Raw genomic sequence first — 56,584 nt, 5'->3', positions numbered from 1 at the left:
GCGCCAGCTGCATCTCCGCGCGGAACTCCTGCCACCCCGACTCGTAGGCGGTCAGCTCGGCGGGCGTCAGCGCCACGGGGGTCCCGGTCACCGACACCGGGCCCCACGGCGCCGCGCGGTGCAGCGTCGCGGGCGGGTCGCCGTCGGCCAGCCAGCCCTGCAGCCGGGCCAGGTCGGCGCGGCGCTCGCCGGCGTCCTCGGTCCAGGTCCAGCCGTAGCGGCCGCGTTCCACGTGGAACCCGTGCTCGGCGAGCCTCGCCGGCAGGTCGGCCCAGGCGCGCAGCGGCTCACCGTGCCGCTGGGCGAACTGCGGGGCGAGGTAGGGCAGCTCCAACGGCGTGTGCGCCGGGGTGGCGGTGGCGGCGACGACGAAGGGGACGTCCTTCGTGCGGGCGCTGCCGGAGACGGCCTTCCAGTGCTTCCAGCGCTGCGTGGTCGTGTGCCGGACCATGTGCGCCTCGTCGGCGACGACGACGTCGAAGGGCAGTTCCGCGACCTTCGCCAGCCGGTCCCACGTGGTGACGCACCAGCGCAGGCCGCCGTCGCCGAAGCCGGCGATCGAGCGGGTCCAGTGCGGGATGGTGATGGCCGCCGGCCGGTCGGCGACGACGAGCACCCGCTCGCCGCCGCGCAGCTCGCAGATCTCCCGCGCGGCCATCACCGCGGTGCCGGTCTTGCCGACGCCGGGGTCGTCGCCCAGCAGGAACACCCGGTGCCCGGCCGCGGCGGAGGCGACGACGGCCTCCGCGCCGGTGCACTGCTCCTCGCGCGGCACCATCGGCCGGCCCTCGGGCAGCGGGCGCGGCGTCTCGTTGAGCTCGTCCTCGAGGAACCGCTCGAACGTGTACGGCGGCGGGTCGTAGGGCGCCAGCGCCGGCGGCAGTTGCGCGCCGACCCACACGTGCGCCTGCAGGCCGGCGTGCCAGACCGCGCCGGGGGCCGGGGCCCGGAAGGGGACCGCGAGCACCCACACCCGCTCCCCCGGGCCGGCGGTGGGCAGGTCGGGCACCGCCGGCCGGCGGGCCGTCGTCCGCCGCTTCGTCGTGCGCGCTGTCGTCCGGCGCCTGGTGGTGCTGCTGGCGGCGCGGCGCCGTCCGGGCATCGTGGGACCTCCCCCGTCGTCCCGGGCACGGTAGGTCGCCGGGGCGCGCGGATCTGGTGGAATCGCCGGGTGACTGCCGAGGCGCCCTCCGACGAGCGGCTGGCGGCGCGGATCGTCGGCGAGTCCGGGCCCCGGGTGGTGTTCGTGCACGGCCTGTTCGGCCAGGGCAAGAACTGGACGACGGCGGCCAAGGGCCTCGCCGACGGGCACCGCGTGACGCTGCTCGACCTGCCCAACCACGGGCACTCGCCGTGGACCGAGCGGGTCGACTACCTCGACATGGCGCGGATGGTGGCCGCGGAGCTGGAGTCCTTCGGCGAGCCGGTGACGCTGGTCGGGCACTCCATGGGCGGCAAGGTGGCGATGCAGCTGGCGCTGCGGCGGCCGGAGCTGCTGCGCGCGCTCGTCGTGGTCGACATCGCGCCGGTCGAGTACCCGCTCACCGGCGGCCGCACCGACGACGCCGACGAGGAGGCCTCACCGTTCGGCGCCTACATCGCCGCCATGCGCGCCGTCGACCTCGGGGCGCTGCAGACGCGGGAGGACGCCGACCGGGCGCTGCGCGAGGCGGTGCCCAGCCGCATGGTGCGGTCGTTCCTGCTGCAGAGCCTGGTCCGGGAGGGACTCGGTTCAGGCGGCGGCTGGCGCTGGCGGCTGAACCTGGAGCTGCTCGAGCGCGACCTCGGCGAGCTGCGCGGCTTCCCCGCCCCGCCGCCGGGCGCCGCCTTCGACGGCCCGGTGCTCTGGATCGCCGGTGCGAACAGCCACTACGTGCTGCCCGAGGACCGCGCCCGGATGGACGAGCTGTTCCCCTCGGTCCGGCTCGTGAAGGTGAAGAACGCCGGCCACTGGGTGCACTCCGAGCAGCCGGAGGTCTTCCTCGAGACGCTGCGCCGCTTCCTGGACGTCGTGGAGGGGGAGCGGTAGGCCCCGGGTCGGGGATCAGGACAGCGGGTTGACCCACCGGACTCCGGGAAAGCGTGCGAAGTCGGTGTCCGCCGTGACCACCGCGAGCCCGTGCTCGAGGGCGAGGGCGGCGAGTTGCGCGTCCGGCACGAGGTTCCCCGTGGCGCCCGTGAGGCGGAGCAGGTCGCCGAGGACGGCGGCGGTGCGTTCGGTGGCGGGTGGCACCCAGACGACGTCGACGTCGAGCCACTCGGCGACGTAGGACCAGGCATCCTCGGCGGAGAGCGGCCGGCGTGTCACACGGGGATGGGTCGCGATGCGCACGAAGGCCCCGATCGTCTGCCACGGCAGGCCCACGCGGCCGGTGCCGTTGAGCGTTGTCTCCCACCAGGCGCGCGCCGTCTCGTGCCGGGGTGCGGTGCTGCTGACGGCGTAGAGGAGCAGGTTGGCGTCGACCAGCATCAGGGCGCGTCGTCGAGCAGGTCGAGGACCTCTCCGACGTTGCGGACGTCGATGGTGAACTCGAGGTCGGCGGTGCGCTGCCGGAAGGGTCGGACGTCGCGGCGCTGCACCAGTCCCGCGCGGACGAGGCGGTTGACGGCCGCGCTGACCCCCAGGCCCTCTGCCCGGCGCAGACGCTCGACCGCGGCAGCGACGTCGTCGTCCAGGGTCACCGTGGTGCGCACCCGCGCGAGTCTACGTCGTGATGCTCGTGCGACCGCATCATGATGCAGACGTCGGGGGCGAGCAGGGGTGGGATCCGATCAGTCGAACAGGCCGCGGATGTCGTCGGCGGTGAGCGGCCCGGTCAGCGCGCCGTCGTCGTCCACCACCCGGCTGAACAGGTCGCGCTTGCGCTCCTGCAGGGCCACGACCTTCTCCTCGATGGTGTCCGCCGCCACCAGCCGGTAGACCATCACGGTCCGGTCCTGGCCGATGCGGTGCGCGCGGTCGATCGCCTGGGCCTCCACCGCCGGGTTCCACCAGGGGTCGAGGACGTAGACGTAGTCGGCCTCGGTCAGGTTGAGTCCGGAGCCGCCCGCCTTGAGGCTGATCAGGAACACCGGCGCGCGGCCGCTGCGGAACTCCTCGATGGGCTGCTCGCGGTTCCGGGTGCGGCCGTCGAGGTAGGCGTGGGGCAGGCCGTGGGCGTCGAGGCGGTCGCGGACGGTGCGCAGGAACCGGGTGAACTGGCTGAACACCAGCACGCGGTGTCCCTCGGCCACCACCTCCTGCAGGTGCTCGAGGAAGGCGTCGGCCTTGCTCGACGGGATGCCGGCGGAGGCGTCGTCGACCAGCGCGGGGTCCAGTGCCAGCTGCCGCAGCAGGGTCAGCGACCGGAAGATGGTGAACCGGTTCTTCTGCAGGTCGTCGACGAGCCCGAGCACCCTGCGCCGCTCCCGCTGCAGGTGGGTGTCGTAGACCCGGCGGTGCCGGGGGTTGAGCACGACCTCCAGCAGCTGCTCCTGCTTGGGTGGGAGCTCGGCGGCGACCTGCTCCTTGGTGCGCCGGAGGACCAGCGGGCGGATCCGGCGGCGCAGCGTCGTCAGGGCGGCCGCGTCGCCGCTGCGCTCGATCGGCGTCCGGTACCGCTCGGTGAAGCGCTGCGGGTCGGGGAACAGGCCCGGTGCGACGATCGACAGCATCGACCACAGGTCCATCAGGCTGTTCTCCAGCGGCGTGCCGGTGATGGCCAGCTTGAACCGGGCGGGCAGCCGCCGAGCGGCGGCGTAGGTCCGGGCCGTGTGGTTCTTGACGAACTGGGCCTCGTCGAGGACCAGCCCGCTCCACGGCAGCGCGCCGTAGGCCTCCTCGTCCAGGCGCAGCAGCGTGTAGGTGGTGACCACCAGGTCGGCGTCGGCGACCGCCTCGGCCAGCGGCACCCCGAGCTTGCGGCCGGTCGACCCGACCACCCGGACGGTCAGGCCGGGAGCGAACCGCGCGGCCTCCCGGGCCCAGTTGGACACCACGCTCGTCGGCGCGACCACGAGCACGGGCGCGGTCAGCTCGCCGGCCTCCCGCGCCCGGCACAGCAGGGCGAGCGTCTGCAGCGTCTTGCCCAGCCCCATGTCGTCGGCGAGCACGCCGCCGAGCCCGGCGTCCCAGAGGCAGGCCAGCCACCGGTAGCCCTCGAGCTGGTAGGGGCGCAGCTGCGCGTCCAGGCCCGCCGGGACGGGCGGCGGTGCGGCCGTGGCCAGGCCCAGCAGCCCCTCAACGTCGCGGGCCCACCGTTCGCTCTGCTCGGCCACCACCCCCAGCTCGACGAGCTCCTCCCACAGGCCGGCCTGGTAGCGGCTGATCCGCAGTCCGGGGCGGTCGGCGTCCTGCAGGGCGCGCGCCTCGTCGAGCAGGCGGCGCAGCCGGTCGAACTCCGGGCGGCGGACGTCGAACCAGGTGCCGCTGGGCAGCACCAGGTGGCTCTCGCCGGACGCGAGCGCGGCGAAGAGCAGGGCGAAGGGGACGTCCTCGCCGTCGACGGTGACCGTCACGCCGAGGTCGAACCAGTCGGTGTCCGGCCCGTCGGTGGCCGAGACGTGCACGACCGGCGCCGCCCCGGTGTGCCGGTAGTCCGGCGGGTCGCCGGTCACCTCGACGACGACCCCGGCCTCGCGCAGCGCGGGCAGCACCTCGGTGGTGAGGACCGCGGTGTCCGTGCCCCGCAGCTGCGCGGTCGGTGCCAGCCGGCGCTGCGGCGGTGCGGACCGGCACAGCCCGGGCACCCGGTCGACGGCGTCGGGCAGCTGCTGGACCAGCCGGTCCTCCGCCGCCGCGTCCCGCACGGGGTCGCCGGCCGCGCCGTCCTCCCCCACCCACGGCAGCCGGCGCTCCTCGTCCCCGACGCGGTGGAGCACCCACCAGGTCAGCGCGGCGCGGTGGGCGTCGGCGTGGTCCACCCGCAGGCACAGCCGGGGCGGGAGCACCTCGGGCAGGCCCACCGAGCCGTCGGAGGAGGCCACGGCCAGCGCACGGCGCACGGCCGGGTAGAAGTCGGTGAGGAACCGGTCGACGTCGCGGCGGGGCACCGTCACGGGGGTGTCGCGGAACAGTGGTGCCGCCCGGGGATCGACCCGGTCCAGCGGGACGAGCAGCACGCCACCGTCGGGGACGAGCCCGGCGGGGAGCCCGGGGTCGCCGGCCGTGAGGACGGCGCCGTGCGGAGGGTCGCCCAGCAGCCCGACCTCGGTGGCCGGGAGCAGCAGGTCGTCCTCGCCAGGGACCACGAGGACCGGGCGGATCCGCAGGGCGGTGTCGTCCCGGCTCAGGTCGACCGCGACCCGCGCCGGCTCGCCGGCCAGCCGCACCGGGGCGCAGCTCGTCGTCAGCATCGGCACCCCGGCGTCGGCGACCCGCCGTAGGGCCGGCCACAGCTCCGGCCCGAAGTCCTCGAGCAGCACGGGCACCTCGCCGGACCAGTAGCCGGAGGAACCGGCGCCGCCGTCGCCGATCTGGTGGGCGCGGTGCAGCATCGTCAGGGCTGCGGCGTGCTCGGGATCGCGGTGGCCGAGCGAGCCGTGGTCGAGGCTCCGCCAGGACACCCCGCTGCGGACCCAGCGGCCCCGGGCGCCCGGGACGACGGGACGCAGCCGGACGACGAGCGTGCGGCCGGTCCCCGACACCTCGAACTGCAGGCCCAGGGGCGTGCCCCGCTGCTCCGCCGACGGTGCGGAGGAGACCAGCGGGGCCAGCACCCGTTCCCAGTCGGGGGCCGCCGGAGCGGCCGTCCGCGGAGGACCGGGCAGCGCCTCCCGCACGGCCAGGAGGAGGGCGGCCACGTGCTTGCAGTCGTAGCCGACCGGGCAGCTGCACTCACCCCACCAGCGCGTCGCGTCCCCGTCCCACGCGGCGACGGTCTGGTAGACGCCGCCCCTCCCGGCCACCCGGCCGCCGACCTCGTCCCGGTGGCGGACCACCAGGGACACGCGGCCGGCCTGGGCGTAGGGGACTCCGCGCCGGAACGGGGCGTCGCCGACCGAGCGCCGGATGACGGCGTCGGTCAGCCTGGGTCGCAGCTCCTCGAACACGGCACCGACGCTAGGCGTCCAGGACGACGCCGGACCCCGTTCCGAGGAGTCCGACGCCGGCCTGTGGACGACGGGTCGCCCTGTGGACGACCCGCCGCTGACGTCAGGGACCGGCGCGGCTGAGGACCTCGGTGCCGTCCGGTCGCCAGGTGTGCCAGGTGCTCGTCCCGGCGTCCCGGCTGACCGAGAAGCCGCCCTCGTGACAGGCCGTGTGGTGCCGCTCGCAGAGCAGCGCGCCGTTGTCGCAGCTCGTCGGCCCGCCGTGCGCCCAGTGCACGACGTGGTGGACGTCACACCACTCCGGCAGGGCGTCGCAGCCGGCGAAGACGCACTGCCCGTCGCGGATCTCGACGGCCCGGCGAATGGCCGCGGTGGCGGTGCGCTGCGCCCGGCCGACATCGAGCGGCAGCCCGTCCGGCCCGGTGACGACGCGCACGACGCCGGCGTCGCAGGCCAGCCGCCGTGCCGTCTCCGGGCAGATCGGTCCCGCCCACCCCAGCGAACCGCCGGAGACACCGGCGGCGCCACGGGCGGCGCACAGGGCCTGCCAATCGATGGTGACCCGCACGTGCGGCCGCTCGCCGCGGACGTCGGGCAGCGAGCCGCCGTCCAGGGCGCCGCGGGCCAGCGCCACGAGAGCGTCGCCCTGGCGCTCCGCGTGGCCGCGGGTGTCGCCGGCCGGGCGGTCGCCGTTCATCAGCGCCGCCAGCGCGGCGTGCAGGTACTCGCCGCCGACGGCGTCGAGGTCGCCGCGCAGGTGCACGCGGCCGTCGAGACCGCTGGCCATGGTGAACCGGCGGCGGACGTCGGCCGCCTCGTCGAGCGTGCCGTCGGGATCGATACCGGCCACCCAGCGGGCCACGCCCTGCGCGGTCTCCTGCGGCGCCGTCCGCCGGGCCAAGTCGGAGGATGCGGTCGGTCTCGGCCAGCTCGATGCCCGCCTCGGCGGCCTCGGCGACCCGCCCAGGCGTCATGGCCCGGGTGATCACGCGGGCGTGCGTCGCGGTGATCTCCCCGGTGGTGAAGGCGGCGGCCGTGGCCGGCAGCTGCTCGATCCTCCGGCCGGTCGAGACGATCGCCGTCGCCTCCGCCGGTGCCAGCCGACAGCTGCCGCGCAGCCATGCCGTCATCGAGACCGCGCCGTCGCGCCGGTAGGCCTCCCGGCGGTCGGCCGCTCGCACGGCCGACGTCAGGACGGCGGCCACCCGGTTGGCGACGGTGCTCAGCTCGCCGACGAGGTCGAGCACCGCGTCGTCGGACAGCTCGGTGAGGTCGAGCGCGGCGAGGTCGTCGAGGGCCGAACGCAGCTCGGACACGCCCTCGCCTCCTCCCCTGCAACGACCTGCCGACACCCCGAGACCACGAGTGGGGTACGACAGAACCGCAGCTCAGAGCGGGGATGTCCGCGCTCTCCGGTGGGCCGCGAGCCGGCCGGTCGGGAGCGACCGTCGTCCGTCCGTGCGAGCACCGCTGCGCCGGCACCCGGGGGACACGAGGCGCCGGAGGTCATCGCCCGGGAGATCGTCGACGACCTCACCGCCGCCCTGGCCGAGTACGAGGCGGTTGCCTCGCCCCTGACTCCTCGTCCTCGAGGAGGCGGACGGCTCAGACGCTCCTCCGATCGCGGTGGTCTGACTGTGAGCGCAGCGACGCGCTCCGGGCGACCTGACTCCTCGGGGTGGCAGAGCTGGTCCGGCGGACCAGCGGGCTCGTACCGTCCCCGCGGACCCGGCGCCGCGACGCCGGACCTCCGGCGGGCGCACCGCCGGGCACCGACGACGAGGGGACGGACGTGACGCAGTGGGACCCGCAGGGCCACCCCGGTGGCGGGCAGCAGGGCTGGCCTCCGTACGGGCACCCCGGCGCTCCGGCCGCCGGCGGACCGCCGCAGGGGCCGTACGGACCGCCGCCCGGGTATCCCGGCACCGGCTACCCGGTGCCCCCCGGGTACGGCTACGCGCCCCGGCGCACCAACGGGTTCGCGATCGCGTCGATGGTCCTGGGGATCGTCTGGGTCTACTGGATCGGCAGCGTCCTGGCCCTCGTCTTCGGCTACGTCGCGCGCAGCCAGATCCGCGAGCGCGGGGAGGGTGGCGACGGCATGGCGATCGCCGGCATCGTGCTCGGCTGGATCGGCGTGGGCGTCCTCGGGCTGGCCCTCCTCGCCGGCATCGCGGCGAACTCCTGAGCCGGCAGCCGTCCGGTCCGGCGCACCGTCCGCGGACGGACGGACGGACGGGCGCCGGGCGCCCTTGGAGCCCCGACCCCGGCGCTGCATCCTGGGCCGGTGACCAGCGAGCACGTGCCGCACCGGCCGCACCCGGGGCTGCGCGGGCTGGTCGCGCGGGCCGTCGGCTACCGGCAGGAGGGGATGCCGCCCGGCGTCCACCGGGGCCTGCCCTCCCCCACGCTCACGCTCGTCGTCACCCTCGACGACCCGCTCGACGTCGCCGCCCACCCCGACCCCGCCCAGGCGCCGGGCCGCTACGACGCCCTGCTCGGCGGCCTGCACACCACCCCGGCGCTCCTCCGCCACCCCGGCCGCCAGGCCGGCCTGCAGCTCGACCTCACCCCGCTCGGTGCCCGGCGGCTGCTCGGCGTGCCCGCCGGGGAGCTCGCCGCCCTGGACGTCGACCTCGCCGACGCCCTCGGACCGGTCGGTACCGAGCTGGTCGACCGGGTGCGCGCCGCCGACGGCTGGCCGGCCCGCCTCGCCGCCGCCGAGCAGGTCCTCCGCCGGGTCGCGGGGGACGGCGGGCCCGCGCCGGAGGTCGCCGAGGCATGGCGGCTCACCCTGGCCGGCGGCGGGCGGCTGCGGGTGGCCGAGCTCGCCCGCCGGGTGGGCTGGTCCGAGCGCCACCTCACCGTCCGCTTCCGCGCCGAGACCGGCCTGGGCCCCAAGGAGGCGGCCCGGGTGGTCCGCTTCGACCGCGCCCGCCGGGTGCTGGCCGCGCGCGTCGCGTCCGGGCGCCGCCCCGACCTCGCCGGCCTCGCCGCCGCGGCCGGGTTCGCCGACCAGGCCCACCTGACCCGCGACTGGCGCGCGTTCAGCGGCCTGCCGCCGCTGCGCTGGCTGGCCGCGGAGATCGGGTTCGTCCAAGACGGCACCCCGCCCGGCGCGGCAGGGTCGGCGGCATGACCACGACACCGGACCGCACCCCCGCTCCCACCGTCTGGCCCGCCTTCCGCGCCGCCGACGCCCCCGCCCTCATCCGCTGGCTGGTCGACGTCCTCGGCTTCACCGAGACCCTCGTCGTCCCCGACGGCGACCTGGTCGGCCACGCCGAGCTGGCCTGGCCGCCCGGCGGCGGCGTGATGCTCGGCTCGGTCCGCGAGGACGGCGGCTGGCCGGTCCGGCCCGGCGCCACCGGCGCCTACCTGGTCACCGACGACGTCGGCGGCGTGTGGGCGCGGGTGCAGGCGGCCGGCGCGGAGGTCACCCGGCCGCTGCAGGAGACCGACTACGGCGCCCGCGAGTTCTCCGTGCGCGACCCGGAGGACAACAGCTGGAGCGTCGGCGACTACCGCGGGGCGCCGCGGCCGTGACGCCGGACGACGTCCGCGGCCTGGCCCTCGCCCTCCCGGAGGTCACCGAGGCCGACCACCACGGCCGCCCGTCCTTCCGGCTGGGCAGCAGCGTCCTGGCCACCCTGTGGGACGACGGCGCGCTGCACGTGCTCGTCGGGGAGTCGGAGGCCCGGGCCGCGGAGGGCGGCGCCTGCGCGCTGCTGTGGTGGGGACGACGGCTCTCCGGCGTCCGCGTCGACCTCGCCGCCGCCGACGAGGGCCTGGTCACCGACCTGCTCGAGGAGGCCTGGACCCGGCGCGCGCCGGCCCGGCTGCGGAGGACGGGTCCGCCCTCGGCTTGACACGAGACGCCAGCGGTCGAAACCCGGAGGGCTGCTGTCATCCCGCTCCCAAGGTGCCCCGTGCGGCTGTCCGCCTCCTCCGTCCTGCTCTCCCTGCCGCTGCGCGTCAAGGTGCTCACCGCCGTCGCCGTGGCCTGCGTCGTGGCGCTCGTCGTCGGGCTGCTCGCCCTGACGCAGCTGGCCGCGCTCGCCGAGCGCAGTGAGCAGGTGCACGACGAGGCGCTCGTGCCGTCGGTGCAGCTGGCCGAGATCCGGCGGGCCTTCCTACAGACGCGGGTCGACGCCCTCGCCGACGAGGTGCTGCCCAAGGGCGCCGAGGACGTCGAGCACCAGGCCTACCTCGCCGACGTCGAGACCATGGACGCCGCCGTGGCCGCCTACGCCGGCGGCAGCACCCTGACCGACGCCCAGCGGGAGGACGTCGACGTCCTCACCGAGTCGTGGCAGACCTACGAGCAGATCGTCGGCGGCGACCTGCTCGTCCTGGCCCACACCCCCGGCCGGATGCAGGACTTCCTGACCCTGCGGACCACCCAGGTCAAGCCCGCGGCCGTCGCCCTCAACGAGGCGCTGACCCGGCTGGAGGAGGCCGAGCGGGCCAACGCCGCCACCATCGCCGACGCGCAGGCCACCTACGAGCACGCCCGCACGCGGGTCTGGGTGGTCCTGGGCCTCGGCCTGGCCGCCGCCCTGGCGCTGGGCTGGTTCGTCGCCCGGCTCGTCGTCCGCCCGGTGACCGCCGTCCGCGACGGCCTGGTCGCGATGGCCGCCGGTGACCTCACCACCCGGGTGGAGGTCTCCGGCAGCGACGAGGTCGGCCAGATGGCCGGCGCCCTCAACGAGGCCGCGCAGAGCCTGCGCACCACCGTCGCCTCGACGGCCGAGTCCGCCGCCGCCCTCGCCACCGCCGCCCGCGCCTCAGCGGCTCCTCGGAGGTCATCGCCGGCAGCGCCGAGGAGGCCGCGGCCCAGGCCGGGGCCGTCGCCGCGGCCGCCGAGCAGATCTCCTCCAACGTGCGGACCGTCGCCTCCGGGTCGGAGGAGATGGGCGCCTCCATCAACGAGATCGCCCAGAACGCCTCCGAGGCCGCCCGCGTCGCCGGGTCCGCCGTCCAGGCCGCCGAGCAGACCACCCGGACCGTCGCCAAGCTGGGCGCCTCCTCCCAGCAGATCGGCGAGGTCGTCAAGACCATCACCTCGATCGCCGAGCAGACCAACCTGCTGGCCCTCAACGCCACCATCGAGGCCGCCCGCGCCGGTGAGGCCGGCAAGGGCTTCGCGGTCGTCGCCAACGAGGTCAAGGAGCTGGCCCAGGAGACGGCGAAGGCCACCGAGGACATCGCCCGCCGGGTCGACGCCATCCAGGCCGACACCGCCGGCGCGACCACCGCGATCAGCGGGATCGCCGCGATCATCGGCCAGATCAACGACTTCCAGCTCACCATCGCCTCGGCGGTGGAGGAGCAGGGCGCGACGACGGCCGAGATGAACCGCAGCGTCGCCGAGGCCGCCACCGGCAGCGGCCGCATCGCCGGGACGATCAGCGGCGTCGCCCAGGCCGCGTCGGCCACCGCCGCCGGCGTCGCACGCACCCGCACGGCGGCCGAGGAGCTGGCCCGCATGTCCGGCGGGCTGCAGGAGCTGGTGCAGCGCTTCCGCTACTGACCCGACCGCCGGGCACATCCGCGGACGTGCCCGGCGGCGGGCGGCGGCGGGGACGACGGGCGTCGCGGACCATCCACGGGGAGGTCCGCGGCGCCCGTCGGCGTTCCCGGGTCCCTGGCTAGAGTCGGTCCCCGGCCCGGCCCGGAGCCGGGCCCGGTTCCAGCGGCGGACGGGAGGAGAGCCGATGACGGCGCCCTCCCCCGGGTGGCCGCGGCCGGTGCCGCTGGTCGGTGACGCGACCTCGGCGGCGCAGCGCGCCGGAGACCCCGCCGGCTGGGCCATGCCCCAGGCCCGGGACGGCCTCTACGCCGTGGTCGCCGCCCGCCGCGACGTCCGCCGCTACCGCCCCGACCCGGTGCCCGACGACGTCCTGCAGCGGGTGCTGGCCGCCGGGCACGCCGCGCCGTCGGTCGGGCACAGCCAGCCGTGGCGCTTCGTCGTCGTCCGCGACCCCGCCACGCGCGACCGGGCCGCCGTCCTCACCGACCGCGAGCGGCTGCGGCAGGCCGCGCAGCTCGAGCCCGACGCGGCCCGCCGGCTGCTGGACCTGCAGCTCGAGGGCGTGCGCGAGGCGCCCCTGGGGATCGTCGTCTGCTGCGACCGGCGGACGGCGGCGGCCGGCGTGCTCGGGCGGGCCACGTTCCCCGACGCCGACCTGTGGAGCTGCGCGGCGGCGATCCAGAACCTGTGGCTGGCCGCCCGCGCCGAGGGCCTGGGCATGGGCTGGGTGACGCTGTTCCGCCCCGAGGAGCTCGCCGGGCTGGTCGGCCTGCCCGAGGGCGTGGCCACGCTCGGCTGGCTGTGCCTGGGCTGGCCCGACGAGCGCCCGCCCGCGCCCGGCCTGGAGCGGGCCGGCTGGTCGCGGCGGCTGCCGCTGTCGGCCGTCGTCGTCGAGGACCGCTGGCCGGCCGACGACGGCGGCCCGGCCGCTCCCCCGTCGCACCTGCGCGCGCCCGGCCGCGAGGCGGTCGTGGGCACCCGCGACCAGGCCGACCGGCTGCTCACCCCGCCGGGCTCCCTCGGCGTCCTCGACCGCGCGGTGGACCGGGTCGTGGCCCTGGGCCGGGGCGGGGTCACCGGCGGCACGCTCGTCCTCGCCGCCGCCGACCACCCGGTCGCCGGGCTCGGCGTCTCCGCCTACGAGGTCCGGGTCACCCGCGACGTCGCCCGCGCGGCGCTGGCCGGGGTGTCGGTGGGCGCGACCGCCGCCGCCGCGGCCGGGCTGGCGACCGTCGTCGTCGACGCTGGGGTGGCCGGCGACCCGCTGCCCGGCGCGGTCGACGCCCGCCCGGCCGGCCCCCGCGGCGACCTCGCCTCCTCCCCCGCCCTGACCGCGGCCGACGTGACACGGCTGCTGGACGCCGGGCGGGCCCTGGGCGCCGCCCAGCCCGGGCTCACCGCCCTCGGCGAGGCCGGCGTCGGCAACACCACCGTCGCCGCGGCGCTGACCGCCGGGCTGCTCGGCGCCGACCCCGCGGAGGTGACCGGCCTCGGCGCGGGCGCCGACAGCGACGTGCTCGAGCGCAAGCGCGCCGTGGTCGCCGCCGCCGTGGCCCGCGCCGGCGGCGGGCTGGACCCCGCCCGCGCGCTCGCCGAGCTCGGCGGCCCGGAGCTGGCCGTGCTCGCCGGTGTGGTGCTCGGCGCCGCGGGGGCCGGCACCGCCGTGGTGCTCGACGGGTTCGCCGTCTCGGTGGCCGCGCTGGCCGCCGTCCTGCTCGAACCCGGGGCCCAGGCCTGCCTGGTCGCCGGGCAGCGCAGCCGCGAGCGCGGGCACGACCTGGTGCTGCAGGCGCTGGGGCTGGAGCCGCTGCTGGACCTGCGGCTGCGGGCCGGGGAGGGCGCCGGCGCCGCGCTGGCCACCGGGCTGCTGCTCGACGGCCTGCGGGTGCGCCGGTCCACCGCCCGGGTGGGGTGAGGCCCGGGTCGCCACCCGCGGTGGTGCCGGGCCAGGATCGACGCCGTGACCGATCCCCGTGCCGGCCAGCCCGCGACCCCCGCCGACCTGGTCGACGTCGCCTCGCTGGTGACCGCCTACTACACGCTGGTGCCCGACCCGGCCGACGCCGGGCAGCGGGTGTCGTTCGGGACCTCCGGGCACCGGGGGTCCTCGTTCGACACCGCGTTCAACGAGGCGCACATCCTGGCCACCACGCAGGCCATCTGCGAGTACCGGGCGCAGCAGGGGTACGACGGCCCGCTGTTCCTCGGCCGCGACACCCACGCGCTGTCCGAGCCGGCCTGGGCCAGCGCGCTGGAGGTGCTGGCCGCCAACGACGTCACCGTGCTCGTCGACGCCGCCGGCCGGTACACGCCCACCCCGGCGGTCAGCCACGCGATCCTCACCGCCAACCGCGGGCGTTCCACGGGGCTGGCCGACGGCATCGTCGTCACCCCGTCGCACAACCCGCCCCGCGACGGCGGGTTCAAGTACAACCCGCCCTCGGGCGGCCCGGCCGACACCGACGCCACGACGGTCATCGCCGACCGGGCCAACGAGCTGCTCGCGGCGGGGCTCGACGGCGTCCGGCGGGTGCCGTTCCCCCGGGCGCACGCCGCGGCGCAGCGGTACGACTTCGTGGGCACCTACGTCGACGACCTGCCGGCCGTGCTCGACCTCGACGCCGTCCGCGACGCCGGCGTGCGGATCGGCGCCGACCCGCTGGGCGGCGCGTCGGTGGACTACTGGGCGGCGATCGCCGAGCGGCACCGCCTCGACCTCACCGTGGTGAACCCGCTGGTCGACCCCACGTGGCGGTTCATGACGCTGGACTGGGACGGCAAGATCCGGATGGACTGCTCGTCGCCGTCGGCGATGGCCTCGCTGATCGGTCGCCGTGAGGAGTTCCAGGTCGCCACCGGCAACGACGCCGACGCCGACCGGCACGGCATCGTCACCCCCGACGCCGGGCTGATGAACCCCAACCACTTCCTCGCCGTCGCCATCTCCTACCTCTTCGCGCACCGGCCGCAGTGGGGCGCCGACGTCGCCGTCGGCAAGACGCTGGTGTCCTCCTCGCTCATCGACCGCGTCGTCGAGGGGCTGGGCCGGCGCCTGGTGGAGGTGCCGGTCGGCTTCAAGTGGTTCGTGCCCGGCCTGCTCGACGGCACGGTGGGCTTCGGCGGCGAGGAGTCGGCCGGGGCGTCGTTCCTGCGTCGCGACGGCGCGGTGTGGACGACGGACAAGGACGGCGTCCTGCTAGCCCTGCTGGCCAGCGAGATCCAGGCGGTCACCGGCAGCTCGCCGGCGCAGCTGCACGCCGAGCTGGTCGCGCGGTACGGGGAGTCGGCCTACGCCCGGGTCGACGCCCCGGCGACGCGAGCGGAGAAGGCGGCGCTGGGCAAGCTGTCGCCGTCCGACGTCAGCGCCACCGAGCTGGCCGGCGAGCCGATCACCGCGAAGCTGACCGAGGCGCCGGGCAACGGGGCCTCGCTCGGCGGCCTCAAGGTGGTCACCGAGAACGCCTGGTTCGCCGCCCGGCCCTCGGGCACCGAGGACGTCTACAAGGTCTACGCCGAGTCGTTCAAGGGCCCCGACCACCTCGCCCGCGTGCAGGAGGAGGCTCGCGCCGTCGTTGGCGCCGCGCTCGGCGGCTGAGCCGGGCGGGCGCCCGGGGAGTCGCCCGCGTGCCGCCTCCGGGGTGCCGGAGCACGATCGGGGGATGACGACCGCCGGACCTGCCCTGGACACGACCGCCCTGGTGCGCGAGCTGGTCGGCCGCACCACCGTCTCCGGCGACGCCGCGGCCCAGCAGGACCTCCTCGGCGTCCTCACCGAGGTGCTGCAGGGGCGGTCCCCGCACCTGCTGGTCACCGAGGGCCGCGACCCCGACCACCCGTGGCGGCTGCTGCGGACACCCGCCGACCCCGGCCGGGGGCAGCTGCTGCTGGCCTGCCACGTCGACACCGTCCCGGTGCCCGACGCCGGCGCGTGGGCGAGGGACCCCTTCGGCGCCGAGCTCGACGGGGGCCGGGTCTGGGGGCGCGGCGGCAGCGACATGAAGGCCGGGGTGGTCGCCGCCGTCGCCGCCCTCGCGGCCGCCGACCCGCAGACGCCGGTCGCCCTGCTGCTCACTAGCGACGAGGAGGTCGGGTCGAGGGGCGCCGCCGCGGCCGCGGCCGCCGTGGCCGACCTGCCGGTCGGTGCGGTGGTCGTCCCCGAGGCCACCGGCAACCAGGTCGTGCTCGGCCACAAGGGCGCCCTGTGGCTCGCCGTCCGCACCGCCGGGCGGGCCGCGCACGGCAGCACCCCCGAGCGCGGGCACAACGCGGTGCTCGACCTGGCCGCCGTCCTCGCCCGGGCCGGCTCCGCCCTGCCCTTCCGCACCCACCCGTTCCTCGGCACCGAGACCTGGAACCCCGGCGTCGTCTCCGGCGGCACGGTCCCCAACGTCGTCCCCGACCGCGCCGAGGTGGTCGTCGACATGCGCACGGTCACCGAGGGCGGCGACCTGCTGTCGTGGTGGCGCGCGCAGCCGGAGGTGGCCGACGTCGAGGTGCGCGTGGACCTCCCGCCGGTCGGGACGCCGGCCGACGACCCGTGGGTGGCCACCCTGCCCGCGCCGGTCCTCACCACGCCGGCCACCTACTTCACCGACGCCTCGGTGCTGGTCCGGGTGGTCGGCGGCGCCCCGGTCGTCGTCTGGGGCCCGGGTACGCCCGCGGTGATGCACGCGCGGGACGAGTACGTCGAGCTCGCCGAGCTGGAGCAGGCCGCGGCCGCCTTCACCGACGTCGTCGGCCGCTGGGACGGCGGGTCCGGCCCGGACCGGGACTGACCCGTCCGGGCGAGCCACACGGCCCGGTGACGGGGTCGCCGGCAGCCGTACGGGCCGCCGTCCGGGTACGCGCCCCCGCCCGGGTACGGCCTGCCACCCGGACACCGAGCCGGACCGGGCCGGGGCGGCCCCGCGGGCCCGCCCTCGTGGCCCGACGGGCCCGGCCGGCCCGGGGCGGCGCTGACCGCGGCGGTGCTCGGCTTCGTCACCGGTGGCCTGACGGCCCCGGTGTCCCTGTTCTTCCTGGCCGCCGCCCTGCCGCTGCCGGTGCTCACCGCGGTGTTCGCGCGCCTGCCGGCCACGGTCAGCTGGACGTTCACCGGCCGCTGACCCGGCCGGGGTCGGCGGCCGGTGGACCTCACCGGCGGCGGGCCTTGTCGGCGTACATCGCCGCGTCGGCCTCGCGGACCACCGCGTCCTGCGCGTGCTCGGGGTCGCTCCCGCCGTCGATCGAGCCGATGCCGATGCTCAGCCCCACCTCCACGGTCGTCCCGGCGGGGGTGAGGGTGCGCGGCAGCACCTCCCGCAGCCGCGCGGCGAGGTGCTCGGCGTCGGCGCGCTCGGTGTTCTCGCAGACGACGGCGAACTCGTCGCCGCCCAGCCGGGCCGCGGTGTCGCTGGCGCGCAGCACGCCGGTCAGCCGCTCAGCCACCGCCACGAGGACGGCGTCGCCGGTGGGGTGACCGTGCTCGTCGTTGACCGCCTTGAAGCCGTCGAGGTCGAGCACCAGCACGCAGGTCGGCGTGTGCTCGCGGTGGCCCCGCTCGAGCGCGTGCCGCAGCCGGTCGCGGAACAGCAGCCGGTTGGGCAGCCCGGTGAGCGGGTCGTGTGCCGAGAGGTGGAGCAGCCGCGCCTCCAGCGCCTTCCGCTCGGTGACGTCCTCGACCACCATCACCAGGTGCGGGGACCCGTCCTCGGCCGCGCCGTCCACCCACGACGACGTCACCTGGACCGGGACCGTGTCACCGTCGGGGCGCCGCATCCGGGACTCGTGCCGCATCCGGCCGTGGCTCACCTGCAGTTCGCGGCAGGCGGCCGTCGCGCCGGCCAGGTCGTCGGGGTGGGTGAAGGCGAACAGCGTCACGCCCCGCAGCTCCTCCGCGGGGACGCCGAGCAGCTCACCCAGGGCGTCGTTGGCCGCGAGGACCACCCCGCTGGGCGTGGCCAGGGCGACGCCCATGGGCGAGTTCGTGAAGGCGCTGCCGACATCGGCGGGCGGCAGGACGTCCACGGCCTCGCTCTCGAACACGGTCCACTCCGTTCCTCCCCCACCCATGATCCCGAACCCGGGACGGCGCCCCGGTCATCCCTCCATTCCCGCTCGGGTTCCACGTGGAACCTGGCGTCGGGGCAGGATGGGCAGCGGGCGCGGGGATCCGCGCAGGTGACGAGGAGGACAGCCGTGCCGACCGACTTCGACCTGGTGCTCCCGGCGGCCGTCGACGTCCGCGAGGTGGGCATGCGCGACGGCCTGCAGCTGGAGGCGCCGGTCCCGCTGGAGGCCAAGCTCGCCATGCTGGAGGCGCTGGTGGCCACCGGCGTGCGCCGCATCGAGGTGACCTCGTTCGTCTCGCCGAAGGCGGTCCCGGCACTGGCCGACGCCGACCGGGTCGCCGCCGAGCTGTCCCGGTGGCCGGGCGTGCACTGGTCGGCGCTGGTGGCCAACCCCCGCGGCGCGGTCCGCGCGGTCGACGCCGGCCTGGCCGACCTCGAGCTGGTCGTCTCGGCCGCCGACGGCCACAGCCGCGCCAACGCCGGCCGCTCCACCGCCGAGGCGCTCGCCGGCGTCGGGGAGGTCGCGGCCCTCGCGCACGGGGCCGGCGGCTCGCTGGAGCTCGTCGTCGCCACGGCCTGGGACTGCCCGTTCGACGGGCGCACGCCGATCGCGCGCACCGTCGACGTCTGCCGGGCGGCGGTCACCGCCGGCGCCGACGCGCTGTGCCTCGGCGACACCATCGGGACGACGACGCCGGCGCGGGTGGTGCGGCTGCTCGACGCCGTCCGTCGGGCCTGCCCCGGGACGCCGGTGGCCGTCCACTTCCACGACACCCGCGGCACCGGGCAGGCCAACGCCCTGGCCGCCGTGCAGGCCGGCGTGACCCAGCTCGACGCCTCGATCGGCGGGCTCGGCGGGTGCCCGTTCGCGCCCGGCGCCAGCGGCAACATCGCCACCGAGGAGCTCGTCTACTGGCTGGAGGAGTCCGACGTGACGTCCGGGATCGACCTCGACGCACTGCTGGCCGCGGCGCGGGTCACCGAGCAGGCCGTGGGCCACGAGCTGCCGAGCTCGCTGTACCGGGCCGGGGGCCGCTCGGTGCCGCGCGCCGCCGCGGGGAACCCGGCGTGAGCGACGACGGGGCGCGCGAGGCGGTCGACCCGCAGGTCATGCGCGACGTCCTCGGGCACTTCGCCTCCGGCGTCACCGTGGTGACGGCGAGCACCGGCGAGGCTCCGATCGGGTTCACCTGCCAGTCGTTCAGCTCCCTGTCGCTCGACCCGCCGCTGGTGGCGCTGGCGCCCGCGCGCACCTCCAGCACCTGGCCCCGGCTGCGCGACATCGGCCGGTTCTGCGTCAACGTGCTCGCCGAGGACCAGTCGGGGCTCTCGGCGGCCTTCGCCCGCTCGGGCAGCGACAAGTTCGCCGGCGTCCCCTGGCGGCCCAGCCCGCACGGCTCGCCGGTCCTCGACGACGTCGTCGCCTGGATCGACTGCGCGCTGTGGGCCGAGTACGACGGCGGCGACCACACGATCGTCGCCGCCCGCGTGCTCGACCTGGGCGCCGACCCCGACCGCCGGCCCCTGCTTTTCCACCGGGGCCGCTACGGCCTCGCGGAGCACAGCGGCGCCTGACCGCAGCCCCGCCGTCGTTCCCGGCCCCTCTGCTGAGGGCGCCGCGAGCTCGCGAGCGGTGGGGGGCAGAGGGGCCCTCACTCGAAGCGGACGGCGATCAGCGCGACGTCGTCACGGCCGTCGAGGGTGCCGCTGACCGCGGCGTCGCAGAGCACGCGCGGGGAGGCGTCGACCGGCGTCGCCGAGAGCCGCTCGACCAGCGCGGCGATGCCCTGGTCGAGGTCGGAGCCGGGCGTCTCGACCAGGCCGTCGGTGTAGCCGAGGACCGTCGACCCGGCCGGCAGGTCGACGGGGAGGGCGGTCCGCCGCGCGTCGACGTCGACGCCCACGAGCAGGCCGGTGACGCCGTCGATGGGCCGCACCGCTCCGTCCGGCGAGCGCAGCAGCAGCGGCGGGTGCCCGGCGTTGGCCAGCCGCGCCCGCCACGGACCGCCGGGCTCGGCCGGGGGCACGGCGTGCAGGTAGGCCATCGTGGCCAGGGGGGCCACCTGCAGACCCTGCACCAGCCGGTCGATCCGGGTGAGCACGGTGCTGGGGTGCGGGTCGGGGGCGTCCCACAGGCAGGCGCGGATGAGCCCGCGCAGGTGCCCCATCGCCGCCGCGGCCACGATGTCGTGGCCCACGACGTCGCCGACCACCATCCCGACCGACCCGTCGGGCAGCTGCAGCAGGTCGTAGAAGTCCCCGCCGACGTCGGTGGCGGTCGAGGCGCTGACGTAGTGCGCGGCCGCCGTGAGCCCGGGGATGTCGGGCAGGTGCGGCAGCAGGGAGCGCTGCAGCGTGTCGGCGACCGCGTGCTCCTGCTGGTAGAGCCGCACGTTATCCATCACCAGCGCGGCCCGCTGCGCGAGGTCCTCGACCAGGCCGACGTCCTCCGGGGTGAAGGGCCGGTGCGGCGAGGTGCGCACGAGGGTGATCGCCCCGCGGGTGCGGCGGCGCGCGACCATCGGCGCGCTGAGTGCCGACGCCGCGCCCAGCCGTCCGGCGATCTCCCGGGCCACCGGCGAGGCGATGGTGTCGTCGAGGTGGCCGGGCAGTCGCTCGACCAGCACCGTCCGCGACCCGGTGATCGCGCGCTGGCTCGGGGAGCCCACAGGCAGCCGCAGGGCGTGCCCGGCGTCGGAGCGGCGCAGCTCGGTGCGCAGGTGCTCGCGGTCGCGGGAGACCACCTGCTGCACGTCACCGGACTCGTCGACGACGGTCACCACCACCCAGTCGGCCAGCGTCGGCACGCACAGACTGGCCAGCCGGTCGAGCAGGTCGTCGGCGTCGAGCGTGGCGATGAGCGAGCTGGTCGCCTCGGCCATGAGGGCCAGCCGGCCCTGGGCCTCCTCGGCCCCCCGCTGCGCCCGCTCGGCGATCGCCCGGGCCTGCTCGGCCTCCTGCCGGGCGGCCTGCTCGGCGGCGAAGGCGGCCTCGCGCTCGGACTCGACCCGCACCCGCTCGGTGACGTCGGTCTGCACACCGACGAAGCTGACCAGCTCCCCGTCCCCGTCGAAGACCGGGCTGATCGAGAGCTGGTTCCAGAAGGCGGTGCCGTCGCGGCGGTGGTTGAGCAGCGTGACGGTCACCGCCTCGCGGGCGTGCAGCGCCGTCCGGATCGCGGCGACGGCGGCCGGATCGGTGGCCGGGCCCTGCAGGAACCGGCAGTTGCGGCCCACCGACTCCTCGTAGGAGTACCCGGTGATGCGGGTGAAGGAGGGGTTGACCCAGACCAGCGGGTCGTCCGGCTGGCGCGGGTCGGTGATCGTGAAGGCGATGTCGGTGGCGACGACGGCCCGCTCGCGCAGCGCCTGCAGCTCGGCCTCCGCGTCGCCGCGGCCGCTGACGCCCTCGACCTCGAGGAAGACGACCAGCGACAGCTGCTGGGTGCTGCGGGGCTGGGACAGCGGGAAGCCGGTGACCCACAGCAGCCGGTCGCCGCCGTCGGCGCCGGCGTCGGCGTCGCGGGCACGGGCCGGTGACAGGCGGACCGCCTCACCGGTGACCGGCAGCCCCTGCGCCACCAGCGACAGCGGGCCGGTGCTCCGCGCGAGGGGGGCGCCCGCGAGGTCGGTGAGCCCGACGGAGGCGCCCCAGGTGTCGATGTCGACCGGGAGGTGCACGTTGCCGGCCATCTCCACCGCGGCGGTGTTGGCGTAGGTGACCGACCCGGATTCCTGGTCGATGAGGAGGACGGCGACGGGGACGTCGGCGAGCACGGCCGGCAGGGCCGTCGAGGCGTGGCCGTCCTCGCGGGAGACGACGGCGCTGGCGGCACTCACGACACCGGCCTGCCGGTCGCCGTCCCCGGCCGGGGAGGTGGCCTCGGCCACGGCCGCCCGGGTCGCGGCCGGGACGCCGTCCGCGGTGGTGGCCGGGTCGAGCAGGGAGCCGAGGAGGTCGGGAGGAGCCGTCGAGCCCCTGGGCCGCTCCGTCTCCGGTCGCACACAACGAATTTAAACCAGGGGCGCAGGACCGGCGTCCGCCGCTCCCGGGAGGCCACCCGCGGGGCGGTCACCCGCGCGGGTGGGCGGTGCGGCGGGTGTCGCCCAGGTGTGCGACGCGCCCGGGCGGGCACTCCCCCGGAGACGATCTCGGGAGGGAGACGACATGGGACTGCTCGACCGGCTCTTCGGCCGGCGCCGCGCACCGGAGCCCCGCTACGACGGGTACGCGTCGCCACCGCCCCCACCCGCCGCCCGGCAGCGGGCGCCGCTGGACGACCAGCAGGCCATCGAGCGCTACCGCTACCTGCTGCGCACCGCGCCGCCCGACCAGATCGAGCAGGCGCACGCCGAGGCCTTCTCCCAGCTCACCCAGCAGCAGCGGCAGGAGGTGCTCACCCAGCTCGCGGCCGCGGTCCCGGCGTCCGAGCGGCCCCGGGCCGACGACCCGCACACCCTCGCCCGGGTGGCCACCCGCGCCGAGCTGCGCCAGCCCGGGACGCTGGAGCGGGCCTTCGGCGGCGGCTTCGGCGGTGGGGGCTACGGGCCCGGCTACGGCGGCGGGGGCTACGGGCCCGGCTACGGCGGGGGCGGCTACGGCGGGGGCGGCTACGGCTACGGCGGGGGCTACGGCGGGGGCTACGGGCCCCGCATGGGCGGCCTCGGCAGCTCGATCGGCGGCAGCCTGCTCGGCACCGTCGGCGGCCTGGTCATCGGCACCGCGGTGGCCGACGCCCTGTTCGACACCGGCCTGGGCGACGGTGGGCTCTTCGGCGGCGGGGACGAGGAGGCCTACGCGGAGGGGTACGCCGACGGCGCCGACACCGGTGACGGTGGTGGGGACGGCGGCGGTGACTACGCGGCGGCCGACGGTGGCTACGGCGGCGACCCGAACGCCGACTTCGCCGGTGGTGCCGACAGCGGCTACGGCGACGGCGGCGACTACGGAGGCGGCGGCGACTTCGGCGGCGGGGACTTCGGCGGTGGCGACTTCGGCGGGGACTTCGGCGGCGGCGACTTCTGAGGAGTGCGGGCGCCCCGGGTCGGCCCGGTCCGGTTCCTCAGTGCGACGCGGCGCGGGCGGTGCGGCGGAGCCAGAGCAGGCCGAGGACCGGGAGCACCAGCGGCACGAAGCCGTAGCCGCGGCCGTAGGCCGACCACACCGTCTCGTCGGGGAAGGCCGCGCGGTCGGCCAGCGACAGGGTGCCCACCACGAGCACGCCGACCAGTTCCACGGTGATGGCGGCCAGCGCCACCCGGCGTCCGCCGCGCGCCAGCGCCACGGTCGCCACGACGTAGACGGCCGCGGCCAGGGCGGAGAGCAGGTAGGCGACCGGCGCCTCGGAGAAGCGGGTGCTCAGCTGGACGGCCGCCCGGGCCCCGGCGGCCAGGGCGAAGAGCGCGTAGACGGCGACCAGCACCCGCCCGGGCCCGGCCGCCGTCCCGCCGGGTGCCGTGCCGGCCGGCTCACGCACCGGGGGCCTCCCACAGCTGCACCAGCCGCCAGATCATCACAGCGGTGACCAGGCCGGTCACGGCCAGCACGGTGCCCGCCCAGCGGCTGGGCTCGGTGCGCGACCAGAGCACCCCGGCCACCGGCAGCAGCACGACGCCGGCGAGGTAGCCGACGAAGGTCGCCGTCTCCGGCGGCCGCTGACCGCCGGCCAGCGCGACCGTGGCGACGACGGCCTGCACGACCAGCAGCACCTCGAGGACGGCGGCGCCGGCCAGGTGCAGCAGGCCGATCCGCCGGCGGGCGAGCGTCGAGGCCAGGCCGGCGAGCGCCACGAGGACGGCGACCGTCGTCGCGGACCAGGCGAGGGTGGCGTTCATCGCCGACCATGATCCCGCGCCTGCGGGCAGAGCCGGCGGACACGGGGTAGTGAGGGGGGCATGACCGTCCGCGACCTGCTGGTCGACCTCTGTGCGGAGCACCTGGACGGCGTGACCGGTGACCCGGTACCGCTGCAGGCGCTGGTCCAGCTGCTCGCCGCCTGCGGAGTCGCCGAGCCCAGCACCCGGGTCGCCGTGACCGCCCTGCGGCGCTCGGGCTGGCTGACGGCGGTGCGCCGCGGACGGGAGACGCTGTGCGTGCCGGCGGCCGGACTGCGGGAGGCGGTCGCCGCGCAGCGGGAGCGGGTCGAGCGCCGGCTCGCGCCGTGGGACGGGCAGTGGCGGATGGTCGTCTACTCCGTCCCGGAGACCGACCGGACCGCCCGCGAGCGCGTCCGGCGGGGGCTGGCACGGGCCGGGTTCGGCCCGCTCGCCCCGGCCACCTGGGTCTCCCCGCACTCCTCGGCCCTCGACGAGGTGCGCGCCGAGCTCGCCGGTGAGCGGACCTCCCGGCTCGACCTGCTGACCGCCTCGGTCGCCGACCCCCGGCTGACCGACCGCGAGCTGGCCGCCCGCTGCTGGGACCTCCCCCGGCTGGCCGCCGGCTGGACCCGGGTGCTCGAGCGGCTGCGGGGGGCGGGCACGTCCGACGGTCCGGCCGCCCTCGGCCTGCACCTGCGGCTGCGCGCCGAGACCCGGGCGGTGCTCGCCGGCGACCCGCTGCTGCCCGCGGCCCTGCAGCCGCCCGGCTGGCCCGCCCGCGACGTCCGCGACGCATGGGCCGACACCGGCGCCCGGCTGGCCGCCGCGGCCCGCGCGCACGTGGCCGACGTCCTCGGCCTCGCCGTCCCCGTGCCCCCCCGCGCCGCCGTCGCCTGACGGCCCCCGTGCAGGGGCCCGCCGCGAGCGGGCGAGCGGTGGGGGGCACGGTGGCCCTTCATCGGTGCACGGTGGACATGTCGGGGTAGCGGTCGCCGGCCGCGGCACCGACGGGAGCGGCCTCGTCGAGGCGGCGCAGGTCGTCGTCGGTGAGCGCGACGTCGGCCGCCGCGGCGTTCTCCTCCAGCCAGCGCACCCGCTTGGTGCCCGGGATCGGGACGACGGAGGGCCCGCCGTCCCGCGAGCTCTGCGCCATCACCCAGGCCAGCGCCAGCTGCGACGCCGTCACGCCCTTCTCGTCGGCGATCTGGCGCACCCGGTCGACCAGCCGCAGGTTCTGCTCGAACGCCTCGCCCTGGAACCGCGGGTTGTGGCGGCGGAAGTCGTCGGGCGCGAGGTCCTCGACGCTGCGGATCTGCCCGGACAGGAAGCCCCGGCCGATCGGCGAGTAGGCGACGAACCCGATGCCGAGCTCCGCGCACGTCGCCAGGACGCCGTTCTCCTCGGGGTCGCGGCTCCACAGCGAGTACTCGGTCTGCACCGCGGCGACGGGCTGGACGGCGTGCGCGCGGCGGATGGTCTCCGGCGCGGCCTCGGAGATGCCCGCGTACCGGATCTTGCCGGCCTCGACCAGCTCGCGGAGCGCGCCCCAGGTGTCCTCGACGGGGACCGTCGTGTCCACCCGGTGCTGGTAGTAGAGGTCGATGACGTCGACGCCGAGGCGCTGCAGGGAGGCGTCGCACGCCTGCCGCACGTAGTCGGGCCTCCCGTTGATGCCCCGGGAGGAGCCGTCCTCGCCGCGCTCGTTGCCGAACTTGGTGGCCAGCACCACCTCCTCGCGGCGCCCGGCGATCGCCGTGCCGACCAGCCGCTCGTTGGTGAACGGGCCGTACATGTCGGCGGTGTCGAGGAAGGTGACGCCGAGGTCGAGCGCGCGGTGGATGGTGCGCTCGGCCTCCGCCTGGTCCCCTGTGCCGTAGAACTCGCTCATCCCCATGCAGCCCAGCCCCATGGCCGGGACGGACAGCGGGCCCAGTGTGCGTGTCTGCATGCCGCCGCTCCTGCCCCGGGCCGGTCGTGCCCAACCGGCCGGCGGTGCTCGACCGGCTAGCAGTCCCCCACCCGCCGGACCGGGCAGACCACCGGCGTCCCCGACGTCGGGTCCCGCAGCACGGCCGCCTCGACGCCGTAAAGCTCGCGCACCAGGCCGGCGGTGACGACGTCGGCCGGCGGCCCCTCGGCGACGACCCGGCCCGCGCGCATCGCCACCAGGTGGTCGGCGTGCCGGCAGGCGGTGGACAGGTCGTGCAGGACCAGGACGACGGTGCGCCCCTGCGCGGCGAGGTCGTGCACCAGGTCCAGGACCTCGAGCTGGTGGCCGAGGTCGAGGGCGGAGGTCGGCTCGTCGAGCAGCACCACCGCCGTCTCCTGGGCCACCACCATCGCGATCCAGGCCCGTTGCCGCTGGCCGCCGGAGAGGGTGTCCAGCGGCCGGTCGGCGAGGTCGAGCAGGTCGGCGGCGGTCAGTGCCCGGTGCACCGCGGCGGCGTCGTCGGGTGACCACTGCCGCAGCAGCCCCTGGTGCGGGTGCCGGCCGTAGCGGACCAGGTCGCGGACGGTCAGCCCGTCGGGCGCCTCGGCCTGCTGCGGCAGCAGCCCAATCCGCCGGGCGGTGTCCCGCGGGCGCAGCGTCGCGAGGTCCCGCCCGTCGAGCAGCACCGCGCCGCCCTGCGGGCCGTGCACGCGGGCCAGCGCCCCGAGCAGGGTGGACTTGCCGCAGCCGTTGGGTCCGACGATCGCCGTCACCCGGCCGGGCGGGAGCCGCAGGTCCAGGGCGTGGACGACGCGGGTGCCGTCGTAGCCGAGGTCCAGGCGCTCGGTGGCCAGGTCGGCGGTCTCGACCGCGGGCTCGGCGCCCGGTGCCTCCAGCAGGCTCACGGCATCCTCCTCGTGCGGGTGGTCAGCAGCAGCCACAGCAGGTAGGGCCCTCCGACGACGGCGGTGACCAGGCCGGCGGGCAGCTCCAGCGGCGCGGCCACCGTGCGCCCGAGCAGGTCGGCCAGCAGCACCACCAGCGCGCCGGCCAGTGCCGTCCCGACCACCGGCACCCCCCGCGGCCCCGCCGCCCTGCGGGCGATCTCCGGCGCCAGCAGGGCCACCAGCCCGAGCGGGCCGGCGGTGGCCACGGCCAGCCCGGCGGTGACGACCGCGGTGGCGATCACGGCCAGCCGGATCCGGCCCACCCGGGAGCCGAGCCCGATCACCACGGGGTCGGCCAGCCGCAGCAGCCGCAGCCGGCGGCCGAGCACGACCGCCACCGGCAGCGCCACGGCCAGCGCGACCCCGAGCACCGTGACCGAGGTGGCCGACCGGCTGTTGAGGCTGCCGATGGTCCAGGGGAACGCCGCGTTGGCGTCGTCGATCGCGGCACGGGCGAGCATCAGCTGGGTGAGGGCGCCCAGGGCGGCCCCCACGCCGAGCCCGACGACGAGGAAGCGGTACCCGCGGGAGCCCGCCCCGCCGGCCAGCCCGATCGCCAGCGCCGCCGCGGTGGCCGAGCCGACGAGCGCGAAGGCCGAGGGCGTGACGCTCGTCGACACCGCGACCACGCTGGCCACCGCGAACGCGGTCGCGCCGTCGTTGAGGCCGACGGTGTCGGGGGTGGCCAGCCGGTTGCGGGCCAGGGTCTGCAGCAGCACGCCGGCGGTGCCGAGTGCGGCCCCCACGGCCAGCCCGGCGGCGACCCGGGGCAGCCGCAGCCGCTGCACCAGCAGCACGTCGCGGGCCTCGCCGATCCCGAGCACCGCCGGCAGGGTGCGGCCCACCGGCACCGACGCGGTGCCGGTGGCCAGGGCCGCGGCCGCCGTGACGAGCACCAGGACCGCGAGCACGGCCGCGGCGAGGAACGCGCGGCGGTCGACCAGCAGCGAGCGTCCGCCGGCGGCGAGCAGCCAGGTCCCCGGCGGCGCGGCGCGGGGGACGGGTGCGGCGACGGTGCGGGCGGGGGCCGCGGTCACAGCGCCGGCATCCGGGTCGAGCGGACGACGGCCACCAGCACCGGCGCGCCGACGAGCGCCGTCACCACGCCCAGCGGCATCTCGTACGGGCGCACCAGCAGCCGCGAGGCGACGTCGGCGACGAGCACGACGGCCGGTCCCAGCAGGACCGCCACGGCCAGCACCCGCCGCAGGTCCGGGCCGACCAGGGCGCGGGCCAGGAACGGCACGACCAGCCCGACGAAGGCGATCGGCCCGGCGGCGGCCACCGCTCCCCCGACCAGCAGCGCGACCGCCGTCATCGCGACCCCGCGGGTGCGTGCCGGGCGGTGCCCGAGGCCCCGGGCCACCGTGTCCCCCAGGGCCAGGGCCGACAGCGGCCGGGCGGCCAGCAGCGCCAGCAGCAGGCCCGCGGCCAGCACCGGGCCCACCTGGGCCAGCGTGCCGAGGTCGCGGCCGGCCACCGAGCCGACGGTCCAGAAGCGCACCTCGTCGGCGGTCCGCTGGTCGAGCACCAGCAGGACGGACGTGGCCGCGCCGAGCAGCCCCGACAGCGCCGCACCGGCCAGCACCAGCCGCACCGGGTCGTCACCGGTGCCGCGCAGCCGGGCGGCGCCGAGCGCGAGCAGGCACCCCGCCCCCGCTCCGGCGACGGCGACCCACGGGCCCAGGGCCGCCGCACTGGCGCCGGACGCGATCACCAGCACGACGGCGAAGGAGGCCCCGGCGCTGACACCGAGCAGGCCCGGCTCGGCCAGCGGGTTGCGGGCGGCGGTCTGCAGGACGGCGCCGGCCACCCCGAGGGCGGTGCCGACCGCGACGGCGACCAGGGTCCGGGGCACCCGCAGCTGCAGGACGGCGAAGGACGCGTCGCCGTCGCCCGCGCCGGCCAGCACGGCCAGCGCCCGGGTGGGCCCGACCTCGCCCGCGCCGAGCAGCAGGCTGGCCAGGGCCGCCAGACCGAGTGCCGCTGCGGCGGGCAGCACTCCGCGCAGCACGAGGCGGTGGTCCACGGCGCTCCTCCCCCCGGCCCGCCCCTGCGGAGCCGTACTTAGGGCAGGCTAACCTACGGCTCGGTGCCGACCGACGGCGCCGTCCGATCCGTGGAGGAACCCCGTGAACCACCTGCCCGTGGCCCGCCGGAGCCCGGTCCTGCCCACCGCGGCGATGGCCGCCGCCGCCCTCGTCCTCTCCGCCTGCGGCGGCGGGTCCTCCGCGTCGTCCTCGTCGTCCTCGTCGTCGGGAGCGGCGGACACCGCCGTCGGCACCGCCTTCGGCGACGTGACCGTGCCGGGGGACCCCGAGCGGGTGGTCACCCTGGCGGAGTCCGCCCTCGACGTGTCCCTCGCCGTGGGGGTCACCCCGGTCGGCACGACGGCCAGCCGGGGCGGCGACTCCGCGCCGGCCTACCTCGGGGACGCGGCAGCCGGCATCCCGATCGTCGCCACGGTGAACGAGCCGAACCTGGAGGCGATCCTGGAGGCGCAGCCCGACGTCATCCTCGCCTCGGCGGGCATGGCGCAGGACCGGTACGACGCGCTGACGGCCATCGCGCCCACCGTGGTGCCCGAGGCGAGCACCGGCGGCGACTGGCAGGCCCCGCTGCGCACCTACGCCGAGGCCCTCGGTGCCGACGACGAGCTGACCACCGCGCTCGGCGACGTCACCAGCCGCGCCGAGGCGCTGGCCGAGGCGGGCTCGCTCGAGGGCAGCGCCGCCGTCCTGCGGTGGATGGCCACCGGCCCGGTGCTCATGAACTCCGCGCTCATGCCCGGCTCGCTGCTGCAGACGGCCGGCGCCACCCCGGTGGAGGCGGCCGACCTCGGCACCCGGCCGCACAGCGACCCGCTGTCGCTGGAGAACCTGGCCCAGGTCGACGCCGGCCGGCTCTTCCTCGCCGCCTTCGGTGCTGACGGCACCGGCGCGCTCGAGGCCGCCCGCTCGCAGCCGGCCTTCACCCAGCTCGCCGCCGTGCAGAACGGCACGACCACCGAGGTCGACGGCTCGGTGTGGAGCAGCGCCTCCGGCCCGATCGCGGCCGACCTCGTCATGGACGACATCGAGGCCGCCGTCTCCTGAGCCGCCGCCGGGGTCCCGGGCGCGCTCCCCGGGACGCCGGCCGGGCCGCGGTGAGTGCCGGGCGGCCGGGTGCGGCCTACGCCCAGCGGGCCAGCGCCGTGCTGGTCCCGGGTGCCACCACGGTGAACCCCGCGTCGACGATCTCGACCGGGGCCGTCGACCGCAGCCGCGACCACCGCGGGGCGGGCGGGTGCTCCACGACCACCGGGAAGCCGGCGCCCGTCCAGGCGGCCAGTCGCTGCGCCGGCATCCGCGCGGCGGTCAGCTGGGCGGCGTGCCCGCAGGCCGCGGCGGCCTTGCCCAGCGGGAGGAACGGCTCCGGGCAGAGCGACACCACGACCGGGCCGCCCGGCACCGGGTCGACCGCCGGGCGCGCGTCCGGGTCGTCGAGCTCGCTGCCGGACAGCTGCAGCCTCGCGACCTCCGGGGGGATCTCGTCGGTCGCGGTCGGCACGAGCGCGCGGACCTCGGCGCCGGCCACCTCCGCGGTGACGCCGGGCAGCGCCAGCACCCGCTCCCAGGCCACTCCCCGGGCCCGCCGGCAGTGCTTGCGGGTCCGCCCGTCGGTCCACCGCCGGACCGGCGCGGCCCACTCGCCGCCGGGCCGCGTCCGGTCGTCGGCGAGCAACCGGACGACCGCGACGGCCGCGGCCTCGCAGACGGCGGTCCGGGTCGGCGGCGCGCCCCTCTCGACGCGCGCGACCAGCTGCAGGGCCCAGGGGGCCTGTCCCTCCGGGTCGGCGTGCACGCCGCCACCCTGCCGACCGGGTGACGGCACGCGCCGCCGGGGGAGCCTCGCCGGTCCACCCGGGCCGCCCCGGTTCCACGTGGAACCGGGCCGTGTTACGTCCGTGGAACGAATCCCCCGAGGCGTCGCGGGAGCCGCCCCCGTGGGGTTGGATCGAACCCATGTGCGGCCTCTCCGGCGAGATCAGGTTCGACGGCTCCCTGGCCGACACCACCGCGGTGGCGCGGATGGTCGAGGCGCTGGTCCCCCGCGGGCCGGACGGCGAGGGCCACTGGAGCTCCGGCCGGGTGGCGTTCGGCCACCGGCGGCTGTCGGTCATCGACCTCTCGGCCAGCGGCTCCCAGCCGATGGTCGACAGCGAGCTCGGCCTCGAGGCGGTCTTCAACGGCTGCATCTACGACTACCAGGAGCTGCGCGCCGAGCTCGAGGGCCACGGCTACCGCTTCTTCTCCACCAGCGACACCGAGGTCCTGCTCAAGGGCTACCACCACTGGGGCGTCGACTTCGTCGACCACCTGCACGGCATGTTCGTCGTCGTCATCCACGAGCGCGACACCGGCCGGGTGGTCATGGCCCGCGACCGGCTGGGCATCAAGCCGCTCTACCTGTCCGAGACGCCGGGGCGGCTCCGGTTCGCCTCCTCACTGCCGGCCCTGCTGCGCGCCGGCGACGTCGACACCTCCATCGACCCGGTCGCGCTGCACCACTACCTGACCTGGCACGCCGTCGTCCCGGCGCCGCGCACGCTGCTCAACGGCGTCCGCAAGCTGCCGCCGGCCACCGTCCGCGTGATCGAGGCCGACGGCACGAGCACCGAGCGCCGCTACTGGGAGCCCACCTACGAGCGGCGCGCCGAGCACGAGGGCTGGTCGAACCGCGACTGGGAGGACGCGATCGAGGAGGCGCTGCGGGTCGCCGTCCGCCGTCGCCTCGTCTCCGACATCCCCGTGGGCGTGCTGCTCTCCGGCGGCCTGGACTCCAGCCTCATCGTGGGGCTGCTCGCCCAGGAGGGGCAGACCGGGCTGGCCACCTACTCCATCGGCTTCGAGACCGTCGGCGGGCACGCGGGCGACGAGTTCCGCTACTCCGACGTGATCGCCGAGCGGTTCGGGACCGACCACCACCGCATCCGGGTGTCCTCCGACGAGCTGGCCGCCGCGCTCGGCCACGCCATCGGCGCCATGGCCGAGCCGATGGTCAGCCACGACGTCGTCGCCTTCGACCTGCTCTCCGAGCGGGTGAGCCAGTCGATCCGCGTCGTGCAGTCCGGGCAGGGCGCCGACGAGGTGTTCGCCGGCTACCACTGGTACCCCCCGCTGGCCGACGTCGACCGCGAGGAGGCCGTCGAGCGCTACGCGGCGGCGTTCTTCGACCGCGGCGCCGACGACATGCGCGCGCTGGTCGGCGAGCGCTACGCCCTCGACGGCGACCCGAGCCTGGACTTCGTCCGCGACCACATGTCCCGGGCCGGTGCGCAGACCGCCGTCGACGCCGCCCTGCGCCTCGACAGCGAGGTCATGCTCGTCGACGACCCGGTCAAGCGGGTGGACAACATGTCCATGGCGTGGGGCCTGGAGGCGCGGGTGCCCTTCCTCGACCACGACCTGGTCGAGCTCGCCGCCCGGTGCCCGCCGGAGCTCAAGCTCGCCGACGGCGGCAAGGGCGTGCTCAAGGCGATCGGCCGCCGGATCATCCCGCCGGAGGTCATCGACCGCCCCAAGGGCTACTTCCCGGTGCCGGCGATCACCCACCTCGAGGGCAAGGTGCTCGGCCTGGTGAAGGACGCGCTCTCCAGCGAGGCGGCGCGCGAACGGGCGCTGTTCCGGCCCGAGTACGTGGACCGGCTGTTCGCCGACCCCAACGGGGAGCTCACCCCGCTGCGCGGCAACAAGCTGTGGCAGCTCGGGCTGCTAGAGCTCTGGCTGCAGAACCACGGGGTCTGAGGAGGGCGCCCCGTGGTACCGCCCCGGCTCGCCGGACTGCGCCGCCGTCCCCCGTCGGCGTCGCCGACGCCCGACCTGACCCGGCGCAGCTGGCAGGAGCCCTCCGAGCACCAGCTGGAGGGGATGGACACCGACGTCGTGCTCGACCTGGCGTGGGGCCGGCTGGTCTTCGGCCAGACCTTCGCCGAGATGCGGCACATCCTCGACGCGCTCCGGGCGGAGGGGGCCGGCCAGCGCGACATCTGCATCTACGCGCGCGACCCGCACGTGCTCGTCGGCCTGGCCCCCGACGAGCTGTTCATCGACCCCTCCTACACCTACCGGCTCGACCTCTACCGCTACCGCTCCCGGCCCGAGCTGATCCGCGGCGTCTTCGTCCGCACGGTGACCGCGCTGGACGACATGGTGGCGATCAACGAGATCTACGCCCGCAACGGCATGGTGACCGGCGACCCGGAGACCATGTGGGCCAACCACCGCACCCGCAGCTTCACCTACCTGGTCGCCGAGGACACCCGCACCGGCCGGGTCGTCGGCACGGTCACCGGCGTCGACCACGTCCTCGCCTACGGCGACCCGGAGGGCGGCACCAGCCTGTGGTGCCTGGCCGTCGACGCGCAGAGCGCCCCGCCCGGCACCGGGGAGGCGCTGGTGCGGGTGCTGGCCGAGCGCTACGTCGGCCGCGGCCGCTCCTACGTCGACCTCTCGGTCATGCACGACAACAGCGGGGCGATCGCGCTCTACCGCAAGCTCGGCTTCGTGCGCGCCCCGGTGCTGTGCGTCAAGCGGAAGAACCCCATCAACACGCCGCTGTTCGCCGCCCGCCCGCCGGGTCTGGACGAGCTCAACCCCTACGCGCGGATCGTCGCCGACGAGGCGCTGCGCCGCGGCATCCGCGTGGAGGTGACCGACGCGGAGTTCGGCGAGCTGCGGCTCTCCCTCGGGGGCCGGCGGGTGCTCACCCGCGAGTCGCTCTCGGAGTTCACCACCGCCGTGGCGATGAGCCGCTGCGACGACAAGCGGGTGACCCGGCGCATCGTGGCCGACGCCGGCGTCGCCGTGCCCCGCGGCGCCACCGTGCCCGAGGACGACCTCGCCCCGGCGCGGGACCTGCTGGCCGCGTGCGGTGAGCTGGTGGTCAAGCCCGCCCGCGGCGAGCAGGGCAAGGGCATCACCGTCGGCATCACGACCGGGGAGGAACTCGAGCGGGCGGTGTCGGCGGCGCGGCTGTTCTGCCCCGACGTGCTCGTCGAGGAGCTCGTGGTCGGCGAGGACCTGCGCGTGGTGGTCATCGACCACGAGGTCGTCGCGGCCGCGGTGCGCCGGCCGGCCGAGGTGGTCGGCGACGGCCGCCGCACGGTCACCCAGCTGGTCCGCGAGACCAGCCGGCGGCGCGAGCGGGCGACCGGCGGGGAGTCGCGGATCCCGCTGGACGACGTCACGACCGACGTCGTCCGGGCGGCCGGTCACGCCATGGATGACGTCCTGGCCGACGGCGAGCGGCTGCGCGTGCGGCGGACGGCGAACCTGCACACCGGCGGCACCATCGAGGACGTCACCGACCGCCTGCACCCCGCGATCGGGCAGGCCGCGGTGCGGGCCAGCCGGGCGATCGGCATCCCGGTCACCGGCATCGACTTCCTGGTGCCCGACGTCACCGGTCCCCACGCGGTGTTCGTCGAGGCCAACGAGCGGCCGGGGCTGGCCAACCACGAGCCGCAGCCGACCGCGGCCCGCTTCGTCGACCTGCTCTTCCCCGAGACCCGCCGCCGCTGACGGGGCCGGGCGATGATCAGGGGACCTGGTCATCGCGTGTCCTCCCCGACGGTGCACGGTGAGGGAGGACGCGCCGCGGTGAGGGAGGACGCGCCGCGGTGAGGGAGGACGCACCGGGCCCGGGTGGACGGGCCGGCCGGGCGGACGACGAGGTCGAGGGGGGACGCCGTGGCGTACGTGCTGGCGGCGGTGGGCGGGGCGCTGGGCGCGCTGGTGCGCTGGGCGGTCGCCGAGGCCCTCCCCCACCCGGACGACGGGTGGCCCTGGGCGACGCTGCTGGTGAACCTGACCGGCTGCCTGCTGATGGGCGTCCTCCTGGCCGTGCTCGGCGGGCGGGACCGCGAGCCGGCGTGGGCGCGGCCGTTGCTCGGCGTGGGGGTGCTCGGCGGCTACACGACGTACTCCGCGTTCGGGGTGGAGGTCGTCGAGCTCGTCGACGTCGGCCGGGTCGTCCTCGCCGTGGGCTACGTGTTGGCCTCGGTCCTCGGTGGCGCGCTGGCCGTGGCCGCCGGCGTCCGGCTGGTCCTGGACCAGGAACTGTGAGCCCTCTCCTGGTGGCGGCCGGTGCCCTGGCCGGGGCCCCGCTGCGGCTGCTCGTCCTCCGGCTGGTCCACCGGTCCGGCCGCGACCCGGCGCTGGGCACGCTGGCGGTGAACGTGGCCGGCAGCGCCGTCCTGGGCGTGCTCGCCGGCCTGTCGGGGGTGCCGGCGGCGGTCCTCGCCCTGGTCGGCACCGGCTTCTGCGGCACGCTGACGACCTTCTCGACCTTCGGTGCCGACGTCGTCCGGCTGGTGGAGGAGCACGCCGTCGGCCGGGCCCTCCGCTACGTGGCCGCCAGCCTCGTGCTCGGGCTCGGGGCGGCGGCTGCGGGCTGGCTCGTGGCCGCCGCCTGACGGGGCCGGTCGGGTCAGGCCGCCGCCGGCACCGGCTCGGTGGCCACGAGCTCCGCGACCGGCCGGGCGGGGCTGTGCAGCCAGCCCTGCACCAGGGGGCAGCCCAGCCGGGTGAGCAGCTCCTCCTGCTCGACGGTCTCGACGCCCTCGGCGATGACCGTGAGCTCCAGCGTGCCGCTGAGCTCCAGCAGGGCGCGCAGCATCCCGGCCCGGCGCGGGGAGGTCGTCGAGGTGGCGATGAAGGACGAGTCCAGCTTCAGGTAGTCGGCCGGCAGGGTGTCGAGGCGGCTGAACGACGACCAGCCGGTGCCGAAGTCGTCGATCGCGACCGCGATGCCGTGCCGGCGCAGCCGGGTGAGGGTCTCCAGGGCGAGCGCCGAGGAGGCCTCCAGCAGGCTCTCGGTGACCTCCACGACCAGGTCGCGGGCGGCCCAGCCGGTGTCCGCGAGCGTCTGCAGGACCCGGTCGGCGTACCCCGGGGTGACCAGCTCCCGGCCCGAGACGTTCACGGTGAGCAGCACCCGCCGGCCCCACGCGGTGGCCAGCCGGCCGGCGTCGGTGCAGGCGGCGCGTAGCACGGTCGCGCCCAGGTCGCCCACCAGGCCGGCGGCCTCCGCGGCGGGGACGAACTCGGCCGGTGACACCGGCCCGCGCTCGGGGTCCTGCCAGCGGGCCAGCGCCTCGACGCCGACGGTGCTGCCGTCGGCCAGGGACACGATGGGCTGCAGCGCCACGGTGACGTGCCCGGCGGCCAGCGCCGCGGCGAGGTCGACCGCCGTCCGCGAGGCGTCGCCGCCGCTGAGCACCGACCGCCCGCGGCCGCCGGCCTTGGCGGCGTAGAGCGCCGTGTCGGCGCGGCGCAGCAGGTCCGCCCCGCTCTCGCCGTCGGTGCGCACGGCGATCCCGGCGGAGAAGGCGCACCCGGTCAGGGCGGTCCGGACGGCCTCCACGCCGGCCAGCGCCCGGGCGGCCGACCCGGTGGACAGCAGCAGGGCGAACTCGTCGCCGCCGAGCCGGGCCACCGCCGTGCCGGCCGGCGCCGCCTGCCGGCAGGCCGCGGCCACCGAGCGCAGCAGCTGGTCGCCCGCGCCGTGCCCGTGGACGTCGTTGACCTGCTTGAACCGGTCCACGTCGAGCAGCGCCAGCGCGACCGGCTCGCCGGCCCGGACGGCGTCCATGACCGCGTCGAAGCCGCGCCGGTTGAGCAGGCCGGTCAGCCCGTCCCGGCTGGCGCTCGAGGCGCGCTGCACCAGCAGCCCGGTCACCGCCGCCACGGCCAGACACACCAGCGTGGTCCCCACCATCACCCCCGGGTGCACGCCGGGGACCGCGCCCAGGCACAACGGCTGCGCCACGAGCGCGAGGCCCAGGTGGGCCGCCGCCGGCCGCCAGGCGGCGAACAGGAAGGCGTCGACGGCGACGAAGACGTAGATCGCGGCGGCGGCGACGGCCGAGGCGGGGTCGGGCGCCACCACCACCGCCAGCGAGATGAGGCCGGTGCCGGCGAGGACGGACACGTGGAAGGCCGCCCGCGGGACGCGCTCACCGACGCCGAGCAGGAGGAGGGCACCCACGAGGGCGACCACGCCGATCAGCACCAGGACGCGGCCGTCGGTCCGGGGGCCGTCGACGGAGGCCAGGCCCAGCACCGCCGTCCCGCCCATGGCGTAGAACGCGGCGGTGGTCCGCACCATCAGACGCGGGGTGGCCACGTCGGGGGCCGTCGAGACGTTCTGCACGGCGAGGACATCGGCGGACGGGACCGTCCGCTGCAGTGGCGGGGGGCTCCGCGCCGCCGGGAGTCATCCTCCGGGGTGAGCGGAGCGGCCCCGGTCGCCGGGCCCGGGACGACCGCCGCCCCCGGGAGCGCGGACGGGACCGGGTCACTAGGGTCGGGGCGTATGACCGGTGCTGACGCGGGAGACGGACGGGCGGACAACCCGGTCGTCGTCGTGGCGAACCGGCTGCCGGTCGACCAGGTGACCGAGCCGGACGGGACGACGCGCTACCAGCGCAGCCCCGGCGGCCTGGTGACCGCGCTGGAGCCCTTCGTGGCCGGCCGCGGCGGCGCGTGGGTGGGCTGGTCGGGCTCGGCCGGCGAGGCACCGGAGCCCTTCGAGTCCGGCGGGATGTCGCTCATCCCCGTCCCGCTCTCGGAGGAGGAGGTCGACCGCTACTACGAGGGCATGTCGAACGCCTCGCTGTGGCCGCTGTACCACGACGTGGTCGAGAAGCCCGAGTACCACCGCACCTGGTGGGACACCTACGTGCAGGTCAACAAGCGCTTCGCCGACCGCACCGCGGAGGTCGCCGGCGAGGACGCGATCGTCTGGGTGCACGACTACCAGCTGCAGCTGGTGCCGGCGATGCTGCGCCAGCGCCGCCCCGACCTCACGATCGGCTTCTTCCTGCACATCCCGTTCCCGCCCTACGAGCTGTTCACCCAGCTGCCCTGGCGCTCGGCGATCGTCGAGGGGCTGCTCGGCGCCGACCTGGTCGGCTTCCAGCGCCCGAGCGCGGCGGTCAACTTCGTGCAGCTCGCCCGCCGGCTGCACGAGCTGCCCACCCGCGGGGCCACGATCGACTACGACGGCCGCACCGTGACCGCGCGCGCGTTCCCCATCTCCATCGACGTGGCCGCGTTCGACGAGCTGGCGAGCTCGCCGGAGGTGCTCAAGCGGGCCGGGGAGATCCGCGCCGAGCTCGGCAACCCGGAGAAGATCGTCCTGGGCGTCGACCGGCTGGACTACACCAAGGGCATCAGCGTCCGGCTCAACGCCTTCCAGGAGCTGCTCGAGGACGGCGCGATCGAGGCGCCGCAGACGGTCCTGGTGCAGGTGGCCACCCCCAGCCGCGAGCGCGTGGAGCACTACGTCCACATGCGCGAGACCATCGAGCAGCAGGTCGGGCACATCAACGGCGTCCACGGGGCCATCGGCGCCCCGGCCGTGCACTACTTCAACCAGTCGATGCCGCGCGAGGAGCTCGCCGCCCTCTACCGCGCCGCCGACGTCATGCTCGTGACGCCCTACCGCGACGGCATGAACCTGGTGGCCAAGGAGTACGTGGCCGCCCGCGGCGACCTCGGCGGCGCGCTGGTCCTCTCGGAGTTCGCCGGGGCCGCCGCGGAGCTCAAGCAGGCGTTCCTGGTCAACCCGCACGACATCGCCGGCGTGAAGAACCAGCTGCTGCGGGCGCTGCGGCTCGACCCCAAGGAGGGCGCCCGCCGCATGCGGGCGATGCGCCGGCACCTGGCCCGGCACGACCTCGACCACTGGGCGACGTCGTTCTTCGACGCGCTGCGCGCCCAGGCGTGAGCAGCGGCGTGCCCGAGGCCCTCGGGACGGCACTGACGGCGCTGGCCGGCCGCCGTCCCCTGCTGGTCGCCTCCGACTACGACGGCGTCCTCGCCCCGCTGACCGACGACCCCTCCGCGGCGGTCCCCTCCCCCGGGGTCGCCGAGGAGCTCGTGCGGGTCGCGGCGGCCGACGGCGTCACCGTGGCGCTGGTCAGCGGGCGCGGCGTCGCCGACCTCCGGGCGGTCAGCGGCCTCACCGGCCCCTACCGCTGGGTGGGCAGCCACGGCGCCGAGTACGACGGGCCGCTGACCGACGAGCTCGCCGGCCGCCGCGACGCCCTCGCCGAGCGGCTGGCTCCCCTGGTCGCCGCCGTCCCGGGTGCGCGGCTGGAGGTCAAGCCGGCCAGCGTGGCCGTGCACGTGCGGCAGGTCGCCGACCCGGCCGCGGCCGCCGCGCTGCTGGCCGACGCCCGCGCGGCGGTGGATCCGTCACTGACGGTGAAACCGGGCAAGGCGGTGCTCGAGGTCGCCGTCACCGACGCGGACAAGGGCAGCGCGGTCGGCCGGCTGCGCGGCGAGCTCGGCGCGGCCGCGGTCGTCTACCTCGGCGACGACGTCACCGACGAGGACGTGTTCCGCACGCTCGGCCCGGACGACGTCGGCATCAAGGTCGGCGACGGCGAGACGGCCGCCGGGTACCGGGTCGCCGACCCCGGTGCCGTGCTCGCCGTCCTCCGGCTGCTCGGCGACCTGCTCGCCTGACCCGTCGCGCGGCGCGTCGCCGCCGCGGCCGGGGTCGCCGTCGCCCCCTCGGGCGCTGACCGTCCCGGGCGGCGTCGACACGGCGACCGGGACCGGCCCGCCACCAGCACCGATGCGCCCCCACCCGCTCCCGGCGGGGCCGGTGACCGGCCCGGCGCGGTCGACCTGACGACGGCCGGCGGACGCTCGCCACCTCCTCGACAACGATCCGGTCGGGACCGTTTCCCGTGCCGCGGCGCGAGGCGTGCCGGCCAGCACCATTCCTCCTGCACGTCCGTCGGGTCACCGCGGTGGCCCGCGTGCACCGTCGCCCCAGGAGGCACCGTGAACGCCGCGCACCCCCCGCGCCCCCGCCCGGCCGGCTGGTTCGCCGACCGCCCGCTGACGGTCAAGTTCGGCGCGCTCGTCGCCGTCGGCACGCTGTCCCTCGGGGGGCTCCTCGGTGCCGTCGTGGTGGGCAACGGCGCCGTGAGCGACGCCGAGGCGCGGCTGGCCGACCTGCACCACGCCCAGGAGCTGGTGCTGCGGCTGGACACCCGCGCCAGCGAGCTCAAGGTCGACGGGTTCAAGGCCGTCGTGCGCGAGGACCCCTCCGAGCAGCTGTCCGAGCTGGCCGACGACGTCGCCGAGCCCGAGGCGCTGCTCGCCGAGCTGGACGGGATCACCCTGGACGGCGACGCCGCCGCGGCGGTCGCCGACCTGGCGGGCACGTTCGGCGACTACACCGACGCCATCACCGCCTTCGTCGACGGCGCGGTGGCTGACCAGGCCGCCACCCGCGTGCGGTGGGAGGACATCCAGGCGGCCAACGACCTCAGCGACGGCGCCGTCGGCACGGCCAAGGACACCCTCGACGTCGCGGCGACGGCGGCCGAGCAGGCGCTCTCCGACACCATCTCCCGCTGGCAGGTCGTCGCGCTGGTCGTGGCTGCGGTCGGCCTGGTCCTGCTGGGCGGGCTGAGCTGGCTGACCGCCCGCTCGGTGATCCGCCCGGTCCGGACCGTCCAGGCCTCCCTCGACGCGCTCGCCACCGGTGACCTGACCGGGACGACCGGCATCACCTCCCGGGACGAGCTGGGCCGGATGGCCGCGGCCCTGGACGGCGCCCGCGCCGGCCTGCGGGAGGTCATGGCCGTGGTCGTGGGCGCCGCCGACTCGGTGGCCGCCTCGTCGGAGGAGCTGTCGGCGTCCTCCGCGCAGATCTCGGCGTCGGCGGAGGAGACCAGCGCCCAGTCCGGTGTCGTGGCCGGCGCGGCGGAGGAGGTCAGCCGCAACGTGCAGACCGTCGCCGCCGGTGCCGAGCAGATGGGCGCCAGCATCCGGGAGATCGCCAGCAACGCCGCCGAGGCCTCGGCCGTGGCCGCGCGTGCGGTGACCGCCGCGGAGACCACCACCGCCACCGTCGCGAAGCTGGGCGAGAGCTCCGCGGAGATCGGCAACGTGGTCAAGGTGATCACCTCGATCGCCGAGCAGACCAACCTGCTGGCCCTCAACGCCACCATCGAGGCCGCCCGCGCCGGGGAGGCCGGCAAGGGCTTCGCCGTGGTCGCCAACGAGGTCAAGGAGCTGGCCCAGGAGACCGCGAAGGCCACCGAGGACATCGCCCGCCGGGTGGAGGCGATCCAGAAGGACACCGGCGCCGCCGTGGGGGCGATCGAGGAGATCAGCACGATCGTCGCGCAGATCTCCGACCGGCAGACCACCATCGCCTCCGCGGTGGAGGAGCAGACCGCCACCACCAACGAGATGAGCCGCTCGGTGAGCGAGGCGGCGCAGGGGTCGGGCCAGATCGCGGACAACATCACCGGCGTCTCCACCGCCGCGGACTCCACCACCCAGGCCCTCGCGCACACCCGCACCGCGGTCGACGAGCTGTCCCGCATGGCGGCCGACCTGCGCACCAGCGTCAGCCGCTTCACCTACTGAGCACGGGCGCGCCGGACTCACCTTGAGTCCGGCGCGCCGCGGCCGATGACCCATGCGGGACGCCCACGTCCCCCTGCGACGAGAGAGAAGGCAACGGTGGACGGTCTGGACGACATCGTCGAGGAGTTCCTCGTCGAGAGCCACGAGAACCTCGACCAGCTCGACACGGACCTGGTCGCCCTCGAGCAGGAGCCCGACTCCCGGGAGCGGCTCTCGAGCATCTTCCGCACGATCCACACGATCAAGGGCACCAGCGGCTTCCTCGCCTTCAACCGGCTCGAGGAGGTCACGCACGTCGGGGAGAACATGCTCTCCCGGCTGCGCGACGGCGTCCTGTCGCTCACCCCCGAGCGGACCAGCGTGCTGCTGCGCATGGTCGACACCGTCCGCTCGCTGCTGACCCCATCGAGGCCACCGGCGGCGAGGGCACGGTCGACGTCTCCACCGTCGTCGCCGCGATCAGCGCCGCGATGGAGGACGGCCCGTCGGCGGCGGCCGCCGCCGCGCTCGTCGCCGACCTGCCCCCCGCGGCCGCGGCCCCCGCCGTTGCCGTCGCCGCGACCCCCGAGGACGCCCACCAGGACGTGCCCGAGGTCGCGCACGACGAGGAGGCCGGCGACGAGATCCACGGCGACGAGGTCCACGACGAGCACGAGGACCACGACGAGGTCCCCGACGACGAGGTCCCCGACGACGAGGTCCACGACGAGCACGAGGACCACGAGGACCTCCCGGCCGAGGTGCCCGCTCGCGCCCCCGCGGGCGCTCCGGCCGGTGCCGCCAAGCCGGAGGCGCAGGGCGGGCAGCAGGCGCGCCGCGCCGTCGCCGACAGCACGATCCGCGTGGACGTCGACCTGCTCGACTCCCTCATGCTGCTGGTCGGCGAGCTCGTGCTCACCCGCAACCAGATCGTCCAGTACGTCGGGCGCTCGACCGACACCGACCTGGTCCGCGCCTCCCAGCGGCTCAACCTCATCGCCAGCGAGCTGCAGGAGGGCGTCATGAAGACGCGCATGCAGCCGATCGACCACATCTGGTCCAAGCTGCCGCGCGTCGTCCGCGACCTCGGCATCCAGTGCGGGAAGACCGTCCGGCTGGAGATGGAGGGCAAGGACACCGAGCTCGACAAGACGCTGCTGGAGGCGGTCAAGGACCCGCTGACCCACCTCGTCCGCAACGGCGTCGACCACGGCATCGAGTCGCCCGAGGCGCGCCGGAAGGCCGGCAAGCCCACCGAGGGCGTGCTCACCCTGCGCGCCAAGCACGAGAGCGGCCAGGTCGTGGTCGAGGTGGCCGATGACGGCGCAGGCATCGACCCCGCCAAGCTCGGCGCCAAGGCGCTGCAGCGGGGCCTGGTCACCGCCGAGCAGCTCAACCGGATGAGCCCGGCCGACATCCTGCAGCTGATCTTCCTGCCCGGCTTCTCCACCGCCGCCGCCGTCACCAACGTCTCCGGCCGCGGCGTCGGCATGGACGTCGTCAAGACCAACATCGAGTCCATCGGCGGCACCATCGAGGTGGAGTCCGAGCCCGGCAGGGGCACGGTCTGCCGGCTGCGGATCCCGCTGACCCTGGCCATCGTCCCGGCGCTGACCGTCGAGTGCGCCGGCGACCGCTACGCCATCCCGCAGATCAGCCTGCAGGAGCTGGTCAGCCTCGACGCCGAGAAGGCCGCCAACGCCGTCGAGGAGGTCGGCGGGGCCCCGGTCTACCGGCTGCGCGGCGAGCTGCTCCCGCTGGTGCGGCTCACCGACGTCCTCGGCCTGGCCAGCGACCGGCACGACGGCCACGTCGTCATCGCCGTGCTGCGCTCCGAGGGCCGCCGCTTCGGCCTCGTCGTCGACCGGGTCATCAACACCGAGGAGATCGTCGTCAAGGCCGTCGGCGGCCAGCTCAAGGCGATCGGCCTGTACTCGGGGGCGACCGTCCTCGGCGACGGCACCGTGGCGCTGATCCTCGACGTGCAGGCCCTGGCCCGCCGGGCGCTGCGCACCGAGACCACCGAGCGGCAGGAGTCCCGCGAGGCCCTGGCGCGCAGCGTCGCGGCCGAGACCGAGCGCCAGCGGATGCTGCTCGCCGCCATCGGCGAGGGCCGGCGCGTGGCCATCCCGCTGGACACCGTCACCCGCCTCGAGCAGGTGCGCACCGACGCCGTCGAGCGGGTCGGCAACCGCGAGGTCGTGCAGTACCGCGGGGCGATCCTGCCGATCGTCCGGCTCGACCGGCACCTGGGCGCCTACGGCAGCAGCGAGCGCGAGGTCCTCGAGGTCATCGTGTACAGCGACCACGGCCGCAGCGTCGCGATCGTCGTCGAGGAGATCCTCGACATCGTCGACGGCGGGGCCGCGGTCCGCAGCGACATCGACGACCTGGGCCTGCTCGGCTCCGCCGTCCTCGGCGACAAGGTGACCGAGCTGCTCGACGTCCGCGCCGCGATCCTCGCGGCCGACCCGGCCTTCTACGCCGGCACCCCCGTCCACGCCCCCGAGTCCGCCCTGCTGGAGGTCTGACGTGACGACCCCGACCGAGACCACCCCCCGGGCGACCAGCGGCCAGCTGGCCACCTTCCGCCTCGACGGCGACCTCTACGGCGTCGAGGTGGAGCACGTGCAGGAGGTGCTGCGCAGCCAGGGCCTGACCCGGGTGCCGCTGGCGCCGCCCGCCGTCGCCGGGCTGATCAACCTGCGCGGCCAGGTGGTGACCGCCATCGAGCTGCGTGAGCGGCTGGGCCGCCCGCCGCGGCCGGCCGGCACCGACGCCGTCGTCATCGTCGTGCGCCTGCACGGGGAGGCGGTGAGCCTGCTGGTCGACTCGATCGCCGACGTCGTCGACGTGGCGGCCGACGACTTCGAGGCCCCGCCGGACACCCTCGACGGGCAGGCCCGCGAGCTCATCCGCGGTGCCTACAAGCTCGACGGGAAGCTGCTGCTCGCGCTCGACGTCCAGAAGGCCGTCGGCGCCTGAGCGAGCCCGATCGGTGACACACCGTCACTGATCGACTCCCGGACGCGTTCCGCCACGCGGCCGTCACCCTCCGCCACTCCGGCGAACGGGTGACGGCCGCGTGGCGTCTGCGGGGGATGGCGGCCAGCATGGGCTGACCCCACTCCCCTGGAGGCGACGTGCCCTACTCGCTGGTCAGTGCCGCGACCCTCGGTTTCGACCTGGTGCGGCTGCCCGCGGGCCGCACCGTCGCCGACGTGCTGCTCACCGCCCTGACCGCCGGTCCCGCCGAGCTGACCGCGCTCGCCGGCGGCGCGCGCTCGCACGGCGCCGACCGCGAGCAGCGGTCGGTCCTGGCCGTGCGCGCCCGCCGCGCACGGGAGATGGCCGCCGCCGTGCCGCAGCTGCGGTCGGTGGGCCAGGGCACGGCGGACGGCGCCGGCGTCGACCGCACCGCCGTCCTCGTGGCACAGCTGGAGCAGGGCACCATCGGCACCGCCTCGTCGCTGGAGCGGCTGCTGCGCGAGGACGTGCTCGGCCCCGAGCACCCCGCGCTCCCCCGCCTCGCCGACGACACCCGCGAGCAGGCCGCCGACGTGCTCGCCGACGCCGCGGTGGGCGCCTGGGCCGCCGGGGTGCTGCCCCCGCTGGTCCGCCGCGAGCTGCACCAGCCCTTCGCCGGTGTCATCCCGGACGCGGCCACCCGCGGGGCCGACGCCGACCTCGGCCCGGCCACCCCCGAGCTGCGCACGGTGCTGGCCGTCGTGGCCGCGCTCGACGCCCGCGGCCGGGACCGCTGGCGGGCCGCCGTCGACGAGGGCCGAGCCGAGCAGCGCCCGTGGGCCGCCGCCATGCACGAGGCCTCCTGGGCCGCGCACGTCTCCGGCCGCACCCGCACGCTGGCCACCGCCCAGCTGCTCGCCGTCCGCGCCTTCGCCGACGCGGGCTTCACCGCCTCCGACGGCGCCGCCGGCTCGTGGAACGCCCTCGCCGGCGTCGTCCAGGCCATGACGATGGGCGACCTGCTCGACGGCAGCGCCCTCGGCGTCCTCCGCGCCCCCTGGACGCGCCTCACCGCTCCCCGCTGAGGAAGGACCTCCCCGCCCCCCACGCCTCGCGAGCTCGGCGCGGGCCCCTGCGGGGAGGCCGCCCGCCCCCCACGCCTCGCGAGCTCGGCGCGGGCCCCTGCGGGGAGGCCGCCCGCCCCCCACGCCTCGCGAGCTCGGCGCGGGCCCCTGCGGGGAGGCCGCCCGCCCCCCACGCCTCGCGAGCTCGGCGCGGGCCCCTGCGGGGAGGCCGCCCGCCCCCCACGCCTCGCGAGCTCGGCGCGGGCCCCTGCGGGGAGGCCGCCCGCGCCGCCACCGCTCGCCCGCTCGCGGCCGGGCCGTGTGACGGGCGGGTCGACATGTGCCGTGTGGGGCGGCCGTCAGCGGACGTTTCCGTAACGGTTGTCCCGCCGGCCTCAAGCGCGCCCGCGTCCCGGCCGACAACTCCTGCGACGGCGGTGGGTCCGAGGGACCGGTCCCCTCGCGAAACCGGATTGCGCTCAACACGAAGCCGCCCGGTGCCGACACCGAAGGGACAGCCCCGTGCCGGGGGCTGGACCACGGCAGCAGCAGGAGGACGCGTGGACCCGATCCGGGTGATGGTGGTCGACGACTCGGTCGTCGTCCGGAAGATCGTGACCGACGTGCTGTCCGCCGACCCGGGCATCGAGGTGGTCGGGACGGCGGTCAACGGCAAGCTCGCGCTGGCCAAGATCGACGGGCTGCGGCCCGATCTGGTCACCATGGACATCGAGATGCCGGAGATGAACGGCATCGAGGCGGTCCGCGCCATCCGCGCCGGCCGCAACCGCGTGCCGATCGTCATGTTCAGCACGCTCACCGAGCGCGGCGCCTCGGCCACCCTGGACGCGCTGTCGGCCGGCGCCAACGACTACGTCACCAAGCCGGCCAACGTCGGCAGCGTGGCGCAGTCGATGGAGAGCGTGCGCGAGCAGCTCATCCCCAAGATCAAGGCGCTCACCGGCCGCCCCGTCGCCGGGCTGCCCCGGCCCGCTGCCGCCCCGGTCGCCGTCCGGCCGCCGGCGCCGCGCACCACGCCGCACAAGGCGCCCGCCGTCCTGGTCATCGGCTCCTCGACCGGCGGCCCCGAGGCCCTCGCCAAGGTCCTCCCCCTGCTCCCGGCGAGCCTGCCGGTCCCCGTCCTGCTCACGCAGCACATGCCGCCCGTCTTCACCCGCCAGTTCGCCCAGCGCCTGGACCGGCTCTGCCCGCTGACCGTGGTCGAGGCCGTCGACGGGACGCCGCTGCTGCCCGGCACGGTGCACCTGGCCCCCGGCGACTTCCACCTCACCGTCCGCGGCAGCGGCCGGGGCGCGACCACGATGCTGTCGCAGGGCCCGCCGGAGAACTTCTGCCGCCCGGCCGTCGACCCGCTGTTCCGGTCCGCGGTGACCGCCTACGACGGCGCCGTCCTCGCCGTCGTCCTCACCGGCATGGGCGCCGACGGGCGGGCCGGGTGCGGCGCCGTCCGCGACGCCGGCGGCACCGTCGTCGTCCAGGACCAGGCCACGTCCGTCGTCTGGGGCATGCCCGGCGCCGTCGCCTCGGCCGGCCTGGCCGACGAGGTCCTGCCGCTGGACCGCGTGGCCGAGTCGATCACCCGTTACCTCGCGCGCGCCGTCCCCGGTGTCCCGCCGAAGCCCGCCACCCTGACCCTCGCGACGGGAGCTCCCCGATGACCCTGACGACCACGAGCTTCGACTGGGTGCGCCAGCTGGTGCACCGGGAGAGCGCCATCGTGCTCGCCCCCGGCAAGGAGTACCTGGTCGAGGCCCGGCTGCTGCCGGTCGCCCGCAAGATGGGCCTCACCGACGTCGGTCAGCTCGTCGACACCGTCCGCAGCCGGCCGCGGCCGGACGACACCCGCCAGATCGTCGAGGCCCTCACCACCAACGAGACGTCGTGGTTCCGCGACGGCGACCCGTTCACCGCGCTGACCTCGACGGTGCTGCCCTCGCTGCTCACCGCCCGCGGGCCGGCGGAGCGGCTGCAGATCTGGTCGGCGGCCTGCTCCAGCGGCCAGGAGGCCTACACGGTCGCCATGCTGCTCGAGGACGCGATGCCCAACGCCGCCTCGCGGGTCTCCATCACCGCCACCGACATCTCCCGCGAGATGGTCGAGCGCACCCGGGCCGGCCGGTTCAGCCAGCTCGAGGTCAACCGCGGCCTGCCCGCGCCCATGCTGGTCCGCCACTTCACCCGGGCCGGCAACGAGTGGGAGGTCGCTCCCACGCTGCGCCGGATGATCACCGCCCGGGAGTGCAACCTCGCCGCCCCGCTGCCGCGGATGGGCCCCTTCGACGTCGTGTACCTGCGCAACGTCCTCATCTACTTCGACCTGCCGACCAAGCAGGCGATCCTCCGCCGGGTGCGCGAGCTCATGCGCCCCGACGGATGGCTGTTCCTCGGTGCCGCCGAGACCACCCTCGGAGTCGACGACTCCTGGAGCCGCGTCGTCGTCGGACGCAGCTCCGCCTACCGCCCGCTGAAGGGGGCATGACCATGCGTGCACTGGTGATCGACGACTCGCGCGCGATGCGCCGGATCGTGACCGGGATCCTGGAGGGCCTCGGCTACGAGACCCGGCAGGCCGGACACGGCCAGGAGGCGCTCGACGTCCTCCACGAGGGCTGGGTGCCCGACCTCTGCACCATCGACTGGAACATGCCGGTGATGGACGGCCTGCAGTTCGTCAACGCCGTCCGGGCCAACCCCGCCTGGCGCTCGGTGACGCTGGTGATGGTGACCTCGGAGAGCGAGCAGAGCCAGATCGTCCGCGCGCTGGCCGCCGGCGCGCACGAGTACGTCATCAAGCCGTTCACCGCCGACGCGCTCCGCGACAAGCTGGCGCTGCTCGGCCTGCTCCCGCAGGAGGCCGTCCTGTGACGCTCGCACCCGACGCCACCGCGCACGGCGCCGCAGCGCGGCCGCTCATCGGCTCCCTGATCGACGAGGCCACGGTCGAGGCGATCGCCGGCGAGGCCTGGGTCGCCCTCGTGGGCGAGGAGGAGTTCCTCGTCCCGGTGCCCGGCGACCTGCCGGCGGACGTCCTGTCGACCTGGGTCGACGTCGTCGGCCCCTGGACGGGCTCGGTGGTCCTGACCGCCGGCCGCGGGACCGCCGTCGAGCTGACCCGCGCCCTGCTCGCCGAGGCCGCCCCCGAGGTCCTCGAGCCCGAGGACGTCACCGACGCCTTCGGGGAGATCGCCAACGTCGTCGGCGGCAACGTCAAGGCCGCCCTGCCCGGGCCCTCGGCGCTGAGCCTGCCCCAGGTCGGCGACGCCCCCGCCGTCCGCAACCCCGACGACGTCTGCCGCGTCGAGGTCCTCTGGCGTGGCCAGCCCCTCGTCATCACCGTCCAGGGCGCCCTGCCCTCCGCGTCCCCGCACCACGAGAACCCGCACCCGAACGGAGTGTCACTGTGAAGATCCTGGTCGCCGACGACAGCCGCGTCATGCGGCAGATCGTCATCCGCACCCTGCGGCAGGCCGGCTACGACGACCACGACATCGTCGAGGCCGAGGACGGCCGCGACGCCTACGACAAGGTCCGGTCCGAGGCCCCCGACCTGGTCCTGTCGGACTGGAACATGCCGAACATGACCGGCCTGGAGTGCCTGCAGGCGCTGCGCTCGTCGGGCTCGGCCGTGCCGTTCGGCTTCGTCACCTCCGAGGGCTCGGCGGAGATGCGGGAGAAGGCCGCCGACGCCGGCGCCCTCTTCCTCATCGCCAAGCCGTTCACCGAGGAGACCTTCCGCGAGAACCTCGACGGGGTGCTCGCGTGACCGCGCCGCTGACGGTCGTCCTGCCCGACGCCAAGGCCGTCAAGGACATGCTCTCCGGCCTCGTCGGCAAGCCGGTCGGCGTGACGCCGGGCGCCCCGGTGACCCCGACGGAGAAGGACCCCGTCTCGGTCGCCGTGTACGTCAGCCCGACGATGGCGGTCAACGCCCTGTGCGTCATGGACCTGCCGCTGGCGGCCTGGACCGGCGGCGCCCTGGCCCTGCTCCCGCCCGGCGGCGTGCAGGACGCCGTCGAGGAGGACGGCGAGCTCACCGCGATGCTCACCGAGGCGCTGCACGAGGTCGTCAACGTCCTCTCGGCGCTGTTCAACGTGCCGGGTGCCCCGCACTCGAAGCTGCACGCGTCCTACGCCCCCGGTGACGACCTGCCCGGCGACATCGCGGGCATGCTGGCGGCCTTCAACCGCCTCGACCTCGCCGTCGAGGTGCCGGGCTACGGCAAGGGACGGCTCTCGCTCGTCGTGCCCTGAAGGACCCTGCTGCCCCCCACGCCGCGCACGCTCGGCGCGGGGCCCTGCAGCCGGGCCTGACGACACCGCACCGACTGCCCCGGGGCAGCGGGACCACCGTCCCGCCGCCCCGGGGCACCGTCGTCTCCGGGCGCGGTCGTCTCCGGACACGGTCGTCTGCGGGGACCGACGGCGGGGGCGGGTGCTCAGGCCGAGGTGGCCGCGTGCTCCTCGATCGCCGAGGGGAGGCAGGCCCAGACGTGCTTGCACCCGTCGTCGACGTACCAGCCGTGCGCCACCGACAGGCGCGCCACCAGGTAGAGGCCCAGGCCGCCCTTGGCCGGGTCCCGCCCCACGGCGGGCGCGGGCATGGTGTCGGGGTCGCGGTCGCTGACGTCGAGCAGCCAGCCACCGGTGCCGGCCACCACGGTGGCCACGACCGGGGAGACCCCGTGCCGCAGCGCGTTGGAGGCCAGCTCGTCGAAGGCGAGGACGAGCCGGTCGGCCGCCGGGTCGTCCGGATCGCGCGGGAACCCGATCGCGTCGAGGTGGCCCCGCAGGCCGGCGCGCGCGGCGGGCAGCTCGGCGATCTGGCCGAGGTCCCAGCGCCACAGCTCACCCCGCCCGTCGGGCAGCGGCCGCAGCGGCCACGTCAGTCGACCCATGTCCTCTCTCCGTCGTCGTCCTCTCAGCCGGACGACTCCAGGGTGCCCAGCCCACCCGGCGTCCAACCGTGGCCCGCAGCGGATCCGGGTGGGACGGGAACCCACCGGGCGTGTCGCACGTCCCGCCGGACGCCCCCGCCCGTCCCGGGGGAGGGGTGCGGCAGCATGTGACCCGATGACTCCGGACGGCAGCGCCCCGCCGCCCCACGACCTGCTCGTGCAGGCCGTCGAGGGCATGGAACGGCCCCTGTTCGTCCTGGATGGCGACTGGCGGCTGGCCTACGTCAACCCCGCGGGGGCCGCGGCGCTCGACCGCACGGTCGAGGAACTGGTGGGCCGGGTCTTCTGGGAGGCGTTCCCCGAGACCGTCGGCGGTCCCTTCGAGGAGCTCTACCGGCACGTGCGCGCGACCGGCGAGGCGGGGTCCACCGAGGCGGAGTCCCGGCGCCTGGCCGCGTGGTTCCGGGCCGACGCCTTCCTCACCGCGGCCGGCCTGGTCGTCACCTTCGACGACGTCACGCAGCGCCGCCGCACCGAGGCCGAGCGGGCGGCGGCGATCGTGGCGCGCGAGCAGGCCGCCGCCCAGGCCGCCGAGGCCGCGGCCCGGGCCGAGACCGCGGCGCGCCACCTCGTGCTGCTCGGTGACATCAGCCAGGCCATGACCGCGACCACCGACGTCGACGTGGCCGTCGCCCGCTTCGCCGACCTCGTCGTCCCGCTGCTGGCCGACTGGTGCCTGGTGAGCGTGGTCGACCCGGACGGCACCCGCCGCGACGTCGGACGGGCGCACAGCGACCCGCGCATGGCCCCGGCGATGCACCGCTACGCCGACCTGCGGGTGCGCAGCAACCGGGCGGCGGCGCCGGTGCCCACGGCGCTGGCCAGCGGCCGGCCGGTGGTCCTCCCGCGGGTCACCGAGGACGACGTGCGCGCGATGGTCGCCGACGAGGAGAGCCGGGCCGCGCTGGCCCCGCTGCGGGTCTCCGCCGTCGCGACCTTCCCGCTGCTCGCCCGCGGGGAGCTGTTCGGGGCCTTCACCCTGGTCAACGGCCCGGAGCGGGGTCCGCACACCGACGCGGAGCTGCGCACCGCCGAGATCGCGTCCCGCCGGGCGGCGCTGGCCCTCGACAACGCCCGCCTCGCCGGCGCCGCCCAGCAGGTGGCCGAGCGCCTGCAGCACAGCCTGCTGTCCCCGCCGGTCCAGCCCGACCGGCTCGAGCTCGCCGTCCGCTATCGGCCGGCGACCCGCGGGATCTCCATCGGCGGCGACTGGTACGACTCGTTCCTCCAGCCCGACGGCGACACGGTGCTGGTCATCGGCGACGTCACGGGCCACGACATCGAGGCCGCCGCGGCGATGGGCCAGGTCAGGACGCTGGTCCGCGGCATCGCCTTCGACCGGCTGGAGGAGCCGGCCGGGGTGCTGCGGCGGGTCGACCACGCCCTCGTCGGCCTCGCCGTCCCGACCCTGGCGACCGCGCTGGTCTGCCGGGTCGAGCAGGACGCCGGCGATCGGGCCGCGGGGCTGCGCCGGCTGCGCTGGTCCTCGGCCGGGCACCCCGACCCGGTGCTGCTGCTGCCCGACGGGACGGTGCGCGACCTCTCCGCGCCGGTCGGCCCCCCGCTGGGCACCGGGTGGCCTGGGGCGCGCGTCGACGGGCGGGCGGTGCTCCCGCCCGGCAGCACGCTGCTGCTGTTCACCGACGGTCTCTTCGAGCGCCGCGGCGTCCCGCTCGACGACGGCCGCGAGCAGCTGCGGCGGCTGGTGTCCGCGGCGGCCGGGCAGCCGCTGGAACGGCTGTGCGACGACCTGCTGGCCGGCATGCTCGGGGAGGGCGCGGAGGACGACGTCGCGCTGCTCGCCGTCCGGGCGCACCCGATGGCGGGGGAGCGGCCGGCCGGGACCGGTCCCGAGGTGCTGCCGCCGGTGCCGGGCCGCCCCGCCTGACCGTCAGCGGGCGGCGGCGGCCCGCACCTCCTCGACGACGGCGGCCACGCCCTGGTCGGCCCACACGATGGAGTAGTGGTTGGTGCCGGGCACCTCGCGGGCGGTGATGCCGGCGGGCTCGAGCCCCAGCCCGGCCAGCCGCACCTCGTCGTAGAGCCCCGGCGTCTGGTCGAACATGCCGCGCGTCGCCCACAGCAGCGTCGCCGGCACCGGCAGGGCGGTGGTGGCCTCGAGCACGCGCTCGTTGAGCAGCACGTCGCCGCCGTCGACCCGCACCGCCTCGGGCACGCACGCGCTGCGCAGCTCCGGCGGCTCGCCGACCAGGTCGCGCGCCAGGTACGCCGCCACGGAGGGGACGTCGACCCACGGCCCGACGGCGGGGTGCCGCGACCAGAACTCCCGGACGGCGGCCAGGTCGGGGAACGTCCTCCCCAGCCGGTCCAGCGACGGGCCGAGGACGGCGGAGAGCATCGCGTCGATGTCGGCTCCCGGCGGGCGGGGGAGGGCCAGGCCGCCGTCGACGAGCACCAGGCCGTGCACCCGGTCGCGCGCCGGGCCGGCCGCGGCCATGGTCGCGACGAACGCCCCCATCGAGTGGCCGACGAGCACCGCGGCGTCGGCGCCGGTGTCGCCGTCGGCCCCGAAGCGGTCGAGCACGGCGGTCACGTCCTCGGCGTGCCGCTCGAGCCCGTAGGGGCCGGGCAGCCCGGCCGAGCCCGCGCGCCCACGCAGGTCGGGGGCGACCACCTCGAACTGCCCGGCCAGCGCGGCCGCCACACGGGCCCAGGCCATGGCGTTGGCGGTGATGCCGTGCACCAGGACGGCGATGGGCGCGCCGGGCGCGTCGGCGGCCCAGTGCAGGGCCGACAGCTCACCGCCCTCGACCGGGACGGCGATCTGGACGGGGTCGCGCACCTCGTTCATGCCCCCACCCTGCCGCCGTCGCGCGCCGGGCGCAGGTCAGGCGCCGAGCCGCTCGATCGCGAAGGCGACGAGGAAGCCGAGCGTGGTGATCAGCCCGGTCCAGGTGCGGGTGCGCTCGAAGGCCTCGGGGATCATCGTGTCGGCGATCATGGTGAGGATCGCGCCGGCCGCGACGGCCGTGATGACGGCGACCACCTCGGGCGGCGCGCTGCCCAGCGCCGCGTAGCCGACCAGCGCGGACAGGCCGCTGGCCACGGCGATGCCGCCCCAGACGCCGAAGACGTAACCCGCCGAGCGGCCGTTGGCCTTCATGCCCGCGGCGCTGGACAGGCCCTCGGGCACGTTGGATATGAACACCGCGGCCAGCACCGGTGCGCTCACCGAGCCGCCGCCGAGCAGCCCGAGGCCGAGGACCACCGACTCGGGGACGCCGTCGAGCAGCGCCCCGGTCGCGATCGCCGCCCCGCTGCCGCCCTGCTCCTCCTCGGAGGGCTGCTGCTCGGGGCCCTCGCCGCCGGACCGCTTGCGGTGCCGGGCGCCGCGCCGGGCCAGCGCCGCGTTGGCCGCCAGGTAGGCCGCCGCGCCGCCCAGGAAGCCGACCGCCGTCGGCCCGAGCCCGCCGGTCTCGGCCGCCTCGGCCATCAGGTCGAAGGCGACGGCGGAGATGAGGACGCCCGAGCCGAACGCCACGACCGAGGCGATGACGACCCGCGGCACCCGCACGAACCAGGCGACCAGCGCCCCCAGCACGAGGGCGGCCCCGCCCAGCAGCCCCCACAAACCCGCCTGCACGACCTCCGGCACGGCCCGCTCGGTGCCCGCCGCACCCTCCGCCGAACCCCGCCCCCGTCCCGGCGCGATGATCAGGGGACCTGATCCCAGCGCGTCCTCCCTCACGTCCCACGGTGAGGGAGGACGCTTAACGATCAGGGACCCTGATCGTCGCGCGGGGTCCTCCCTCAGTCGGGGTGGCGCAGCAGGTAGCGGCCGAAGTGGGGCACGGTGAAGGCGATCTGCCCGCGCTCGGCGGAGTAGACCAGCCCCTTCTTGATCAGCGAGTCGCGTGCGGGGGACAGCGACGCGGGCTTGCGGCCCAGGCTCGCCGCGACCTCCGACGTCGCCACCGGGGCGCCGGCCGGGCCGCCGAGGTCGGCCATCGCGTGCATGTACTCGCGCTCGGCGGGGGTGGCCCGGTCGTAGCGGGAGCCGAAGAAGCCCACCGCGAGCTCGGCCTCGGCCACCGGCGCGGCCACGGCGACGTCGCCGGCGGTGATCGGGGAGGCGGCGGCGACGTCCCAGGTGACCTTGCCGTAGGCCTGCACGAAGTACGGGTAGCCGTCGGCGGCGGCGTAGAGGGCGTCGAGGGCGGCGGGCTCGAACGCGACGTCCTCCCGCTCGGCGGGGGCCAGCAGCGCGCGGTCGGCGGCGGGGCGGTCCAGCCGGTCGATGCGCAGGTAGCGGAACAGCCGCTCGGAGTAGCTCTTGGACGCCGACAGCACCGCCGGCAGGTGCGGCAGCCCCGCGCCGACGACGATCAGCGGCGCGCCCTGCTGCGACAGCTCGTGGCAGGCCGCGCAGATGGCCGAGACGTCGTCGGCCCGGACGTCCTGCATCTCGTCGACGAACAGCGCGATGCCCCTGCCGACGTCGGCGGCGAGCCCCGCGGCGTCGCTGAGCAGCTCGACGAGGTCGATCTCCATGTCGCCGGAGTCGGCCCGCCCGCTCGACGCCGGCACGTCGATGCCCGGCTGCCAGCGGTCGCGCAGCTTCGCGTCGGCCGGCGTCAGCCGCTGGGCGAAGGCCCGCAGCGTGCCGAGGACGGCGTCCATCGACTCCTGGTCGGGGTGGCGCAGCTCCCGCAGCGCCATGTGCAGCGCCGAGGACACCGGCCGGCGCAGCGACTGGTCCGGCCGCGCCTCGATCTTGCCGGTGCCCCAGCCGCGGCCGATCGCCGCCGAGCGCAGCTGGTTGAGCAGCACCGTCTTGCCCACGCCGCGCAGCCCGGTGAGCACCAGCGAGCGCTCGGGCCGGCCGCGGGCGATGCGCTCGAGGACGACGTCGAAGGCCGACAGCTCGTCGTCGCGGCCGGCTAGCTCCGGCGGGCGCTGACCGGCGCCGGGGGCGTAGGGGTTCCGCACGGGGTCCACGTCGAGCACCGTATGGACGCCTCTAGCCGACCCTGTAGAAGCGCCTAGAGAACCCGATCGTGTCGCGGTCCCGGTGGCGCGTCGCCACGGTCGGTGGGCGGGGTCGCGCCCCTCGTCGTCGGCAGCGCGCACGCCGCCGTCCCCCCGGGCAGGCGCGTCCGGTCGGCCGCAGTCGCCGTCGACGACCAGGGCCGGTCGCTGCACGGGCGTCCCCTCTCGGGGCGTCGTGGTGGGGACGGTGGAGGGGGTCGACGCCGCGGCGCCGCCGCGCCAGGGTGCCGGGCATGGACGACCAGGTCACGACGGAGCTGCTGGCGCTGGAGCGCCGCGGCTGGGACGCGCTGTGCGACGCCACGGCGGCCGGCTTCTACGGCGAGGTCATGGCCGACGACGGCGTCATGGTCCTCGCCGACGGGTCGGTGATGGACCGGGCGGCCGTCGTCGCCGCGCTCGCCGCGTCCCCGCCCTGGCACCGCTACGCGATGGACGACGTCCGCCTGGTGCGCGCCGGGGCCGGTGCCGCGGCCGTCGTCTACACCGGCACGGCGTGGCGGAGCGAGCAGGAGCCGCCGTTCACCGCCGTGATGAGCAGCCTGTGGTCCCACGACGGCGGGCGCTGGCGGCTCGCGCTGTACACGCAGACCCCGGTCCTCGCCCCGGCTGCCGACGTGTAGCGCCGGAGCCGGGGAGCGCTGGGCCGCCCGGGACCCAGGGAACTCACAGGCGTCCCCACTAGCGTGGCCCCGTGGTCAGGTTCGCGCTCAAGGTCGTCGTCATGGCGGTGGCGTTCTACTTCCTCGCCCTGTACCTGCCGGGGATCGACGTCATCGGCAACGAGGCGGCGCCGCTCGGCGTCACCGGCACCTTCCTGTGGGTGGCGCTGCTGTTCGCGGTGGTCAACGCGGTGGTCGGGCCGATCCTGCGGTTCCTGTCCTTCCCCGCGATCCTGCTGACGCTCGGGCTCTTCCTCGTCGTGGTCAACGCCGCGCTGCTCGGCCTGACCGCCGCCCTCTCCGACCGGCTCGACGTCGAGGGGTTCGGCACCGCGGTCGTCGGCGGGCTGGTGCTCGCCGTCGTCGGGTGGCTGGCCGACGTCGCCCTCGACCGCCGCTGAGCGCCCCGGTACGGACGGGAGCCGCACGGGGGAGCCGCACGGCGCGCCGGGCGGACCGCACGCGATGACGCCCGCCGCCGGGCGCACTAGCGTGGGTCGTCATGGTCAGCACGTCCGGCGTGGACACCGCCGTCCCGGGACGACCCGACGAGCCCGGCAGCGCGGCACCCCCGGAGCGCCCCGCCCCGCCGGCCCCCAACGAGCCCGCGACACCTCCTGAGCTGGTCGCCCTCGAGGCGGCCAACGACGAGAAGCGCACCCTGCTGGCGCGGGCCGCGCAGGCCGCGGCCGGCGCCCTGGACCACGAGCCGGGGCTCCCCGCCGGATGCGGTGCGGGCGACCTGCCGGCGCTGCTGCAGCGCTACTACTGGAGCGAGCCGGCCGCCGAGGTCCTCGGCCACGAGCCGGCCGACCTCGCCGGCCTCGCGCTGCGCCACCTGCGCGTCGCCGGCGTCCGCCCGCAGGGCTCGGCCACCGTCGCCGTGGAGCGGGTGACCGACGGGCGGGGGCTGCTGCTGGTCGTCACCGACGACATGCCCTTCCTCGTCGACTCGGTCACCGCCGAGGTGGTCCGCCAGGGCGCCGGCCTGCAGCACGTCGTCCACCCGGTCGTCGTCGTCCGCCGCGACGTCACCGGCGCGCTGCGCGCCTTCTGCGACAGCGGCGGCTCCGACGTGACCGAGTGCGGCGCCGACGCGCTGGCCGAGTCCTGGATCGCCGCCGTCCTCGACGGCCCGCTGGACGAGGAGGCCGCCGCCGACCTGGTCGCGGGGCTGCG

At 76.4% G+C, this 56,584-nt stretch carries 55 protein-coding genes and 2 pseudogenes (2 of these 57 running past the window's edge); 38 read left to right on the top strand and 19 right to left on the bottom strand.

Annotated elements, in window-relative coordinates; all coding sequences use genetic code 11:
- Positions 1-1,102, bottom strand: the 5' portion of a protein-coding gene (locus tag ACU616_RS07950) for a helicase (protein ID WP_446757934.1). The gene continues 617 nt to the left of window position 1, outside the view; the window shows 1,102 of its 1,719 coding nt (coding positions 1-1,102); the start codon lies at positions 1,100-1,102; the stop codon falls past the left edge of the window.
- Positions 1,103-1,171: 69 nt separating this feature from the next.
- Here ACU616_RS07950 and ACU616_RS07945 point away from each other — a divergent pair, with 69 nt between their 5' ends.
- A complete protein-coding gene (locus ACU616_RS07945) occupies positions 1,172-2,029 on the top strand; it encodes an alpha/beta fold hydrolase (protein ID WP_446757933.1) in 858 nt (285 codons plus the stop codon).
- A gap of 15 nt (positions 2,030-2,044) precedes the next feature.
- Here ACU616_RS07945 and ACU616_RS07940 read toward each other — a convergent pair whose 3' ends face one another.
- The 4 genes from ACU616_RS07940 to ACU616_RS07925 form a co-directional block, all read right to left on the bottom strand.
- Positions 2,045-2,470: a TA system VapC family ribonuclease toxin gene (locus tag ACU616_RS07940; RefSeq protein WP_446757932.1), complete on the bottom strand. Its 426-nt coding sequence runs from the start codon at positions 2,468-2,470 to the stop codon at positions 2,045-2,047.
- On the bottom strand, positions 2,470-2,694 hold the full coding sequence (locus tag ACU616_RS07935; RefSeq protein ID WP_446757931.1) for a ribbon-helix-helix domain-containing protein: 225 nt from the start codon (positions 2,692-2,694) through the stop codon (positions 2,470-2,472). Before ACU616_RS07935 ends, ACU616_RS07940 begins: the two co-directional genes overlap by 1 nt.
- A 78-nt stretch (positions 2,695-2,772) precedes the next feature.
- Positions 2,773-6,030, bottom strand: coding sequence for a DEAD/DEAH box helicase (locus ACU616_RS07930; protein ID WP_446757930.1), 3,258 nt, complete (start codon positions 6,028-6,030; stop codon positions 2,773-2,775).
- 103 nt (positions 6,031-6,133) lie between these two features.
- The gene (locus ACU616_RS07925; RefSeq protein ID WP_446757929.1) at positions 6,134-6,931 is read right to left on the bottom strand and encodes a DUF222 domain-containing protein; all 798 of its coding nucleotides are present in this window, start codon (positions 6,929-6,931) and stop codon (positions 6,134-6,136) included.
- Between the two features lie 8 nt (positions 6,932-6,939).
- Here ACU616_RS07925 and ACU616_RS07920 point away from each other — a divergent pair, with 8 nt between their 5' ends.
- From ACU616_RS07920 to ACU616_RS07870, 11 genes and pseudogenes are all read left to right on the top strand, one after another.
- Complete coding sequence (locus ACU616_RS07920; protein WP_446757928.1) at positions 6,940-7,185, top strand: hypothetical protein; 246 nt, start codon at positions 6,940-6,942, stop codon at positions 7,183-7,185.
- A 637-nt stretch (positions 7,186-7,822) separates the two neighbouring features.
- Positions 7,823-8,218 (top strand): DUF4190 domain-containing protein, encoded by a 396-nt coding sequence (locus ACU616_RS07915; RefSeq protein WP_446757927.1) that lies wholly within the window; start codon positions 7,823-7,825, stop codon positions 8,216-8,218.
- Between the two features lie 99 nt (positions 8,219-8,317).
- Positions 8,318-9,169: a helix-turn-helix domain-containing protein gene (locus ACU616_RS07910; RefSeq protein WP_446757926.1), complete on the top strand. Its 852-nt coding sequence runs from the start codon at positions 8,318-8,320 to the stop codon at positions 9,167-9,169.
- Positions 9,166-9,576 (top strand): VOC family protein, encoded by a 411-nt coding sequence (locus tag ACU616_RS07905; protein WP_446757925.1) that lies wholly within the window; start codon positions 9,166-9,168, stop codon positions 9,574-9,576. Before ACU616_RS07910 ends, ACU616_RS07905 begins: the two co-directional genes overlap by 4 nt.
- Positions 9,573-9,899: a hypothetical protein gene (locus ACU616_RS07900; protein WP_446757924.1), complete on the top strand. Its 327-nt coding sequence runs from the start codon at positions 9,573-9,575 to the stop codon at positions 9,897-9,899. Before ACU616_RS07905 ends, ACU616_RS07900 begins: the two co-directional genes overlap by 4 nt.
- A gap of 60 nt (positions 9,900-9,959) precedes the next feature.
- Positions 9,960-10,700: pseudogene (locus ACU616_RS07895) on the top strand (MCP four helix bundle domain-containing protein); the annotation flags it as partial.
- A gap of 242 nt (positions 10,701-10,942) precedes the next feature.
- On the top strand, positions 10,943-11,563 hold the full coding sequence (locus ACU616_RS07890; RefSeq protein ID WP_446757923.1) for a methyl-accepting chemotaxis protein: 621 nt from the start codon (positions 10,943-10,945) through the stop codon (positions 11,561-11,563).
- A 184-nt stretch (positions 11,564-11,747) separates the two neighbouring features.
- Positions 11,748-13,478: a 5,6-dimethylbenzimidazole synthase gene (gene bluB, locus ACU616_RS07885; RefSeq protein WP_446757922.1), complete on the top strand. Its 1,731-nt coding sequence runs from the start codon at positions 11,748-11,750 to the stop codon at positions 13,476-13,478.
- Between the two features lie 45 nt (positions 13,479-13,523).
- Positions 13,524-15,158 (top strand): phosphoglucomutase (alpha-D-glucose-1,6-bisphosphate-dependent), encoded by a 1,635-nt coding sequence (pgm, locus tag ACU616_RS07880; protein ID WP_446757921.1) that lies wholly within the window; start codon positions 13,524-13,526, stop codon positions 15,156-15,158.
- A gap of 64 nt (positions 15,159-15,222) precedes the next feature.
- Positions 15,223-16,338 (top strand): M20 family metallopeptidase, encoded by a 1,116-nt coding sequence (locus ACU616_RS07875; RefSeq protein ID WP_446757920.1) that lies wholly within the window; start codon positions 15,223-15,225, stop codon positions 16,336-16,338.
- A 192-nt stretch (positions 16,339-16,530) separates the two neighbouring features.
- A complete protein-coding gene (locus tag ACU616_RS07870) occupies positions 16,531-16,668 on the top strand; it encodes a hypothetical protein (RefSeq protein ID WP_446757919.1) in 138 nt (45 codons plus the stop codon).
- A 28-nt stretch (positions 16,669-16,696) separates the two neighbouring features.
- Here the strand turns inward: ACU616_RS07870 and ACU616_RS07865 are convergent, their stop codons facing one another.
- Positions 16,697-17,587 (bottom strand): diguanylate cyclase domain-containing protein, encoded by an 891-nt coding sequence (locus ACU616_RS07865; protein WP_446757918.1) that lies wholly within the window; start codon positions 17,585-17,587, stop codon positions 16,697-16,699.
- A gap of 153 nt (positions 17,588-17,740) precedes the next feature.
- Here ACU616_RS07865 and ACU616_RS07860 point away from each other — a divergent pair, with 153 nt between their 5' ends.
- The gene (locus ACU616_RS07860) at positions 17,741-18,685 is read left to right on the top strand and encodes a hydroxymethylglutaryl-CoA lyase (protein WP_446757917.1); all 945 of its coding nucleotides are present in this window, start codon (positions 17,741-17,743) and stop codon (positions 18,683-18,685) included.
- Positions 18,682-19,188, top strand: coding sequence for a flavin reductase family protein (locus tag ACU616_RS07855; protein ID WP_446757916.1), 507 nt, complete (start codon positions 18,682-18,684; stop codon positions 19,186-19,188). The genes ACU616_RS07860 and ACU616_RS07855 overlap by 4 nt, the downstream gene beginning before the upstream one ends.
- 77 nt (positions 19,189-19,265) lie before the next feature.
- On the opposite strand, the gene ACU616_RS07850 is transcribed toward ACU616_RS07855, so the two are convergent.
- Positions 19,266-21,617: a SpoIIE family protein phosphatase gene (locus ACU616_RS07850; RefSeq protein WP_446757915.1), complete on the bottom strand. Its 2,352-nt coding sequence runs from the start codon at positions 21,615-21,617 to the stop codon at positions 19,266-19,268.
- 163 nt (positions 21,618-21,780) lie between these two features.
- Here ACU616_RS07850 and ACU616_RS07845 point away from each other — a divergent pair, with 163 nt between their 5' ends.
- On the top strand, positions 21,781-22,638 hold the full coding sequence (locus ACU616_RS07845; RefSeq protein ID WP_446757914.1) for a hypothetical protein: 858 nt from the start codon (positions 21,781-21,783) through the stop codon (positions 22,636-22,638).
- A gap of 37 nt (positions 22,639-22,675) precedes the next feature.
- On the opposite strand, the gene ACU616_RS07840 is transcribed toward ACU616_RS07845, so the two are convergent.
- Both ACU616_RS07840 and ACU616_RS07835 read right to left on the bottom strand, forming a co-directional pair.
- On the bottom strand, positions 22,676-23,089 hold the full coding sequence (locus tag ACU616_RS07840) for a hypothetical protein (RefSeq protein ID WP_446757913.1): 414 nt from the start codon (positions 23,087-23,089) through the stop codon (positions 22,676-22,678).
- Positions 23,082-23,447: a hypothetical protein gene (locus ACU616_RS07835; protein ID WP_446757912.1), complete on the bottom strand. Its 366-nt coding sequence runs from the start codon at positions 23,445-23,447 to the stop codon at positions 23,082-23,084. The genes ACU616_RS07840 and ACU616_RS07835 overlap by 8 nt, the downstream gene beginning before the upstream one ends.
- A gap of 60 nt (positions 23,448-23,507) precedes the next feature.
- On the opposite strand from ACU616_RS07835, the gene ACU616_RS07830 reads away from it, so the two are divergent.
- Complete coding sequence (locus ACU616_RS07830; RefSeq protein ID WP_446757911.1) at positions 23,508-24,326, top strand: PaaX family transcriptional regulator C-terminal domain-containing protein; 819 nt, start codon at positions 23,508-23,510, stop codon at positions 24,324-24,326.
- 58 nt (positions 24,327-24,384) lie between these two features.
- On the opposite strand, the gene ACU616_RS07825 is transcribed toward ACU616_RS07830, so the two are convergent.
- Genes ACU616_RS07825 through ACU616_RS07810 form a run of 4 tightly spaced genes read right to left on the bottom strand, consistent with a single transcriptional unit; the run spans position 24,385 to position 28,335 of the window.
- Positions 24,385-25,377, bottom strand: coding sequence for an aldo/keto reductase (locus tag ACU616_RS07825; RefSeq protein ID WP_446757910.1), 993 nt, complete (start codon positions 25,375-25,377; stop codon positions 24,385-24,387).
- Between the two features lie 56 nt (positions 25,378-25,433).
- Complete coding sequence (locus ACU616_RS07820; RefSeq protein WP_446757909.1) at positions 25,434-26,264, bottom strand: ABC transporter ATP-binding protein; 831 nt, start codon at positions 26,262-26,264, stop codon at positions 25,434-25,436.
- Positions 26,261-27,343: a FecCD family ABC transporter permease gene (locus ACU616_RS07815; protein WP_446757908.1), complete on the bottom strand. Its 1,083-nt coding sequence runs from the start codon at positions 27,341-27,343 to the stop codon at positions 26,261-26,263. Before ACU616_RS07815 ends, ACU616_RS07820 begins: the two co-directional genes overlap by 4 nt.
- Positions 27,340-28,335, bottom strand: a complete 996-nt coding sequence (locus tag ACU616_RS07810) for a FecCD family ABC transporter permease (protein ID WP_446757907.1) — start codon at positions 28,333-28,335, stop codon at positions 27,340-27,342. Before ACU616_RS07810 ends, ACU616_RS07815 begins: the two co-directional genes overlap by 4 nt.
- Before the next feature lie 103 nt (positions 28,336-28,438).
- Between ACU616_RS07810 and ACU616_RS07805 the strand changes: the two genes are divergently transcribed.
- A complete protein-coding gene (locus ACU616_RS07805; protein WP_446757906.1) occupies positions 28,439-29,401 on the top strand; it encodes an ABC transporter substrate-binding protein in 963 nt (320 codons plus the stop codon).
- A gap of 76 nt (positions 29,402-29,477) precedes the next feature.
- Here ACU616_RS07805 and ACU616_RS07800 read toward each other — a convergent pair whose 3' ends face one another.
- On the bottom strand, positions 29,478-30,149 hold the full coding sequence (locus tag ACU616_RS07800) for a hypothetical protein (protein ID WP_446757905.1): 672 nt from the start codon (positions 30,147-30,149) through the stop codon (positions 29,478-29,480).
- Positions 30,150-30,310: 161 nt separating this feature from the next.
- On the opposite strand from ACU616_RS07800, the gene ACU616_RS07795 reads away from it, so the two are divergent.
- The 4 genes from ACU616_RS07795 to ACU616_RS07780 all read left to right on the top strand — a co-directional run bounded on the left by ACU616_RS07795 (position 30,311) and on the right by ACU616_RS07780 (position 34,761).
- Entirely contained in the window at positions 30,311-32,092 is a 1,782-nt protein-coding gene (locus ACU616_RS07795; RefSeq protein ID WP_446757904.1) for an N-acetylglutaminylglutamine amidotransferase, read from the top strand.
- 12 nt (positions 32,093-32,104) lie between these two features.
- A complete protein-coding gene (gene ngg, locus ACU616_RS07790) occupies positions 32,105-33,868 on the top strand; it encodes an N-acetylglutaminylglutamine synthetase (protein WP_446757903.1) in 1,764 nt (587 codons plus the stop codon).
- Between the two features lie 168 nt (positions 33,869-34,036).
- Positions 34,037-34,411: a fluoride efflux transporter CrcB gene (crcB, locus tag ACU616_RS07785; protein WP_446757902.1), complete on the top strand. Its 375-nt coding sequence runs from the start codon at positions 34,037-34,039 to the stop codon at positions 34,409-34,411.
- The gene (locus ACU616_RS07780) at positions 34,408-34,761 is read left to right on the top strand and encodes a fluoride efflux transporter FluC (RefSeq protein WP_446757901.1); all 354 of its coding nucleotides are present in this window, start codon (positions 34,408-34,410) and stop codon (positions 34,759-34,761) included. The genes crcB and ACU616_RS07780 overlap by 4 nt, the downstream gene beginning before the upstream one ends.
- Before the next feature lie 14 nt (positions 34,762-34,775).
- Here the strand turns inward: ACU616_RS07780 and ACU616_RS07775 are convergent, their stop codons facing one another.
- Complete coding sequence (locus tag ACU616_RS07775; RefSeq protein ID WP_446757900.1) at positions 34,776-36,500, bottom strand: putative bifunctional diguanylate cyclase/phosphodiesterase; 1,725 nt, start codon at positions 36,498-36,500, stop codon at positions 34,776-34,778.
- A gap of 162 nt (positions 36,501-36,662) precedes the next feature.
- On the opposite strand from ACU616_RS07775, the gene ACU616_RS07770 reads away from it, so the two are divergent.
- The 13 genes and pseudogenes from ACU616_RS07770 (at position 36,663) to ACU616_RS07710 (ending at position 49,029) form a co-directional block, all read left to right on the top strand.
- The gene (locus tag ACU616_RS07770; protein WP_446757899.1) at positions 36,663-38,078 is read left to right on the top strand and encodes an alpha,alpha-trehalose-phosphate synthase (UDP-forming); all 1,416 of its coding nucleotides are present in this window, start codon (positions 36,663-36,665) and stop codon (positions 38,076-38,078) included.
- Positions 38,079-38,086: 8 nt separating this feature from the next.
- Complete coding sequence (otsB, locus tag ACU616_RS07765) at positions 38,087-38,821, top strand: trehalose-phosphatase (protein ID WP_446757898.1); 735 nt, start codon at positions 38,087-38,089, stop codon at positions 38,819-38,821.
- 324 nt (positions 38,822-39,145) lie between these two features.
- Positions 39,146-40,747, top strand: a complete 1,602-nt coding sequence (locus ACU616_RS07760) for a methyl-accepting chemotaxis protein (RefSeq protein ID WP_446757897.1) — start codon at positions 39,146-39,148, stop codon at positions 40,745-40,747.
- 45 nt (positions 40,748-40,792) lie between these two features.
- Positions 40,793-41,128, top strand: a pseudogene (locus tag ACU616_RS07755) (Hpt domain-containing protein); the annotation flags it as partial.
- Positions 41,129-41,217: 89 nt separating this feature from the next.
- Positions 41,218-43,257 (top strand): chemotaxis protein CheA, encoded by a 2,040-nt coding sequence (locus tag ACU616_RS07750; protein ID WP_446757896.1) that lies wholly within the window; start codon positions 41,218-41,220, stop codon positions 43,255-43,257.
- A 1-nt stretch (position 43,258) separates the two neighbouring features.
- Positions 43,259-43,711 carry a chemotaxis protein CheW gene (locus ACU616_RS07745; RefSeq protein WP_446757895.1) on the top strand — a complete coding sequence of 151 codons (453 nt, stop codon included), beginning with the start codon at positions 43,259-43,261 and terminating at the stop codon, positions 43,709-43,711.
- 158 nt (positions 43,712-43,869) lie between these two features.
- A complete protein-coding gene (locus ACU616_RS07740; RefSeq protein ID WP_446757894.1) occupies positions 43,870-44,778 on the top strand; it encodes a hypothetical protein in 909 nt (302 codons plus the stop codon).
- Positions 44,779-45,317: 539 nt separating this feature from the next.
- A complete protein-coding gene (locus ACU616_RS07735) occupies positions 45,318-46,436 on the top strand; it encodes a protein-glutamate methylesterase/protein-glutamine glutaminase (RefSeq protein ID WP_446757893.1) in 1,119 nt (372 codons plus the stop codon).
- Positions 46,433-47,257, top strand: a complete 825-nt coding sequence (locus tag ACU616_RS07730; protein WP_446757892.1) for a CheR family methyltransferase — start codon at positions 46,433-46,435, stop codon at positions 47,255-47,257. Before ACU616_RS07735 ends, ACU616_RS07730 begins: the two co-directional genes overlap by 4 nt.
- On the top strand, positions 47,254-47,643 hold the full coding sequence (locus ACU616_RS07725) for a response regulator (RefSeq protein WP_446757891.1): 390 nt from the start codon (positions 47,254-47,256) through the stop codon (positions 47,641-47,643). The genes ACU616_RS07730 and ACU616_RS07725 overlap by 4 nt, the downstream gene beginning before the upstream one ends.
- On the top strand, positions 47,640-48,182 hold the full coding sequence (locus tag ACU616_RS07720) for a chemotaxis protein CheX (protein WP_446757890.1): 543 nt from the start codon (positions 47,640-47,642) through the stop codon (positions 48,180-48,182). The genes ACU616_RS07725 and ACU616_RS07720 overlap by 4 nt, the downstream gene beginning before the upstream one ends.
- A complete protein-coding gene (locus tag ACU616_RS07715; protein WP_446757889.1) occupies positions 48,179-48,541 on the top strand; it encodes a response regulator in 363 nt (120 codons plus the stop codon). The genes ACU616_RS07720 and ACU616_RS07715 overlap by 4 nt, the downstream gene beginning before the upstream one ends.
- Entirely contained in the window at positions 48,538-49,029 is a 492-nt protein-coding gene (locus ACU616_RS07710; protein ID WP_446757888.1) for a hypothetical protein, read from the top strand. The genes ACU616_RS07715 and ACU616_RS07710 overlap by 4 nt, the downstream gene beginning before the upstream one ends.
- A 185-nt stretch (positions 49,030-49,214) precedes the next feature.
- Here ACU616_RS07710 and ACU616_RS07705 read toward each other — a convergent pair whose 3' ends face one another.
- The gene (locus ACU616_RS07705; protein ID WP_446757887.1) at positions 49,215-49,673 is read right to left on the bottom strand and encodes an ATP-binding protein; all 459 of its coding nucleotides are present in this window, start codon (positions 49,671-49,673) and stop codon (positions 49,215-49,217) included.
- Positions 49,674-49,848: 175 nt separating this feature from the next.
- On the opposite strand from ACU616_RS07705, the gene ACU616_RS07700 reads away from it, so the two are divergent.
- Entirely contained in the window at positions 49,849-51,621 is a 1,773-nt protein-coding gene (locus ACU616_RS07700) for a SpoIIE family protein phosphatase (protein WP_446757886.1), read from the top strand.
- A 3-nt stretch (positions 51,622-51,624) separates the two neighbouring features.
- Here ACU616_RS07700 and ACU616_RS07695 read toward each other — a convergent pair whose 3' ends face one another.
- From ACU616_RS07695 to ACU616_RS07685, 3 genes are all read right to left on the bottom strand, one after another.
- Entirely contained in the window at positions 51,625-52,545 is a 921-nt protein-coding gene (locus ACU616_RS07695; RefSeq protein WP_446757885.1) for an alpha/beta fold hydrolase, read from the bottom strand.
- A 36-nt stretch (positions 52,546-52,581) separates the two neighbouring features.
- Positions 52,582-53,349: a ZIP family metal transporter gene (locus ACU616_RS07690; protein ID WP_446757884.1), complete on the bottom strand. Its 768-nt coding sequence runs from the start codon at positions 53,347-53,349 to the stop codon at positions 52,582-52,584.
- Positions 53,350-53,504: 155 nt separating this feature from the next.
- A complete protein-coding gene (locus tag ACU616_RS07685) occupies positions 53,505-54,692 on the bottom strand; it encodes an AAA family ATPase (protein WP_446757883.1) in 1,188 nt (395 codons plus the stop codon).
- 284 nt (positions 54,693-54,976) lie between these two features.
- Between ACU616_RS07685 and ACU616_RS07680 the strand changes: the two genes are divergently transcribed.
- From ACU616_RS07680 to ACU616_RS07670, 3 genes are all read left to right on the top strand, one after another.
- On the top strand, positions 54,977-55,366 hold the full coding sequence (locus ACU616_RS07680) for a nuclear transport factor 2 family protein (RefSeq protein WP_446757882.1): 390 nt from the start codon (positions 54,977-54,979) through the stop codon (positions 55,364-55,366).
- Between the two features lie 71 nt (positions 55,367-55,437).
- On the top strand, positions 55,438-55,806 hold the full coding sequence (locus ACU616_RS07675; RefSeq protein ID WP_446757881.1) for a phage holin family protein: 369 nt from the start codon (positions 55,438-55,440) through the stop codon (positions 55,804-55,806).
- A 101-nt stretch (positions 55,807-55,907) separates the two neighbouring features.
- Positions 55,908-56,584 carry the 5' end (the start) of an NAD-glutamate dehydrogenase gene (locus tag ACU616_RS07670; protein WP_446757880.1) on the top strand. Its footprint extends 4,276 nt past the window's final position, so the window shows 677 of its 4,953 coding nt (coding positions 1-677); the start codon lies at positions 55,908-55,910; its stop codon lies off the right edge, out of view.

The sequence above is a fragment of the Geodermatophilus sp. URMC 62 genome, assembly GCF_052931475.1.
This window is presented reverse-complemented; position numbering and strand designations above follow the sequence as displayed.

What these genes read in the sequence shown, in the direction of transcription:
- ACU616_RS07940 (WP_446757932.1), bottom strand. Translation starts at nt 2,470, where the DNA reads ATGCTGGTCGACGCCAACCTGCTCCTCTACGCCGTCAGCAGCACCGCA.
- ACU616_RS07920 (WP_446757928.1), top strand. Translation starts at nt 6,940, where the DNA reads ATGCGGTCGGTCTCGGCCAGCTCGATGCCCGCCTCGGCGGCCTCGGCG.
- ACU616_RS07905 (WP_446757925.1), top strand. Translation starts at nt 9,166, where the DNA reads ATGACCACGACACCGGACCGCACCCCCGCTCCCACCGTCTGGCCCGCC.
- ACU616_RS07890 (WP_446757923.1), top strand. Translation starts at nt 10,943, where the DNA reads ATGGGCGCCTCCATCAACGAGATCGCCCAGAACGCCTCCGAGGCCGCC.
- bluB (WP_446757922.1), top strand. Translation starts at nt 11,748, where the DNA reads ATGACGGCGCCCTCCCCCGGGTGGCCGCGGCCGGTGCCGCTGGTCGGT.
- ACU616_RS07875 (WP_446757920.1), top strand. Translation starts at nt 15,223, where the DNA reads ATGACGACCGCCGGACCTGCCCTGGACACGACCGCCCTGGTGCGCGAG.
- ACU616_RS07845 (WP_446757914.1), top strand. Translation starts at nt 21,781, where the DNA reads ATGGGACTGCTCGACCGGCTCTTCGGCCGGCGCCGCGCACCGGAGCCC.
- ACU616_RS07835 (WP_446757912.1), bottom strand. Translation starts at nt 23,447, where the DNA reads ATGAACGCCACCCTCGCCTGGTCCGCGACGACGGTCGCCGTCCTCGTG.
- ACU616_RS07830 (WP_446757911.1), top strand. Translation starts at nt 23,508, where the DNA reads ATGACCGTCCGCGACCTGCTGGTCGACCTCTGTGCGGAGCACCTGGAC.
- ACU616_RS07825 (WP_446757910.1), bottom strand. Translation starts at nt 25,377, where the DNA reads ATGCAGACACGCACACTGGGCCCGCTGTCCGTCCCGGCCATGGGGCTG.
- ACU616_RS07795 (WP_446757904.1), top strand. Translation starts at nt 30,311, where the DNA reads ATGTGCGGCCTCTCCGGCGAGATCAGGTTCGACGGCTCCCTGGCCGAC.
- ACU616_RS07770 (WP_446757899.1), top strand. Translation starts at nt 36,663, where the DNA reads ATGACCGGTGCTGACGCGGGAGACGGACGGGCGGACAACCCGGTCGTC.
- ACU616_RS07750 (WP_446757896.1), top strand. Translation starts at nt 41,218, where the DNA reads ATGGAGGACGGCCCGTCGGCGGCGGCCGCCGCCGCGCTCGTCGCCGAC.
- ACU616_RS07730 (WP_446757892.1), top strand. Translation starts at nt 46,433, where the DNA reads ATGACCCTGACGACCACGAGCTTCGACTGGGTGCGCCAGCTGGTGCAC.
- ACU616_RS07725 (WP_446757891.1), top strand. Translation starts at nt 47,254, where the DNA reads ATGACCATGCGTGCACTGGTGATCGACGACTCGCGCGCGATGCGCCGG.
- ACU616_RS07705 (WP_446757887.1), bottom strand. Translation starts at nt 49,673, where the DNA reads ATGGGTCGACTGACGTGGCCGCTGCGGCCGCTGCCCGACGGGCGGGGT.
- ACU616_RS07700 (WP_446757886.1), top strand. Translation starts at nt 49,849, where the DNA reads ATGACTCCGGACGGCAGCGCCCCGCCGCCCCACGACCTGCTCGTGCAG.
- ACU616_RS07695 (WP_446757885.1), bottom strand. Translation starts at nt 52,545, where the DNA reads ATGAACGAGGTGCGCGACCCCGTCCAGATCGCCGTCCCGGTCGAGGGC.
- ACU616_RS07680 (WP_446757882.1), top strand. Translation starts at nt 54,977, where the DNA reads ATGGACGACCAGGTCACGACGGAGCTGCTGGCGCTGGAGCGCCGCGGC.